Below are 57,671 nucleotides of genomic sequence, written 5' to 3' on the forward strand. Positions count from 1 at the left end.
ACCATGACCTGCACCGACTGGGAGGACTGAGTCAGCGCCCACACACATACACACCGCGCGCCGCGATCCCGAAGAAGCCGGGGCCGCGGCGCGCATTGCATCCGGTCTCACTCCATGCTCATCCCCTTGGCCGGGGCGATCCGCGACATCGACCTCGCCGGTATCGCCGAGGCGAGAACGGCGGCGAGCACTGCGGCGACGCCGATCAGCCCGATCTGCCCCCACGGCACGGACAGCACCGGATTCGCCGAGGCAGGCATGATCGATGCCGTTCCGACCCAGCCGAAGAACGTCCCGACCCCGGCTCCGACGATGAGTGCGATGACCGTCATGAGCAGCGATTCGATCGTGATCATCCGCGACATCGCAGCTCGGGTGAATCCTAGCGCCCGCAGCAGGGCACCCTCTCGGCGTCGTTCGATGACCGAGAGCGTGAGTGTGTTGCTCACTCCGATCACGGCGATGACCACCGCGGCCGCCAGCAGTCCGAGCACCACGCTCAGAGCGACCTGGAATATCGAGGCGAAATCCGCCCGATACTGCGCCGCCGTCGCATCGGCTGAGGCACCGACGGCGTCGAGTTCGGAGGTCAGGGCCTCGATCTGCGAGCTCGATGCATCATCGGCGATCTTCGCCCACGTCTGTTCGGTAGCCGTGTCGCCGGCCGCATTGTCGCCGGCCCCCTCGAGGGTCTTCGCGTCGGCACCGCTGACCAGGGCCGTCCCCGCGGGGACGTCGTAGGAGGTCTCGATCGTCAGATCGAGATTCTGATCGCCGAGGCGGACGGTCGCGCTCTGGCCGTCGACATCAGAATCCTTCTCGTCGAGTCCCACCGTTGTCGGGTCGAGGAGGATCGTGCCCTCATCGACGTCGTAGCCGTCGCTGCGCAGGACCGGGGAGTCGGCGGCCGCCTCGGCGCTGGTGATCGCCACATCACCGGAGCCGTCGGTCCCGTCGACGCTCACCGAGACGGTGGGCGCCGGAACGTTCTCGCGTTCCTCGACGATCGGCGAATCATCGAGCACGGAGGCGATCTTCTCATCGTCGGCACCGTCTTGCCCTGCCGTGGAGACCACGAGGTCGACCGGGGTGTCCTCGGCAGTAGCGAGTTCGAGGGTTCGCTGCAGGCTCGAGGAACCGACGACCACGGCTGTGACGAGGGTGATTCCGATGAGCAGGGCACCCGTCGTCGAGGCGGTGCGTCCTCCCGCTGTGCTCGCCGACCGTCCGGCCAGCTTCACCGCCGGCGAGCGCCGGGTGAGGAGGCCGACTGCGGCGGCGAACAGCGCCACCAATGGCGGCACGAAGACCTTCGCACCGACGAGGAGAGCGACGAAGAGCGCGAAGCAGCCGACGATGCCGAACAGCACGGACTGGCTCGTAGTCCCGAGCAGGCACAGACCGATTCCGCCGATGCCGAGCACAAGCGACAGGCTCAGTCGCACCCACCGGATGCGCGGGGCAGCCGCAGGCACATCGACCGGTCGGAGTGCCTCGATCGGGGACACCCGGGAGGCCCGGATCGCGGGGATCAACCCTGCCGCGAGGGTGACGAGGATGCCGACGACGGGCCCGACGACGATCGCCGAGACGGACGGTGACATCTGGGCGAATTCCGGCATCCAGAACGCTCGGACCACGGTTGAGAGTCCCCAACCGATGAGGAGACCGAGTCCGACGCCCAGCACGGATCCGACGATCCCGAGGCTGAGGCTCTCCACCACCGCGGCCCCGCGCACCTGCCTGCGTGAGGCACCGATTGCGCGGAAGAGCGCGAGGACTCTTGTGCGGGAGGCGACGAGGACGTTGAACGTGTTCGAGATGACGAGTGCCGCGACCCCCGCGGCCAGCAGGCCGAAGGCGATGCCGATGGTCGAGAGCATGTCGGAGGTCTTCGACAGCGACTCGATCTGCTCCTCGACGACCTGGTCGACGGTCCGGACCGACACGTCGGCGCCGGCATCGGCGAGAGCGGATTCGACCGCCTCGGCGAGCCCTGCGCGATCGCTCCCATCGTCGGCGACGACGCGGATGGAGTCGGGCACGAGCTCGCCCGGGGCCGTGGCCAGCCCGTCGTCGGTGAGGTAGAGGTTCATCCCCGCCGAGGAGGAGCTGGGCATGATGCCCGAGACGGTGTAGCTCGGGCCGTCGGCGGCGGAATGTCCCGGCCCGTCGAATTCGCCGAGGGTGATGGTGTCACCGACGCCGACCCCAAGGGTCTTCGCATCGGCTTCGCGGAGCATGAGTTCATCATCCGAGTCCGGGACGGAGCCGTCCACGGTGTCGACCTGTCCCTGTGGGAGGTTCGTGGCCGACCCCGTCACCGAGGTGGTTCCGGCCTCAACGGCGACGAAGGCGGACTGGGTGAGCTGGGCGGATTGGACCCCGTCGACCTCGGCCGCGGTCTGGCGCATGGATTCGGTGAGCGGGGACGCCTCATCGGCTGCGGCCGGATCATCGGGTTCGTCCGCGGTGATCGCGACGTCGGCGCCGGCCCATTCGGCTTGGACCTGGTTGCGCAGGGTGTCGCCGAAGGCCTGGGAGAACAGGAGCGCCGCGACGATGAAGGCCACTGACACGGCGATCGCGATCATCGCCGCACTCAGACGCCCGGAGGCGCTGCGGAGGTTGGACCAGGCGATGCGGATCATCGGGCACCTCCGCCCGTCGGCGCGGTTCCGGCTGCAGACCCGGCTCCGGCCGCAGGCCCGGCCGACTGGCCAGCGGGTGCGGCTCCCGAAGCTGCCGAGCCTGCCGTGACATTCATCAGGGCGGTGACCACGGATTCCGGGTCCGGTTGGGCGAGCTCACCGGCCAGTCGTCCGTCGGCGAGCAGCACGACACGGTCGGCACGGGCTGCAGCTCGGGGATCGTGGGTGACCATGACGACGGTCTGACCGAGTTCATCGACCGAGGCGCGCAGGATGTTCAGGACCTCTTCACCGGAGTTCGAGTCGAGGTTGCCGGTGGGCTCGTCGGCGACGAGCACATCGGGCTGGGCGACGAGTGCGCGAGCGACGGCGACTCGCTGCTGCTGTCCGCCGGAGAGTTCGTGCGGCCGGTGGCCCAGGCGCTCGCGCAGACCGAGCAGGTCGACCATGCGATCGAAGATGCGGCGATCGGTCTTCTGGCCCGACAGCTGCGAGGGCAGCAGGATGTTCTCTTCGGCACTCATCGCGGGCACGAGATTGAAGGACTGGAAGACGAAGCCGATGCGGTCGCGGCGCAGCGCCGTGAGCTTGCGGTCGTTCAGCCGTGAGATAGCCGTGCGTCCGATGAAGACCTCGCCCGCATCCGGGGTGTCGAGTCCGGCGAGCATGTTGAGCAGCGTCGATTTGCCCGAGCCGGAGGGTCCCATGATGGCAGTGAAGCGTTCGGCTTCGATGTCGAGGCTGAGGTCGTCAAGCGGACGGACCTGCGCGTCCCCTCTACCGTAGGTTTTGCGCAGTCCGATGGCTTGGATGGCCAGCCTCGGCGCGGGGCTCGAACCCTGGCCCCGAGTCGACCCTTGCGCGGGGGTCGGGGATGAGGTCGGGGAAGGATGGGCATCGGTGTATGTCGCTGATGTGTTCATGCCTCCAGCTTCGTCGCCGGGCCCACCCTCCCACATCGGACCTGAGGATGGTCTTCGCCGCAGAGCGCCGAGGCGGCCGTGGCCCGACCGTCATACCTGAGGATGATCTCGGATTCCCTTGAGCGACCTTGCTCGCCGACGATGAACCGGTCTCGAGCGGTCAGCCCGGGCGCGTGCGAGATACTTCCGACTCAGTGACCGGGCCCGACGAGACCGGCTTCGTAGGCGAACACGACGGCCTGCACACGGTCGCGAGCCTCGAGCTTCATCAGGATCCGACCGACGTGGGTCTTCACGGTCGGCTGGGCGAGAAAGAGCCGCTCGCCGATCTCGGTGTTGCTCAGACCGGTGGCGATGAGGACGAGGACCTCGGTCTCGCGCTGGGTCAGTGACTCCAACCGACGCATATCGGCCGCATCGAGACGGCTCGCACCGGCCCGCCCGGACGCATCCGCGCCATCGTTGCTCTGCATCGCCCGTTCGCTCAGTGCAGAGGCGCTGACCTCGGATGATGCAGGCTCACCGTCCCCGGGTGGGGTGGGCGCAACGCCCCCGGCCGATGTCGCATCGGTTTCCGAGGCCTCCGACTGCGGATCCGAATGGGGCGGATCCCCCGCGCCGAGGTGGGGCAGGAGCCGTGTCTCGAGCAGTCGTTTGGTGGTGGTGGGAGCGATGACGGCGCCACCGTCGACGACCGTGCGGATCGACTCGAGGAGCACCTCGGGCAGGGTGTCTTTGAGCAGGAAGCCTGACGCACCGGCGCGCAGCGCGCGCAGGGCGTAATCGTCATCGTCGAAGGTGGTCAGCACGATGATCTTCGGGGGACGGACCGTCCCCTCATCGGCGAGAGCAAGGATCCGCTGGGTCGCTTCGATGCCGTCGATACGGGGCATCCGAACGTCCATGAGCACGACATCGGGTTCGTCCTGCCTGACGATGTCGAGACCTGCCGCACCGTCGCCGGCCTGTGCGACGACGGTGAGGTCCGGTTGGGAGTCGATGACCATGGCGAAGCCCGCCCTCACGAGGGCCTGATCATCGACGAGCACGATGCGAAGCGGCCCGCTCTCCTGAGCATCAGTCCGACCGTGCACTGTCGCCTCGCCATCGGCGCTCATCGGCTGCTCTCCTCGACTTCGGCGGACTGACTCTCTCCCGCCTCGTCGGTCTGTCCTGTTGCGGCGGACTGACTCTCCCCCGCCTCGGCGGTCTGCCCTGCTACGGCTGTCTGCCTGGTTCCGGCAGACCCATTCTCCCCATGGTCGGACGGATCATGGGGGCTGGCGCCCGGAGTGACGCTGGGATCGGCTTCGGGTTCGGGACTGGGCACGGGAGCGGACAGCGGCAACCTGGCCTCGACGAGGAATCCCGTGGTCGTTCCGAAGGCGCTTCCCATGACCGCGCCGGAGGAGAACCCGGGCTTCGCATCGGTGTGCCCTTCGGACCGGTCCTTCACTCCGGTTGAACGGATCGGCCGGGCCATGAGCGTTCCGCCGTAGAGCGCAGCGCGTTCCTGCATGCCGACGATTCCGTATCCACGGCCGTGGGTCGCATTCCGTGCCGGATCGTCGGCTCCGTGGCTGTCGGCTTCTCCGCTCCTGCGGCCTGTCGCGTTTCCGGTTCCGTTGTCGCTGATCCGGGCGACGAGCTCTGCGTCCTCGGTCAGCAGCTCGACATGTGCCCGGGCACCGTCCCCGGCATGCTTGAGCACATTCGTCAGCGCTTCCTGAACGATGCGGTAGACGGCGAGCGACGCTCCTTCGGCCAAGCGTCCGCGGTCGACCTCATCCAGTTCGGTCACCGAGACCGGAAGCCCCGCCGATCGCACATCGGCGATGAGGGAGCCGATGTCGGCGACGCCGGGCAGCGGCGACGAAGAGCGCTCGTCGTCCTCCTCGGCGCGGAGGAAGCCGAGCAGCGACCGCGTCTGTGCCAAGGCTTCCCGTCCGGTCTGTGCGATGGTCTCGAGGGCTCCGACCGCGACGGCCGGATCGGTCTTCGCCGCATAGCGTCCTCCGTCGGCTTGGGCGATGACGACGGACAGGGAATGGGCGATGACATCATGCATTTCGCGGGCAATGCGCATGCGTTCGGCATCGGCGGCCAGCCGGGTCTCGGATTCGCGTTCGCGTTCCAGCAGGCGGTTGCGCTCGCGGATGCCCTCGATCTCGCGGCGGCGACGGAATCCGACTCCGCCCAACAGCCAGGCGATGAGCACGATCGAAGCGCACAGCGCCACGACGACGACCAACAGCACATATTCGCCGAAAGCCAAGGGGCGCGGGTTCGCACCGATCGTCGCCTGCAGGGAGACGAGGTAGAGCCACCCGCCCAGGAAGAGCGCGCCGAGGAGGCCCAGGACGAGCACGATGCGACCGTGGTTGCGTGTCCCCCACGCTGTCGTCGAATACACGGTGATCGGCACGGCGACGATGCCGAAGGTCGGTCCCATCATCGTGAGCACGGTCAGCAGGCAGCCGACGGCGATGAGCGAGGAGCTCAGCAGCGGGGCAGTGCGCCGCAGTCCCAGCGGCAGCGTCTGGAGCAGAACGATGCCGACCTGCACTGCCACGGGCACCAGGGCGATCTCGCTCCGCTCGGCCTGGGAGGAGGTGAAGACGACGGTCAGATAGGTGATCGGCAGAGCCCAGAGCAGTGAGTCGACGATCCAAGGATGAGCGGTGAGGGTGCGACGGATGCGGTCGACGCGGTCGGGGGTGCGCTGCTGCGGCTCCGGGCGGTGGCCCTCGGTCCGGATCGGTCGATTGCTCATGTCGGCCATGGTAGTTCTGCGCCACCGGACTCACATCATACTCAGGGCTGATCCGAGCAGACGATGCCCGCCGCGGCGCTCGCCCACGGGACCGTACTCACTCGGGAGCGTCAGATCGCCGAGGCGGCGCCGCCGTCACGCACCACCCCGACTCGCCGAGGAGGTCCTTCCCTAGCGCGCGATCCCGGACCAGCCGCCGCGTCTCCCCCGTTCAGCGAGGATCTGCTCGCGGAGGATATCCGCGTGACCGCAGTGCTGGGCGAGCTCCCGCAGGACATGGAGAAGCACCCATCGCAGCGGCATCGGCCCGGCCCGATGACCGGTGAGCACGGAATCGAGGTCCATCCCCTCGATCGCCGAATGCGAGCGCTCCACGGCGGCCTGGTAGTCAGCCGAGACGCTGGCGATCGTGTCCGAGGAGTCGAGGAGGAAGGAGTCTTTTGAGTCGTGAGGCAGCCCGTAGTCGACCCGGCTCCGACCGGTGACTGCCTCACCGAACCAGACTGTTTCGACGAACACCGCATGTTTGAGCAGAGACAGCAGGCGGGTTCTGCTCGGTACCAGGGATCGCCTCGCTTCGTCTTCACTCAGGTCGTCGAGGGTCCCGAGCAGATGCTGTCGGTGTTCGTCGATGAACGCTGTGAACTGTGCGGCCAGGTCGGCCTCTCGCATGGCGAAAGTGCTGTTGGCGTCGACTCCGTTGCCTGTCATATCCCCACTGTAGAGCCGCCTCGGCGAGGGAGGACCGACCTGATCGACGACTCGCCCGAAATCGCAGGGGATCAGCATCCTTGTCCGCCACGTCCCCCACCCCTATGCTGAAGTGACCCACGTACACCGTCGTTCGGGCAGGAGCCTTGGCATTGTCGCCGGAGCCGTCGACTTCAGGGCATCACCGCTCAGAGGAGGTCGCTCATGTCCACCACGTCAATGCATCCGGCCACGAGTGCTTCGCAGAACCAGCCCGAGGACCAATCGCAGTCCCCCGCGCTGCCCTACGCCCGCCGCCGCGATCAGCTCGTCGGATCCGTCATCGATGCCTCCACCACGGTGCTCGCCCAATATCACCATGACATCGTCAAGTTCGGCATGGGTGCGCCGGCACCGGACATGCTCCCGGCCGCGGACTTCGCCCGCATCGCCTCGGACGTCTTCTCCCCGGAGAACTTCACCTACGGGGAGACGAAGGGCGAGCCCATCCTCATCGAAGCCCTCCACGACTACCTCGCCGCCACCGAACAGATCCCGCCCGAACAGCAGGGGAACCGCGACCGTCTCCTCATCACCTCCGGCGGCATGCAGGGACTCGATCTCGGGTTCAAACTCTTCGTCACCCCCGGTGACCTCGTCGCCTGTGAGTCGCCGACCTATACGAACGGTTCGGCGACGGCCATGAGCTATGAAGCGGAGATCCTCGAGATCCCCGTCGACGAAGAAGGCATGCAGATCGACGTCCTCGAGGAGCGCACACAGCGCACCGGGCGCGCCCCGAAGGTCATCTACACCGTCCCGACCTTCCAGAACCCGGCAGGCGTGACCATGTCGCTGCCACGTCGCGAGCGCCTCCTCGAGTTCGCCCACCGCCACAGGTCGGTCATCATCGAGGACAACCCGTACGGAATGCTGCGCTTCGAAGGTCAGTCCCTGCCCGCTCTGAGCGACCTCAGCCCGAACGATCCCCTCATCTTCGGGGTGCGCACGTTCTCGAAATTCGTCGCCCCGGGTCTGCGAGTCGGCTGGATCGACGTCGATCCCGAGGTCCGCGAGCTCGCCGTCAACGCCAAACAGACAATGGACTCCTGCGCCCCCGTCCCCAACCAGCACCTCATCGCCCGCTGGATGGAGGAAGGCGGCGCCGACTCCCATGTCGAGGTCCTGCGCAAGGCCTACCGCGAGCGGAAGACTGCGATGTCGGAAGGATTGGAGAGGCTCTTCCCCGGAGAGATCCGAGCCACCGATCCCGACGGCGGATTCTTCCTGTGGGTGACCTTCGAGGACGAATCCATCAACACCGAAGATCTCATGACCACCGCTCTCGAGGAGGGCGTGGCCTACATTCCCGGTCCTGCGTTCTCGCCGGCCGGGAACTTCTCGAACGCGCTGCGCCTGTGCTTCGCCTCGGCCGCTCCGGACCGCATCGATGATGGGCTGCAGCGCCTTCGCCGTGCCGTCGACCGATACCGCGCAGAGCGCTGATCAGCACGACGACACCTTCGCCGAGGCGGCTCCGACCTCGCCCGACCACGACGTCCGAGCGCTCCCGAACCGACGACCCCGCCTCGGCCGAACAGGCGGGCGCGGCCGCCTGTTCGGCGACCGTTTTCAGACCTCGCCGAGGCGGCCGATCCATTGGATGAGGAGCTGAGTCTCCGTTTCGCCCAGGATGTCCGGATTCGCCGCAGCACGTTCGATGACAGCATGACCCAGACGACCGTCGCCCGGTTCGCTCTGTCCGGTTCCGGTGATGGCGGCGAGGACGCCTTCACGGACGCCTGCCGAAAGTTCGGGATCGTTTTTGCCTTGAATGATCAGTCGCAGGGTGACGCCGATATTCGTGGCGAGCACATGAGCGGCCGCCTGCTCGTGGCCGACGACGAGCCGTCCGTCCTGTTCCGCTTTGAGCGTCAGACCGCGCAGAATCTCGCTCGGCTTCGACTGCGCCTCGGGTGAATAGCCGGGTCTGACCTTGCCGTACATGAGGGTGTAGAAACCCGGATTCTCCAGGCCGAAGGCGACGTGAGCATCCCAGCCCAGACGCAGATCCTGAATCGGGTCGCCACTGGATTCGGTCGAGGATTTGGCCGACAGGTACATGTCGAAGCCACGCTCCACGACGGCCTCGACCAGTCCCTGCTTGTTGCCGAAGAAATGGTACAGAGTGGGCATCTTGACCCCCGCCGCGTCGCAGACCGCGCGCAGAGAGAAGTCCTCTCCGGGCGTCGCGGCAATGAGGTCGGCGGCCGCTTCGAGCAGGCGGGTCCGTGTATCCGTTCCCTCAACTTCTGTCATATCGCTATATTATAGTGTACCGTCGATATAGTCCGATGTAACAACGATACGGAGGTTGAGACCATGACCGATCAGACTCTGCAAGGCAAGACCATCCTCATCGCAGGAGGCGGGAAGAACCTCGGCGGACTCATCGCTCGACAGGCCGCCGCAGCCGGAGCCGATATCGCCGTCCACTACAACTCGGAATCAACGCGCCCGGAGGCCGAAGAGACACTCGCGGCCGTCGAGGCCAGCGGATCGAAGGGCGTTCTGCTCACCGGAGATCTCACCAAGCCCGCCAACGTCGAGAGGCTCTTCGACGATGCCGTCTCGGCGCTGGAGCCCATCGATATCGCGGTGAACACGACTGGCAAGGTTCTGCGTAAGCCCATTGCGGAGACCACCGAAGACGAGTACGACGCGATGTTCGACATCAACGCGAAGGCCGCGTACTTCTTCATCAAGGAAGCAGGCAAACACCTTGCCGACAATGGGAAGATCGTCACCATCGTCACCGCCCTGCTCGCCGCGTTCACCGACGGCTACTCGACCTACGCCGGCGGCAAGAGCCCGGTCGAGCACTTCACCCGAGCCGCGGCGAAGGAGTATGCCGACCGCGGCATCTCCGTCACCGCCATCGCGCCCGGGCCCATGGACACTCCCTTCTTCTACGGTCAGGAGACCCCGGAACGAGTGGAGTTCCACAAATCGCAGGGCATGGGCAACCGTCTGACCCGTATCGAAGACATCGCACCGATCGTGCGATTCCTCGCCACGGAAGGCAGCTGGATCACCGGCCAGACGATCTTCGCCAACGGCGGCTACACCACTCGCTGAGGCGGACACGACACTTCCGTCCCCTGAGCACCCATCCAACAACCACCTCTCGAAACCACAGGAGCACACATGTCAGATCTGCAGATTCCCGAACCCGTCGCCGGCTTCATCGACACCGTCAACGCTCACGATGACCAGGGTTTCCTCGACGCATTCACCTCTGACGGAGTCGTGGATGACTGGGGCCGCGAGTTCCAGGGCCGAGAGGCCATCAAGGCGTGGAGCGACAAGGAGTTCATCGGCGCAACCGGCATCCTCACGCCAGAGGAGGTCACCGTCGACGGAAACGACGTCATCGTCGTCGGCGATTGGCGTTCGACGCATGCCAACGGTCGATCATCATTCGCCTTCATCATCGACGGCGACAAACTGAGCCGGATGACGATCCGCGAAGGCTGAGGCTCGGCGAGCGCTGATACCCGAGCGGGGGCCGTCGGATGCCGGCCATCTTCGGATGCCGGCCATCCGACGGCCCTTTCGCTATGGTCCTGTGGCACAATATTGGTGTCGCGACTGCGCGGCACGGCGGTGGGGCTCGCCGTACCCAACCTCGGAAGCGGAACCTCGGTGTTCGTCTTCGACAACAGTCCCTACCTCGACCGGCTTCAGCATGCCCGAAAGGTAGGAGAGACCATGACCGCCAGCCCCGATCCGATATACGACGGGCCGCCGCGCGCCCGCATCATCCTCGGCGTCGTCCCCGATCAGCCCGCCGAGGTGATCGCCGCCGCCGCGGACTACGCCGCCCACTTCGACGCCGAGCTCGTCTGCGCCCACGTCGACGACTCCCGCTACACCGTTGAGACTCGTCCCGACGGTTCCGTGCTCTCGATGCCCATCGATCCGGACACCACCGACGAGGCAGCCACCGAGTTCGACCCCGAACTCCAGGACCGCATCGCTGTAGCCCTGGAAGGCACGAATGTTGCCTGGTCGACCCGCGCACTGGCCGGGTCACCGGCACAGGAACTCGACCGGCTCGCCGAGGCGCTCGATGCCCGCATGATCATCCTCGGCGTCCGTCGCGCAGGTGTTCGCGGCTCACTGCATGAGTTCTTCAATGGCTCGGTCGCGATCCAACTGTCAAGGCGCCAGCATCGCCCCCTCGTCGTCGTTCCGCTGGCGACAGGCACCGACGACATGGGCAACCCCGAATCCCCTGCGACGTCGCCGACCCCTGGCGCTTCCCCCGCTGCCGAGACTCAAGCCGGCGAGGGCGAGCAGTGACCCGGCCGGTCCACCTGCGCCTGTCCTATCTGGGGCTCGCGTTCATCGGCGGCGTACTCGGAACCGCGGCACGCGAGGCGATCAGTCTGAGCCTGCCGCCCCTCGGCGATGTGCCGTGGGCAATCCTCACGGTCAACATCCTCGGGGCGTTCCTGCTCGGCCTGCTGCTGGATTCCCTGGCGCGCAGCGGTCCCGATGAAGGGTGGCGTCGCCGAACACGGATCCTGGTCGGCACCGGTTTCATGGGCGGGTTCACCACGTACAGCGCGCTGGCCGCGGATACCGCTGGTCTCCTCGGCGCGGATCCGGGTGGTGCGAGCAACCCCGGCATCGGCCTTGCCTACGCGGTGGGAACGGTACTCATCGGCGGTCTCGCCACGTTCGCCGGCATCGCCACGGCGACGACGCTGCGTCGAGGAGGTGCCCGATGACGCCGCTGGTCTTCGTCGCCCTTGCCGCCGCCGGCGGACTCGGCGCCTCATCACGAATGCTGATCGACGGACTCATCAAGTCCCGCATGAGCACGGCCCTGCCGTGGGGAACGATCATCATCAATGTCTCGGGATCACTCGTGCTCGGCCTGCTGACCGGACTGGCCGGAGCGAACCTGCTTCCGGAAGCCTGGCACCTGGTGCTCGGCACGGGATTCCTCGGCGGCTATACGACGTTTTCGACGGCGAGCTTCGAGACTGTTCGGCTTCTCCAGGAACGTCGCTGGGTCGCCGGCCTGGTCAACGGGCTTGGCACCCTCGTCTTCGCCACGGCGGCCGCGGCGATCGGAATGTGGCTCGGCGGCCTGGCTTAGCTGCGACCGACCGTTCTGGGCTCAGCCACATCTCCACACGCTCACCCTCGGCGAGACGCTGTCCGCGCAGATGCCAGACGCCTAACGGCCCATTTGAAGGTGAAGAGCCCATATTCAAATCTGAGATTTTCACCTTCAACTGGGCCGTCAGCGTATGAGCATTGAGCCGCTCCAGCGACTCTGCCTCAACTCACTTATACGCGCGGTGGTACTGAGCCGGGCGGTAGTCGATGTCGAAGCGCAGTGCGTCGGCGGCGCGCAGCGCGAAGTTCGGATCGCGCAGGTACTCACGGCCCACGAGGATCACATCGGCCTGGCCGGTGGCCAGAATGTGCTCGCCCTGGAACGGTTCGCTGATGAGGCCGACGGCCGCGGCCGGCAGCCCCGATCCCTGCCGCACGCCGGCGGCCAGGGTCGTCTGGTAGCCGGGACCGACGGGAATCGACGCCATCACATTGCCGCCGGAGGAGACGTCGATGAGGTCGACGCCGTGTTCCTTGAGCCATCCGGCGACGTGGACGGTGTCGTCGAGTGTGAGCCCGCCTTCTGTCCAGTCCGTCGCGGAGAGGCGCACGAACACGGGAACGTCCTCGCCCACCTCGGTGCGGGTGGCATCGACGATGTCGAGCAGCAGTCGGGCCCGGTTCTCCAAGGATCCGCCGTAGGAGTCGGTGCGGGTGTTGCTCAGCGGGGACAGGAACTCGTGGAGGAGGTATCCGTGTGCGGCGTGGATCTCGACGAAGTCGAACCCGGCCTCGATCGCCCGGCGGGTCGAGGACCGGAAGGCGGCGACCACCTCGGCGATCTCATCCTCGGTCAGCGCGCGCGGTTCGGCGAGGCCGTCGAAGGCCAGTGCGGACGGAGCCACGGTCTGCCAACCGCCTTCGTCGACAGGCAGGCTGCCGTCGCGGTCGGTGCCCCACTCCGGATAGGTCGAGGCCTTGCGGCCGGCATGGGCGAGCTGGATGCCGGCGGCCGCGCCCTGCGAGTGGAGGAAGTCGACGATGGGGACGAAGGCATCGCGCTGTTCGTCGTTCCACAGCCCCAGATCCTTGGCCGAGATGCGCGCCTCCGGAGCGACTCCGGTGGCTTCGACGATGACGGCGCCGGCTCCGCCGCGGGCCATCGCACCGTAGTGGACGGTGTGCCAAGGAGCGGGGACCCCGTCTAGAGTCTCGACGGAGTACTGGCACATGGGCGGAACCCAGATCCGATTGCGGAAGGTCAGGCCGCGCAGTGTGAGCGGTTCGAACAGCAGATGAGACATGACACCTCGTGATCTCGTCGAAAGCAGTCGTCTGGAAGTATGAGATTCTTCGTACTTCGAGTTTGCACTTTACTACGATGAATTTCGTACTACCAAATATTTCGTACAATGGGAGAGATACGGCGCTACCTGTGATCGGTGGCTGTTCAGACGACATCCACCGACGCTGACCCACACGATGGCGAGAAGGGAGGATCCAGATGCGCACACTCGACCACCCCAGCAGGGACGAGATGAGACTCGACACCGTCCTGGCCGCCCTCGCCGACCCGGTCCGCCGGACCGTCGCCTGCAAACTCAACGACGCTTTCGGCGATCATGCGTGTGCGACCTTCGAGCTGCCGGTGTCGAAGTCCACGGCGACCTACCACTTCCGCACACTGCGCGAAGCGGGTGTGATCCGCCAGGAATATGAGGGCACGAAGATCATGAATACCCTGCGCAAGGACGATCTCGACGCCCGTTTCCCCGGCCTCCTCGACGCCGTGTTCGCCGCCCAGGACATCGAACGCGCCGAGGCGACCGCCCCCGAATCTCGCGACTGACCCGGCCGAGTCGCCTCCGCCCAGACGCGCGAACAGGCCCCTCTCCCCCGCGTGAGCCGCGTCCCTCACCCACAATCGAAAATTAGGTGTGCTCAACTTGCCCGCTAATGGTGAGTAGACGTGCAATCTGCGCACACTTAACTCGCATTCGGCACGGCCTCGTCGTTCTGATTGAGCACCTCGACGCGGAAATCGACGATGCCGTCGGACCGGGGCTCAGCTCCTGACCGGCCGCCCCTCCTGCCGGGCCTTGGCCCGACCGCGAGCAAGATCGACCAGTCCGATGATTCCGGCGAAGACGATGACGAGCGCAATGAAACCGAAGCCCGCGACGATGGCGGCGCCGTAGCCGGCCACCGGCTGGACGACGAAGAACACGGCGGTGACGATTGCGATGCCGATGGCCGTGCCCACCCGCTGCCCGGTCTGCATCACACCGCCCGAGCTGCCCGCATACTCGACGGGCACCTCAGCCAGAGTGAGCGTCTGATTCGGGCTGATCGCCATGCCCTGCCCGAGGCCGGTGACCCCGAGTGTGAGGAGCAGCCACCAGATGCTGATCCCCCAGGCCTCATGCGCCAACACGAGGAGCGCCGAGGCGACGACCCCGGTCAGACCGATTGCGACCCCGAGGACGACCATCTTCCGGCCGAAGGTGAGCACGACACGGCCGGCCGCCTGTGCTGCGATCGCCGAGAGCAGCGCCGAGGGCAGACCGACGAGGCCCGCATGGAGGGCGGGGAATCCGAGACCGTTCTGCAGGTAGAGCGCGACGATGACCCAGATGCCGGGCATACCGACGAAATACATGGACGTCAGCGACGCCCCGTAGGCGAAGCTGCGTGTCCGGAACAGCTGCATGTCGACCATCGGTGATCCGCCTCGGCGAGAGTATCGGTTCTCCCACCGCACCCACAGCCAGACGACGGCGACGCCGACCGGGACGAGGGCGTAGATCCAGGCACCTGCGCTGCGCTCGAGGAAGGGCAGCATGACCAGCAACGTGCCCACGCCGAGCAGAACGAGCCCGACCGGGTCGAAGTCGGCGCGGCGTCGGCCGTGCGAGTCGGAATCGGTGCCGGCGCCGACCCAGGCGCTCCTCGGGAGCCAGAACCGGCCGAGGATGATTGCGGCCAGGGCGATCGGCACGTTGATGAGGAACGCCGAACGCCATCCCCACTCGTCGCCGAGAACAGCGATGAGTCCACCGCCGAGCACGGGGCCGATGCCCACGGAGACACCGACGATCGTGCCGAACATCCCGAAGGCGCGACCGCGCACCTGGCCGTGGAAGTACTGTTGGAGCATCCCCACCCCCTGGGGGCTGAGCAGGCCGGAGCCGAGACCCATGACGACACGGGCGATGTTGAGCACGAGCGGGTCCGGGGACAGTCCCGAGATGAGGGAACCGAGGGCGAAGACACTGACGCCGATGACGAAGAGCCGACCACGGCCGAAGAGGTCACCGGCTCGGCCGGCGGCCACGAGCAGCACGCCGAACGCGAGCGTATACCCCGAGAGCACCCACTGGATCGCCGAATTCGAGGCGCCGATCGAGCGCTGCATGTCGGGGAGGATGACATTGACGATCGAGACGCTCAGCAGCGACATGAACATCGGGACGAGCATCACCGCCAGGATCTTGCGCTGCTCTGCCGTCATGACCGTCTCGGAAACATTACCCATTCATATAGTTCTACGCCGCCCTGCCGACAAGCACAATCGGCCTCCGCGGTGCGTTTGCTCACGCACCACGAAGGCCGATCTGTCCGAAAAAGCTGCGGCGGGCCTACTCCCCGCGGCCGATGGCTTCCACTGCCTTCGGGTCAGAGGAGTGCAGGAATTCCTCGATTCGCGCGGCCTCTTCGCCTTCGCCGATCGCTCCGGCGGCACGGCCGAGCGCGTAGAGCGCACGGAGGAATCCGCGGTTGACCTCATGCGAATACGGGATCGGTCCAGCGCCGCGCCAACCGGCGGCGCGCAGGGCATCGAGTCCGCGGTGGTAGCCGACGCGGGCGTAGGCATAGGCGTCGACGAGGCGGCCTTCCTGGTGCGCTTCATCCGCGAGTTCTGCCCAGGCCAGGGACGAGGCCGGCAGTGCGGCCGCGACATCGATTGGCTCTTCACCTGCGTCGATGCGCTTGCGAGCGTCGACGTCCGGGTGGTCGTCGGGCAGGTAGGTCGGCTGTGGGCCGAGCCGGCTGGCATCCAGGTTTCCGATATGCGACGGGTTGCCGATGGGCTGGGTCATTGCGTCTCCTTCGTAGTCGGGGTCATAGTCAACATTTTCTCGCCGAGGCGGCTGTCCGCCCCAGCGTCACGTTCAGCTCGGGGCCGCAGTCAGTTCTTCTTCACTTCGGACGGCAGCACCTTGTACGGGTTCGCACTCAGTGCTCCGGTGACCCCGGCGTCGGCGAGCTTCTCGAGCTGCTTCTTGTCCTTGACATCGGTGGCCCAGACGGCCAGGTCCGTTTCGGCCCAGGTCGACGCATCATCGGCGCGAACCGCCATTGCCGAGTACCCGCCGGAATCGAGGTCCTCCGCCGAGCTCACCGTGTAGTCCCCGGTGAACATAGCGCCGACTCCGGCATCGGCGGCGGCACGGGCCACCTCGGGGTCATCGGTGCGCACGAGCGTCGAGTCCTCGAGCCCCGCCTCGGTGATGGCCTTCAATGCCGGGGTGGCCACCTCGGCGGAGTCGATGGCGGGCATGAAAACGGTGTCCCCGCCGAACTCGTCGACGATCTGGTCCCAGGTGATGGGATCGCCGGGACTCGTGTCCTTGCGGGCCGGTTTGATGGTCTGGTCGAGGAATTCGTGCGCGTCGAGCTCGTCGAGGCCCTTCTTCAGGCCCATGTCCTCGGCTGCGGTCTCCGGGTTCGCGGCCACGATCGTGCCGTCGCCCAGCGCGGTGAGTGTGGGCGCGGGCAGGTAGCCGAACTTCACGTTCTCGGTGAAGGCAAGCTTCGAGTTCGCCGGGTACACCGAGGATCCGCCGTCGAGGGCGCCCACGGCCGGTGGGTTGAGCGAATCGACGGTCAGCTGGTCCTTGGAACCGAAGATGTTCATCGCGAACACCCCCGCGACGAGGAGGACGACGATGGCGCCGGCCCACAGGGGTGCGTTGAATTTCTTCGGCTCGGGACGATCGGGCACGGGAATCCGCTCGCGGGATTCGGGATCGACGCTCGGCAGCGGATCATTGGTGCCGCGGCCGTAGCGGTCCCGGTGGGCCCGGCTCGGTTTCTTCTTGCTCATCGGCTGCTGTCCTTCGTCGTTCCGGCTCCGGTGACGAGTCCCCGGAGGAACCCGGCGCCCCAGCACAGGTGCATGGTCGGCAGGACGATACCGAACCAGAATCGCTCGCGTCGTCCGCAGTCCTTCGCCGCCGAGGCGGTGGCCAGGATTCCGGCGATGTAGCCGAAGCTGGGGACGTGGATGAGGGAGGTGAAGCGGCGGAGGAACTTCGGCCACCGCTTCGTCGATCCGGACAGTTGGAGCAGGGTCTCGATCACGGCCGCGCCCATGCCGAGCACGAGCAGCGGAGGGGCGAAGTAGCGGATGGAGTTCTGCGACCCGTAGCGGCGGATGAGTTCGGCCCGCCAGATTCCGGTGGCCCAGAACTGCTGCGCGATCTTCGACCAGGTGCCGCGCGGCCAGTACGTGACTTCCATCTCCGGGTTGAACCAGATGCGGCCGCCGGCGGAGCGGATGCGCAGGTTGAGTTCCCAGTCCTGACCGCGTTTGATGCCTTCGTCGAATCCGCCGAGGTCGTCGAACACTTCCCGACGGTAGACCCCGAGGTAGGCCGATTCGGCTTCCTGCGCCTCGTCGCCGGAGTGGTAGGCGGGACCGCCGAGGCCGACCGGGGACATGTATGCCCGCGCCACGGCCTTCTGGAAGGAGGTCTTGCCGCGGGCGAGCATGAGCCCGCCGCAGTTCGCGGCCTTCGTCTCGCGCAGGGTGTCGATGGCCTGACTGGTGTAGTCGGCGCCGAGTCCGGAGTGCGCGTCGACGCGGATGATCACCGGGTGTCGGGTCGCGGCGATCGCGAGGTTGAGCCCGATCGGAGTCGCGGCCTGCGGATTGTCGACCGTCTGGATCCGCGGATCACGCGCGGCCATCGACTCGATGATGGCGTTCGTATCGTCGGTCGAGGGACCGAGGGCGAGGACGATCTCCTTGTCCCCGTCATACTCCTGCGCGAGAATCGTGGTGATCGCCTGCTCGATGTGTTCGGCCTCGTTGAGGACCGGCATGATGAAGGAGACACCGGGCTTTTCGGCCAGCGGCGGAAGGCCCTCCGGGGTCAGGATCTCAAGTACTTTCGACACGCCCTCAATCTTCTCACACGCGCGAATGCTCGGTCTTGAGGGGGCATACAGGTGGGATTTGTCGAGCTGAGACTTCCCCGTCGCATTCGACCGCACATCCCGACTTCAGGTCACCATCGGACACCAGCACTCGAGTCTAGGTCAGCATCGGATATTCCTGTTCGCCGAATGTGTCCGATAGCGACCTGGATTCTGACCGGAACCGAGCGCGACTCGTTCGATCGGCAGGTCGTGCTCTGCGGCGAAATCCACCCAGTGCGCGGTCGGCTTCCCGGCGAACGTGCTCTCGAGCACGGCCTCCTCGGTGCCGATGTGCGCGGCCAACGCCTTCGCAAAATGGGGCTCGAGGCAGGCGACGGCGATGTGCCCATCGGACGTCGGGTAGGTCCGATAGAACGGCGATCCCCCGCCGAGGTGGCCCCCGGGTGAGCTCAGACCGTGCCGTGCCGGTCCTGCCGCCCATGCGGCAGCATCATCGAGGACGATCCGCTTGACGATGCCGCCGGCGGCACCCAGCTGCTCCTTCTGGCGCAAACCGGCGAGCGCCTCGAGGGCGGCGTGTTCGCCGCCGAGGACGTCGGCGATGGGCACGGTCGGCATCGTGCCAGGTACGAGTGTGGAGTGTGCTGCCTGATAGGTGAGGTCGTGGCCGGGCACATCGGCGCGGTCTCCGGCAAAGCCGACGATCTCGACATGGACAAGCCCAAGCTGTTCGACGAGCTCGGGCAGGCCGAGAGCGGCCGCCGCCCGCGGTCTCATCGCCGTCAGCAGCACCTGGGCATCGGCGGCGAGGGCCTCGAGCTCTGCCTTGCCGGCGGGATCCTTGAGGTCGATTCTGCGGATGTCCTGGCCGACGGTCAGTTCTCGGTAGTACTCGGGCGCAGCGGCATCGAGAGGGTCGCCGGTGAGCGGTTCGACCTTGATGACCTCGGCTCCCAGGGCGCTCAATCGGGCGGCGGCCAAGGGGCCGGGCAGGTTCACGGCGAGACTGATCACCGTGACTCCGTCAAGTGGTTGCTGGTCGGGCACCGCGTCTCCTCGTATTCGGCCATGGAATCGGCTCACAGCACGACTGCTGCACGTCATCGTCTTTCACCGAATGTATTGGAAACTGAAAGAGTGTTCAATAAGCGGCGCCCGATTGTCGTCGGCCCCACATGATCCGCCCACCCTCACCAGCGCGGCTAACACATCCACCGTCTGCCGGGTTGTGCCGTGCCGCACATTCCCGTACATTCACAACATAGGACATCATACGTCTTACGTGTTGGTTCTATAAGTCAGATGGGACTTCCGCTCGCACTCACGCCCGCGCCGGTCCCCTACGTTCATCCACGTGAGGAGGGAGCATGGACGCTCCGGGACTCGGCGGCCTCAACTGGGCCGTGATCATCATCTACCTCTTGGCCACCCTCGGCATCGGAGTCTGGTTCACCAAGAGAGCAAGCGGCGGAACAGAGGAGTTCTTCAAGGCCAGCGGGCGGATCCCGGCCTGGGCGGCGGGCTTCTCCATCTACGCGACGACGCTGTCGGCGATCACGTATATGTCCACGCCCGAGCAGGCCTTCCTCACCGACTGGTCCTATGCAGCCGGCAATATCGCGATCTTCGCGATCGTCCCGCTGCTCGTGCTCTTCTACATCCCGTTCTTCCGCAAGCTCGACGTCACCACGGCGTACGAGTACCTCGAGGAGCGCTTCGGCCCGAGCATCCGCGTGCTCGGCTCGGTTCTCTTCGTCCTCTTCCACATCGGCCGCGTCGCCATCGTCATCTACCTGCCGACACTGGCCATCAGCTCGGTCACCGACATCAACCCGACGCTCGTCGCCGGAGCCGTCGGCGTGCTCTCGGTCGTCTACACCTTCCTCGGCGGCATCGAGGGCGTCATCTGGTCCGATGTCGTCCAGGGCATCATCCTCCTCGTGGGTGCTGCGGTCATCCTCGTCTTCGGCGTCATGGCCATCGACGGAGGTCTCGTCACGGTCGCCGCCGACGCCGCAGCCGATGACAAGTTCATCTCTGCCGACAACTGGAAGTTCGGCGGAGCCGCAGCGGCCATCCCGATCGTCTTCCTCGGTTCGGTCTTCAACAACCTGCACCAGTACACGGCCAGCCAGGACGTCGTCCAGCGCTACCAGACCACGGATTCGCCGAAGTCGACGGCCCGTTCGCTCATCGTCAACGGCTTCCTCGCTCTGCTGACGATCCCGCTGTTCTATGGCATCGGCACCGTGCTCTACAGCTTCTACCAGCGCTCGGAGGCTCTGCCGGAAGGCTTCAACACCTCGGCGCTCGTGCCTTACTTCGCGGTCACCGCTCTGCCGGCCGGTGTCTCGGGTCTGCTCATCGCCGCGATCTTCGCTGCCGCGCAGTCGACGATCTCCTCGAGCCTCAACTCGATCTCGGCCTGCGTGACCGTCGACATCCGCGACCGCTTCTTCCCGCCCAAGGACGGCCGGCCCCGCACGGGAGTCGGCTTCTCCCGCGCCGTCATCGTCATCATCGGTGCCCTGTCCGTCGGGGTTGCGCTCTACCTCTCGGCGACCGATCAAGCCCAGACCTGGGACCTGTTCCTCTCGATCACCGGGCTCTTCGGCGTCCCGCTGGCCGGCGTCTTCGCCCTCGGCATCTTCACGAAGCGGGCGAACACCTCGGGAGTGCTCGCCGGCCTCCTGCTCGGTGCCGCACTGGCCTGGGTCGTCCAGGAGCAGGCCGGACTCACACCGTTCGCCGTCTCCACCGTCGCGTTCATCGGCGCCATGGTCTTCGGCTACCTCATCTCCCTGCTCACCGGAGCGATGCAGCGCGGCCGCGGCGACCACGATGTGCTGCCGCTGACGATCTACGGAAAGCGCTCGGCCTACACCCGCCGAGTCCCCACCGAACCTGCCCGGGAGCCTGCCGCATCCGTGGCTTCCTCCCCCGCAATCTCCGCCGACTCTGCCCCGACGACCGGATCGGCTCCGGCCGACTCCGGGGCCGCCTCGGCGAGCAATGACAAGAACGACAAGTAAGGACACGACCATGACTGACTTCCACGGAATCATCCCGCCGCTGCTGACCCCGCGCACCGCGCACGGTGAGATCGACCGCGCCGGGCTGGCCGCCCTCGTCGACCACCTCGTCGCCGGCGGTGTGCACGGAATCTTCGTCCTCGGGTCCTCCGGCGAGGTTCCGTACCTGACGAACGCCGAACGTGACCTCGTCCTCTCCACCGCGATCGAGGCCGCCGCCGGCCGGGTGCCCGTCCTCGTCGGCATCAGCGAGCAGACGACGACCCGCGTCCTCGACGAAGCCGACCGCCTGCTGGCCATCGGCGGTGACGCAGCCGTCGTAACCACGCCGTTCTATGCGCTGTCCGATGCCGCCGAGGTGGAGCGCCACCTCCGAGCCGTCGCCGCCCATATCAGCGTGCCCCTGTTCGCCTATGACGTGCCGGTGCGCACGCATATGAAGATGCCGCTCGACGTTCTCGTCCGCCTCGCCGAGGAGGGCGTCATCGCCGGAGTCAAGGACTCCTCCGGTGACGATGTCGGCTTCCGCCGTCTGCTGCTCGCGACGAAGCACCTGCCCGATTTCGCCGTCTTCACCGGCCACGAGGTAGTCACCGACGGTGCGATGCTCGGCGGCGCGGCGGGCATCGTCCCCGGGCTCGGCAACGTCGACCCCGCCGGATATGTGCGCATCTATGATGCCGCGAAGGCCGGCGACTGGCACGCAGCGGCTGCCGAGCAGGACCGCGTGGCGGCGCTGTTCGACATCACCCGAGCCGCGACCCCGGGACGCGTGTCCGCAGGTGCGGCGGGCCTCGGCGGATTCAAGACGGCCCTGCAGCTCATGGGCGTCATCGGCTCGAACGGGATGGCCGAACCGATGGAAGCGCTCAACTCTGATGAGGCCGAGCGCGTCCGCGAGATCGTCGCCGCCGCAGGACTGCTGTGACCCTGCCCGCCACCGTCGCCGTCGATGTCGGAGGCACGAAGATCCGTGCCGGCTCCGTCATCGACGGCGAACTTGCGCACGTGCGCAGCGTGCCGACGCCCGCGGCAGATGGTGCCCAGGCGGTTCTTAACACCATCGCCGAGGTGGCCGCCGCCGTCATCGCGGAGACGTCGGGTTCGCGTGGCGGATCCGGTTCGACCACCGGGGACGCGGCTGATGAGCGTTCCGGTGACCGCGGGGCGGATGGTTCCGGTATCGACTCTACGGACTGTTCCGGCGACCTCGCATGGCGGATCGGCATCAGCGCGGCCGGGGCCGTCGACCCTGTGACGGGGACTGTGGTCTCGGCGACGGAGTCGCTGCCCGGATGGGCCGGAACGGACCTGGTCGCTGAACTCACTGCGCGCACCGATCTTCCCGTACGCGTCGTCAACGATGTGCACGCTCATGCCCTCGGCGAGGCCACCGCCGGAACCTCCAGCGACACTCGGAGTTCCCTGCTCGTCGCGGCGGGCACCGGAATCGGAGGCGGGTTCATCGCCGATGAGCATCTGCTCACTGGCAGGAACTCCGCGGCTGGTCATATCGGTCATGTGCCCTCGGCCGCCGCGGTCGGTCTGGACTGCCCGTGCGGCGGCACCGGCCATGTCGAGGCCATTGCCTCGGGGCCTGCCATCCTCAATACCTATCGGCGACTGGCCCGTGGATCCGCCGAGCCCGACTCCGCGCCAGTGAACACCCGAGAATTGGCGGTGGCCGCCTCGGCGGGGGATGCATTGGCGCTTCGCGCCTTCGACATCGGGGCGCGTGCCCTCGGCTCGGCACTCGGTGGGATCGTCAACGTGCTCTCCCCCGAGCTCGTCGTCATCGGCGGCGGACTCGCCGATATGGACGAGACCTGGTGGGCACCTCTGCGCGAGGCTTTCGCCGCGGAACTCATCCCCGCCGCCTCCGGAACCCCGCTGGTGAAGGCAGAATTGGGGCAGGACGCCGCGCTCATCGGCGCTGCCGGCCTCTGGGATGACGCGCCTGGCCAGAAGCACTGAGACGCTTCCCTCCTGTCAAACCAACACACTGACGAACTCGCCGAACGGCGAGGAGAACCGCCAGAAGAAGGAGACTCACTGATGCTGTCGAAGACCGAGATCCTCGAGGCGCTGCGGGGACGGCTCATCGTCTCCGCTCAGGCCTATCCGGGCGAGCCGATGCGCGATCCGAGGACGATGGCACAGGTGGCGGCCTCGGCGGTCAGCGGAGGAGCATCAGCCGTACGAGTGCAAGGTCTCGGCGACATTCAGGCAACCCGCTCGGCCGTCGACGTCCCGGTCATCGGGCTGTGGAAGGACGGCAAGGACGGAGTCGTCATCACGCCGACGTACCAGCATGCCTATGCGGTCGCTCTGGCCGGATCCCACATCGTCGCACTCGATGGGACGCGGCGGGAGCGGCCCGACGGACTGAGCCTGGCCGAGACGGTCAAACGCCTCCACGAGCAGACAAACGCCCTGGTCATGGCCGATTGCGGCAGCCTTGACGATGCAAAGGCAGCGGCAGATGCGGGAGCGGACATCGTCGGCACGACTTTGGCCGGGTACTCGGGAGAACGACCGGCCACCGAAGGCCCCGACCTCGAGCTCATCAGTGCCATCCGCGCGGCGGAACCGCCTGCGCTGCTCGTCGCCGAAGGCCGCATCCACACCCCGTTGCATGCCACCGCCGCGCGTGAAGCCGGCGCCCACTCCGTGGTCGTGGGCACCGCGATCACGCATCCCGCGACGATCACCTCGTGGTTCACCGAGGCCGTCGAGGGCTGAGTTCACGACTCAGCTGCCCGGGCTGAGTTCGCAGGTAAGCGGCCCGGGATGAGCTGACCGGCTACCCGCCCGGGTTGATCTCGCTCCGAGGCCCCGCCAGCTGCCTGCCCGGGCCGAAATCGCTCAGAGGCTCTGCCACTCCGGCTTGTTCTCAAACGCGTGGCGGTAATAGTCGCCGAGCTGCAGCCTCGACGCCGCCGCATCATCGAGCATGACAGTGACATGCGGGTGCATCTGCAGCACGGTCGCGGGCCACATCGCCGAGATCGGCCCCTCGACCATCTGATGCACCGCCTCGGCTTTGTTACCGCCTGTCGCGACGAGCACGAGATGCTTCGCCTCCATGATCGTGCCCAACCCCTGGGTCAGGCACAGCTTCGGCACCTGCTCGACGTCGCCATCGAAGAACCGCGCATTGTCGAGCCGCGTCTGGTGCGTCAGGGATTTCACCCGTGTCCGCGAGGCCAGGGATGATCCGGGTTCGTTGAACGCGATGTGACCGTCGCTGCCGATCCCGAGGATCTGCAGGTCGATCCCGCCCGCCTCGGCGATCTCGTGTTCATAGTCCGCCGAGGCGGCCGCCAGGTCATCGGCGGATCCCTCGGGACCGTGGACGGCCCCCTCGGCGAAATCGACGCGAGTGGCGATCTCGGCGTCGATGACGTTGCGATAGCGCTGCGGATGGTCGTCGGCGATTCCGACGTATTCGTCGAGCATGAACGCCTGCGCGTGGGCGAACGACAGCCCCTCGTTCTTGTGGCGGGTGGTCAGCTCATCGTAGATGCGCAGCGGGCTCGAGCCGGTCGCCAGCCCGATGACCGGTGCGGTTTCGGTGCGCAGCAGCGCCTCGATCGCGTCGGCGGCGAGCTCCGCCAGCGTGTATTCGTCGGCGATGACGACTTCCATGTGGTCTCCTTCAGCGTTCAGTCAATCACTTCTGTTCGAGGGCGCGCATGATCGGCTCATAGTGGGCGGTGATCGCGGCGCGGAAGGCTTCGGCATCGCCGGATTCTGCCGCTTCGAGCATGAGGCCGTGGGCACGGGCGGTCTGCTCCAGGTCGGCGGCCACAGCGACGTTAAGTTTGGGCAGGACGGCGGTGTGCACATCCCAGAACGCCGCGACGAGTTGGCCGACGAGCGAGTTTCCGAGTTTCGCGAGCAGTCCCGTGTGGAAGGCGCGATCCTGCTGCGGGAAGGTCTTGCCGTCAGCAGCGAGCGCTGTCATCTCGTCGACCAGGCCCTTGAGCTCGGAATTCTCCGTGCCGTTGAGGGCGTCGACGATCTGCTCGGACATTCCGTGGTCGAGGGCCTTGCGCACTTCGACGACATCGCGCAGTGCGTCGAGGTCGTCACCGGGGCTGAGCACACCTCGGAAGACGAGGGCTTCGACGAGCGCGTCGAGCGTCATCTCGCCGACGTAGGTGCCGTGGCCGTGGCGGACGTCGACGATGTCGAGGGTCGAGAGTTTGCGGATGGCTTCCCGGACGTTCGACCGCGAGACGCCGAGGCGGGTGCACAGTTCGCCTTCGGTCGGCAGCAGGTCTCCGGGACGCAGACCATCGGAGAGGATGAGATCCTTGATTCTGTCGGAGGTCGTCACTTTCCGTCCGGTCTCTGTCGGCTCCGCCATGATCACCTTCTGCTGGTCGTTACACGCTGATTCTCCAGTATACGTCTGACATCAGATGTGTCGGCAGTCGCTCTTCGATGTCGAGACGCTTGGGCCGTGACGCCAACCGACCTTGGCATATGCGGATGCCGTCCTGGCTACTAGGGTGGTAGTCACAGGCGGTCGCTCGGCGGCCGAAATCTACGACGCATTGGAGCACCCATGACTGGATTGGTGGCCACATTCGCCATAATCATCGTCATCCTCATCATCGCCGTTCTGCTTTTCGGCAAGCTGCGCACCAGCATGTTCTTCACGGTGAAGACGCAGGAGAACGTCATCGTCGAGCGATTCGGCAAGTTCAAGAAAGTGGCGAAGCCGGGACTGAACACGAAGGTGCCGTTCATCGAGACGACGAGCCGGCCGATCTCGCTGCGCGTCCAGCAGCTCGAGGTCAACATCGAGTCGAAGACGAAGGACAACGTCTTCGTCACGGTTCCCGTCGCCGTTCAGTACGTCGTCGAAGAGAACAATGTGGCCGACGCCTACTACAAGCTGGCGAACTCCGAGGAGCAGATCCGCTCCTACGTCTTCGACACCGTTCGTTCGGCGCTGTCGGGTCTGACTCTGGACACGGCGTTCGAGTCGAAGGACGATATCGCGGAGAACGTCGAGGGCCGGCTCTCGGAATCTATGAAGCGCTACGGCTTCAAGATCGTCAGCAGCCTGGTCACGGATATCACCCCGGACCCGAAGGTCCGCGATTCGATGAACTCGATCAATGCCGCACAGCGTGACCGCGTCGCCGCTCAGTCGCTCGCCGAGGCGGACAAGATCAAGCGCGTCACACAGGCGCAGGCGGAGTCCGAGGCGATGCGCCTCCACGGCGAGGGTGTCGCCGCTCAGCGCAAGGCGATCGCGACGGGTATCGCCGAGCAGTATGCGAAGCTGCAGGAGGTGGGCATCGACAAGACGGCCGAGCAGCTGCTGATGATGACCCAGTACTTCGACACCATGCAGAACGTCGCTCAGGAGGGCCGGTCGAACGTGCTGTTCATGCCCTCGAACCCGGGCGGCCTGGGCGAAATGGGCCAGGAGATCCGCAACGCCCTTTTCGCCGCCAACGCCGCCGAGGATGGAGCGACTTTCACGGCACCCGAGAGCCGGTACACCTCGAGCCACCGCTCCGAGCGGGCCAGCGTTCCCCCTCAGCCGTCCAACCCGCCGAGCTCGGGCGGCTCCAATGGCCCCGACGGCTCGGGTCATGACGGTCGGTCAGGTGGCCCCGGAGGTTCCGGCCAGTCGCTCGGCCAGTCCGTTCGCTCTGCAGCCCAGTCGGCTCAAGCGGCCGCTCAGCAGTGGAAGAACTCCAAGCAGAATCCACAGCAGTAACCGAGGGCCGAGCCGGGCCGCAGCAGTGACCGGGGGCCGAGCCAGGGTGCCGACGCGACGCCGGAGCTGACCGGGCGCCGACGCACGACACCGAGTGCCGGCGAACGACTGAGGCACCGCACTTTAGAGGGGCGGGCGAAGAGAGATCTTCGCCCGCCCCTCCGCTGTGTTCACCGAGATCCCCGTCCGTCCGCCTTCCGATTAATCAGTTGTGCACAATTGAATTGTGTGCGACCATTTAGGCATGGATGCGCTCGACCTCGACAGACAGCTCTGCTTCGCTCTCTACTCGGCGTCGCGTGCAATGACCGCGTCATACAAGGATCTGCTGGCCGAGCTCGGCATCACCTATCCGCAGTATCTGGTGATGCTGGTGCTGTGGGAAGAGAATTCCGCGCCCGACGGCGTGACCGTCAAGCACCTCGGCGAGCGTCTGCAGCTCGATTCGGGCACGCTCTCTCCGCTGCTGTCGCGGCTGGAATCGCTCGGCTACGTCACCCGTCACCGCTCCGCCGAGGACTCGCGCAGTGTGTTCATCCGCCCCACCTCCGAGGGCGCCGCAGCCAAGGAGCGCGCCGAGTGCGTTCCGGCCCGCATTGGTGAGCGCACGCAGCTCGACTCCGCCGCGATGCCCGAGCTGCTCGAGACCCTGCGCACACTGACGAGGAACCTGCGTGCGGAACCCGCGCCCGTCGAGCCCCCTGACCCCCTGCCGCACCATTGAACTCACACCGCACTTGTGATTTCACAGATCGCCACTGAACCCGTACTGCACCACTGACCTCACATTTCACCATCGATCCCACTGATCACCACTGATTCGACAACGCACCGCCAACGGAAGGAAGAATCATGAAGGCTCTCTACACTGCAGAGGCACTGGCTACCGGCGAAGGCCGCGACGGCCACGGGCGCACGAACGACGGAAAGGTCGACGTCGATCTCGCCACACCCGCGGAGATGGGCGGCAGCGGAAACGGCACGAATCCCGAGCAGCTCTTCGCGGTCGGCTACGCGGCCTGCTATCACTCGGCGCTGCGCCTCGTGGCCGGTCAGGCCAAGGCGAACGTCGACGACTCTGCGGTCGGCTCACGAGTGAGCATCGGCAAGAACAATGAGGGCGGGTTCCAGCTCGCTGTCGAACTCGAGGTCACCCTCCCGCACCTCGACAAAGCCGAGGCACAGGCGCTGGCCGACAAGGCCCATCAGGTCTGCCCATACTCGAACGCCACCCGCGGCAACATCGACGTCACCATCACCGTCACCGACGACTGAGTTCCGACCGCGTCTGCCTGGCATGGGCGGCAGTCCTCCGCTGGCCAACCGACGGCCGCCGGTGCCCGACCACCTGTGGCACACGGCCTGGAGCGGAACGCAATCAGCAACCGACACACAGTTGAGGGGCGGGTGAAGATCACTCTTCACCCGCCCCTCAACTGTGTGCGGACTTGCCGAACCCAAGCGTCAGCGCTTGGCCATGGCCTCGAGCGCGGACTTCTCGACCGCCTCGGCGACGGCCGGAGCGACACGCGAATCGAGCGCACCGGGCACGATGTAACCGGGCTCGAGATCATCGCCGACGAGATCGGCGATCGCACGAGCGGCGACGAGCTTCATATCGTCGGTGATCTCGTTGGCATCGGCGTCGAGCGCGCCGCGGAAGATTCCGGGGAACGCGAGGACGTTGTTGATCTGGTTCGGGAAGTCGCTGCGCCCGGTGGCCACCACGGTGGCGTACTTGGCGGCGACGTCGGGGGCCGCCTCGGGGTTGGGGTTCGACAGGGCGAAGATGATCGCATCGTCGGCCATGTTCTCCAGATGCGCCTCGTCGATGGTGCCGCCGGAGACGCCGATGAAGGCATCGGCACCGTCGAGGGCTTCGCCGATCCCACCGGAGATTCCGCGCGGGTTCGTCGACTCAGCGAGGAACTGCTTGGTCTCGGTGAGGTCGGAGCGGCCGGATTCGACGACTCCCTTGGAATCGAGGACCACGATGTCCTTCACGCCGGCGTCGGCGAGGATCTTCACCACGGCCACTCCGGCAGCACCGGCGCCGGAGACGACGACGCGGACGGACTCGAAGGACTTCTTCACCACGCGCAGAGCATTCGTCAGCGCGGCGAGGACGACCACGGCGGTACCGTGCTGGTCATCGTGCATGACGGGAATGTCGAGGGCCTCCTTGACCCGGTCTTCGATCTCGAAGCAGCGCGGAGCCGAGATGTCCTCGAGGTTGATCGCGCCGAAGGTCGGGGCCATGCGGATGATGGTTTCGACGATCTCGTCCGTGTCATTGGTGTCGAGTACGATCGGAATCGCATTCAGCCCGGAGAAGGACTTGAACAGGGCGCACTTGCCCTCCATCACCGGCAGCGAGGCGGCCGGACCGATGTCACCGAGGCCGAGCACAGCCGACCCGTCAGAGATGACCGCGACGAGTCGGCCGGTCCACGTGTGCGTGCGCGCCAGCTGCGGTTCATCCTTGATCGCGGTGCAGACCTTGGCCACGCCCGGGGTGTACGCGATCGAGAGGTCGCGCTGGGTCTCGAGCGGTGAGGTGAGCTCGGCTGAGAGCTTGCCGCCTTCGTGTGCCTCGAAGATCTCGGCGTCGGTGATCGGGCCCTTCGAGTCCTGGTCGGAGGCGGCGGAGTTGTGAGCGGTGGTCGTCATGGTTGATCCTCGTGGTTGAAGCGGCGGCGGTTGGTGAGCTTACGAAGCTCGTGAGCACTCGGCTGGGCGAGCACTCCGTTCGATGATCGGATCATCGGTGCAGCCGGCAGTGATCGTCTGGACGTCGGCCGGCGCGGACACGGTCGACCGTGAGCGCAGGCGATGGTCTGGGCGAAGAACTGGTCACCAGTGAAGGATGGTGCGGTGACGTCGACGCGGCCCGCGACATGGCCCTAGGTGAAGGGTGCCGCGGTTGCGCGCAGTGCGGATACGGCTCGCATGAGGCGAGTACCGACCTCATGGGTCGCATCCGACAACTCGATCATCATAACTGATGCTGTGACCCGATTCACCCGAAAATCCGACCCCCACCGAGGCTGTCCCGCCGTTCCGGTGGCATGTTCTCCGGACCTTTGAACCGGCGCAAAACAACCCCTGACCTGGCCGAACGAGGCCGAACGCCCTCATGTCAGCACCGAGTGCAATGATAAGTAGAAAATCAATTCACTATCAATATGTCATCGAAATTTATTCGAATCTTTTTCTCTTTACTATTGTTAATGTCATCTTGACCGGCTAAGATCTGATTAACAGCTTTTCAAGTCAGCACCACTTCCCCGACAACGAAGTCCGAGGCAGGTGAAAGAGCAATGAAGGGCACCACCAACCGTTCGACCCCCGACCAGGCAGACGAGCCGGGTGTGACACAGCCGTCGCCCCGATTCGCCATCCGCTTCGAATCAAGCATGTCTCGTTTCGCCGAGAACGCTGTCGCTTCCGACCGTGCCCATTTCTCCCTCCTCGAGTCAGTCTCCTCAGTTGTGTTGGAACAGGTCTTCATCGCTCTCGAACTGCCCATGCCCGAGGGCTCCGAACCGTTTCGCTGCGAGACGATCTCCGCATCCTTCGAACGCCGCGCCAAAGAGTCCGAAGAGAACACCGTCTTCGGCGCTGCGGAGAAGTCGAAGGCCTCACCCAAGGGCGCGTCTTCAACCAGGGACGCGTCGTCGCCCAACGTCGCGTCGTCGCCCGCTGACGACACGACCGGCACCGGCGGCTCCCCTTCCGCGACAGTTGTGCTCTATGACGCCGACTTCGCCCGCGAACAGTTGCGCAAGGCGACTGAGCCCGAGGCGAAGGCGCTGCCCGAATTCCCCGAGCTCGATGAGGGCATCTGCTTCTCGAAATGGGTCTATGACAATGTCGACGCTGAGGACCTCGTCGAGATCTCGACGGTGCTGGGGACCAACACTGCCCGCACCTACCGTCAGCTCACCGGCGCGATGACGATCTTCTATGGTCTGCCGCGCTTCGCCGACCGTGTCCGCGCCGGAGAGTTCACCCAGGCACATGTCGATGTGGTCGCCCGCCAGTGCGCTGATGTCGCGTTCGACTTCCTTCCGAAGCTCGACATCTTCCTGGCCGCGAGGCGCGCCGATATCACCTGCGAGACCCTGCGCCGAGATCTGGCGAAGATGATCGCCCTGCTCGTCCCGCCGATCGACAACACCGAATTCGCCACCAAGCGTCGCCGCGTCGATGTCGAAGGATATAAGGACGGCTCGGCTTGCCTGACCGTCAGCGGCCCCTCAGCGGAGATCTTTGCCTGCTACAACCGAATCCAGGGCATGGCGCTGGCCGTGCATGGAAAGAACAAGTCGGCGTTCAATCTGCCTGTGGGCGTTGAGATCAGCGATGACCGCTCCATCTCTCAGCTCGAGTACGATCTGTTCACCCGGCCAGTCCCGGAGCTCAAGGTCAAGGTCATTTCGGTCGACCCGATCACGGGTATCCAAACCGCCGAAGAGAATTCGCTGCTCGACACCGACGGCGAGCTCATTCCGGATATGGACTCCGACGACGCTGTCGCCGACTTCGCGAAGCACGTCGCTTCGGACTCGGACGACGATGCCGCAGAATCGTCCGCCGGGTACTCGTCCGACAGCACCACAGAGTCGTCCGACGGATTCTCTGTCGCCAACCGACCCGATGGTTCGGCTTTCCGACCCGACTGCAGCGTCGAAGGTGAAGACCCTGACGGTCCCATTGAATATGTCGTCAAGCTGCGTATGCCCACAAGCGCGTGGTGGCTGTCGCATCAGGCCGCCACCGTGGTGACCGTTCCGTTCCTCTCGCTCACCGGAGATTCGGACCTGCCCGGCACTTTCGCCGACGGCTCACCGGTACCCGTCGAGGTGGCTCGCAACATCGCCGGCCGGTCGAAGAGCATCCAGCGGATCCTCACCGATCCCGCCACCGGCACTCCCATCGACGCCAAAGCGACCACTTACCAGGTCCCCAGGGATCTTCGGAAGACCCTGGTCGAGCAGTGGACAGTGTGCACCGTTCCCGGCTGTGTTCGTCGGGCTGAGAAGTCGGAGATCGACCATGTCGTTCCGTTCTTCCATTTGGATCCGCTCAAAGGCGGTCTCACTCGGTTCGGAAACCTTCATCCTCTGTGCAAGAAGCATCATGCGTTGAAGACCGCCGGCCGCCTTCGGGTCACTATGCCCAAATCCGGTGAGCTCGATTACGAGTTCAAGCACGGAATCTCGACCACTGTGTCGGCGCCGGGCCAGCCGATCAATGTTGCCCAAGCGCTCGAATTCGATTCCCTGGGACGACTGGGGTTCAAGCGGTGGAAACTGCCTCGGTCGATGGTTCCCGCAGCACCGAGGGTGCTCGAGCTCATGCCTGGCGAGTCGACGATTCGTCAACGCGACGAAGAGAAGCGCCAACGGGAGGAACGCGAAGCACACCAGCGACATCTTTCGGAGGCGTATCGGGAGCAGCAGGCTGAGATCAGGCGGCTGCGGCTGGAGCGTTGCCTCAATTGGGCGAACTCTGTCCATCAGCTCAGTCTGCCCGCCGGCTCCAACACTCTCACGGTGAAACAGCTGACGGGGAACGCGAAGTACGCCCGAGTCGTCAGATGGGCGCGTCTTGCCAAGCTCGACGTCGACGATATCGACTTCGACCCGAATGAGCCCGACAAGCGCAGCGCCCGTACCGCCGCTGGCCCGAACCTCACCGGTTTCGAAAGCAATTCGCAGTCTGAGGACGCTGCAGACCCCAAGGGCACTGGAGCCGACGATCCCTGGGACCACCGCTTCGTCTCCAAGACAGTGAACTGGGACCACGACCTCGAGGTCGATCCCCCACCGTTCTGATGACGCGCCACTGAACCTGTGGCATCGCTCTCAACGCAGAGCGGCAACAACAGCGCTGGTGGTAGAGCACCTGCGTGCCTACCCCAACGGGCTGGTCGTAGTCCACCTCACCGGGCCGGCCGTCGCGTATCGCAGGGCCCCGGCCCTCGCCCATCGCAGGGTCCCGGCCCTTGCCTATTGCTGCGGTTGCCGTTCGTCCACTGCGTCGACTTCAGTCGTGAGGTCGCGACCACGGGTCTCGGGCGCGAAAAGCGCACCGAGCAGGCCGCAGCCGGCGAACAGAATGAGAACGATCGCAACGGGCCACCATGAGTCGGTGATCACGGCGACGAGCGAGGCCGCGATCACCGGCGCCAGACCGCCGGAGACGACCGATCCGACCTCTTTGATAGTGGTCATGAACGTATACCGATGCTTCGATCCGAACAGTTCGACCAACCAGCTCGACTCGACACCGTAGAGATTCGGCAGAGGCCCGCCGACGAAGACCGCAAAGACGGCCGCGATGATGATCGGGTTGCCCGTGTCGATGAGGATCATGGCCGGAATCGCGAAGAGGATCTGGAACAGAGTGAACCCCAAGAACACGGGTCGGCGACCCAGCTGGTCACTGAGCTTGCCGAAGTACGGCACAGTCGCGAAGCCGATGACGGTGCCGATCATGATGCCGGTGGTGACGATGGAGGAGTCGATTCCCGTCGTGGTGACCACCCACCCGACCATGAAGCCTTTGACGAGGTAGACTGCGGAGTTCTCTCCCATTCGGATGCCCAAGGCGAGCAGGAACGACTTCGTCGACCGACGCGCTTCGACGAGGATGCTCGGCTGATCGCTCTTGTCGGCGGCCACCTCGGCGCGGCGCTCCTTCGCCTCTTCGAACACCGGGGACTCCCTGACCTTCGTACGAATTGCCAGAGCCACGAAAGTGGTGACGATGCTGAGCAGGAAGGGCACCCGCCAGCCCCAACTGAGGAAAGCCTCGTCCGGCAGCAGGGTGAGCAGCGTCCACAGAACAGTGGCCAGGAAGATTCCGCTGTTGGTCCCCATCGCCACGATCGCCCCGAAGAGCCCCCGGCGACGCACAGGCGACGATTCGACCAAGAGCACCGAAGCTCCGGCCAATTCGGCTCCGGCTCCGAACCCCTGGACGAGCCGGAGTACGACGAGCAGCATAGGCGCCCAGATGCCTATCTGCGCATAAGTCGGCAGAAGACCGATGCCCATGGTGGCAATGCCCATCATCGACAGAGTGACGATGAGGACGATCCGACGTCCGTGCTTGTCACCGACTCGTCCGAAGACGTATCCGCCGATCGGCCGGACTACGAAACCGGACCCATAGACGCCGAGACTGGAGATCAGCGCGACCGCAGGAGTCTCATTGGGGAAGAAGAGCGGCCCGAAGACCAGAGCCGAGGCGAGCGTATACAAGGTGAAGTCCATGTACTCGAGCGAACTGCCGAGCCACGACGACCACGCGGCACGGCGCAGTTCGGGACGAGTCACATTCGGATCAGGAGGGGAGGTAACCTGTGCGTTTGTCTTCATTGACATGATTTCAACTTTCTTCGATTCGAATTCTCGCTTGCTCAGCAGGGAGCCACAGTGGGCGACTGTCGCCTACAGCTGCCCGCGGACATCGGTCGGCGGGTGAGGGCTCCGGTTCAGCGCAGGTAGATGCGGGTGGGATCGAGCGTCTCTCGCAGCAGTGCCAGCTCATCCGGAGTCGGCGGCTGCGTCGTCTCGAGGTCGGTCGATACCTGGAGGTTCCATCCGGTCTGCCGCACCGCCTCGGCGGGGTCGACACCGGGGTGAACGGCTGTCAGAGTGAGTTCCTCATCCCGAGCGAAGCGCGTCATGATACCCAGGTCGGTGATCACGTGGGTCACGCCGGAACCCGCCGGCATGGATCCGACCTCCGCCTCGGCGGCCTTCTTCGACCCTGGGGAGGTGACGAAGTCCAAGGATTCGACGAAGGTGCGCGGGGTGTGCCTGCGCATGACGAGGAAGATCTCTGCTGCGCCCGCCATGGCTTCGATGGCTCCTCCTGAGCCCGGAAGTCGGCTGTCTGGGTGCTCCCAGTCCTCGCCGATGAGGGTGGAGTTCAGGTTCCCGAACTTGTCGACCTGCGCGGCACCGAGAAAGCCGACATCGATTCGCTGGCCTTGCAAAACATAGTTGAACAGGTGCGCCATCGGCATCACCGAGGCGGCCCCCGGAACCAAGATCGAATCCGAGATGCTGCGCGGCATCACCGGCGGCCTGGCTCCGGTGACTCCCGACTCGTACACGATCTCGATGTCCGGTGCGACAGTGTGCTGAGCCAGAGAGACGGCAAGAGTGGGCAGGCCGTGCCCGGCGAAGACCACGTTGCGTCCGGCCAGCGCCCGCGCCGAATGGACGGTGAGAAGTTCGCTGCTGGTGACCACGTCGCCAGCGACCGCGCTGCTTGTGGTCTCGCTGAGTTCGTCGCGGGACCGGGTCTCAGTGGTGCCGTGAGCACTCAATGTCATGCTCGCCCTCCATAGTTCACAGGCGTCGAATATGCGTCGTGGATGGCCATCCGCTCAAAATGTTCCGATCCGAGGGTGGCAAGGAACTCATCGTGGTCGCTCGTGCCGCGGATATTGGTCTCGAGCCAGTGCTGGACCGCCGCCGCGTCGCGGGCGAGCGCGGACCACTGTCTCGAGAATTCGTCGTCGCGGTCGTAATAGCCCTGGACCGAATGAGGATGCGAGCCGCGTGGCACGGCGACGACGGCATCGACGACGTGCGCGGGAACGATTGTGCGGTTCGGGTCGGAGCGGACGACAGCCTCGTCGACGATCTCCTCAACTGTGACGATGAGTCGGTGACTGGCGAATGCGGCCTCGGTTTGAATCCCGAGCATCCCCCATGCCTGCACGTTTCCATGCATGTCCGCACGTTGGGCGTGGATGATCGTGAGGTCGGGATTGAGTGCGGGGACGACGTGGATGTCCGGTCCACCGTAGGGGTCGGGAACGGACTTGATCCGCGGATTCTTCGCCGCTAGGTCGCTGCCCCGGTAGGAGGCGATGGGCTGGAACGGAAGCTTCGAGGCACCGGCCTGATAGCGGGCGACCATTCCGCCGTGACTGTATTCGTCGAACCACAGCGGTTCCGGGTCCGACTTCTCAATGCGCCGCCGAAGCTCGTGAAGGGAACCGGCCGAACTGTTGGCGATGAACGAGGAGATGAGACCTTTCAGGCAGTTCGCTCCGAGCAGCTGGTCGACGATGACGTCACAGGACATGCGTGCAAGGACTAGATCAGTGAAGCCCTGCCGGATGATCTCGTGCGCGGCAGCGACCGGCACGATGTGGCCGAAGCCCTCCAGGGCGACTGTATCCCCGTTGCGCAGATAGGTGCTGATCGCTTGGGGAAGACTCATCGTCTTGTCCATCGCGTTCCTCCTCGAACCTCGGATGACTGTGACCTGGGTCATCCTTTCAAAATCATTGATACCCGTCCAATACTTATAATGGAGACGATTAATGCAGTCACTGCACTAATATCGCCCGATCCTCACTGGGCGGCCGCCTTCACGATTGAGACACCGACATGGACACAAAGCACATCCGCGCATTCCTCGTCCTCGCCGAGGAACTTCACTTCGGCAGAGCCGCCGAACGACTGCATATGACCCAACCGCCCCTCAGCCGACTCATCCGGGGCTTGGAGTCCGACATGTCGGCACAGCTGTTCGAACGCAGCACTCGGTCCGTGCGCCTGACTCCGGCAGGACAGGCGCTCGTCGAACCTGCGCGCGACATCCTCATGAGTCATCGCCTCGCCGACTCCGCAGTGCAGGCAGCAGGGAAAGGCGAGGTCGGACATCTGCGCCTGGGATTCACCGGCATCGCGACCCACAAACTCATCGGACGGCTGCTCAAACTGGTCCGCGGGACTCATCCGGGAATCCACCTCAGTCTGCAGAGCGCCTCCTTCGGGATGCCGGCCATCGACAGCGTCGCCGACGGCTCAGTGGACCTCGTCTTCGGCTATTGGCCATTCGTGCCACAGTCGGTCGATACTCGCGTCGTCGCCCAGGAGTCGCTTGTCGTCGCCATGCACAGAGAGCATGCCTTAGCAGGCCGCGAGTCGGTGTCGATGAGCGAGCTCGCGGGAGAGGAGTTCATCACGGTACCGCCGAATCCGGGGTCGACGACGATCGAACGGCTCTACGAGCTGTCGCAGGCCGCAGGTTTCAACCCCACCGTCATCCAGGTGGCTCCGGACACGTGGACGATACTCTCGCTCGTCGGTGCGGAGATCGGCTGTTCAGTCACAGTGGCGTCGGTGCCGAAGAACGCCTCCTTCCCCAATATCGCCTTCGTCCCCCTCGAAGACCCGAAGGGGCCGTTCCCGCTGCTCATGGCATGGCGCAGAGATGACGTCAGTCCTGCCCTCGCTGAGGTGCTTCGACTGGCCGAGCAGCTGTTCCCCACCGATGTCCCGTAGACTCACATCAGTAAACGATCACTCGAAAAGCAGCGTGGGCTTCACGACGAGGATGTGTGATTCATGAGTGTGCTCTATCTGGTTCGGCACGGGCAGGCGTCGTTCGGCACGGATGACTATGACAGGCTGTCTGATCTCGGCAAAGAGCAGAGCCGCATCACCGGTCGCTTCCTCGCTTCCCAGGGCATCGAGCCAGACCGGCTCGTCCACGGAGAGATGCTGCGGCAGTGTCAGACCGCCGAGGGCCTCCTCGAAGGCATGAGCCGGAGCATGGACGCCCACGTCGACGCCGGCTGGAACGAATATGCCGCTTGGGAGCTCACCGGAATGCTCACGGATCTCGACCCTCGCGCCCAGCACGATTCAAAGATCTTCCAGGGTGAGCTCGAACGCGGTGCGGCTCGCTGGGCCTCGGGCGAACACGACGAGGACTATGCGGAGACCTACAAGCAGTTCACGTCACGGGTCGAACGTGCCCTCGATGAGACGACCAGCGCGATGGGCTCAGGCCAGTCAACGATCGTGGTCTCGAGCGCCGGCGCCATCGCGTGGACCGCCGCCCGCCTGATCGGCGGCGGTTTCGACCAGTGGATGGCATTCAACCGGGTGACCATCAACACCGGCATCACGAAGATCATCACCGGCCGAGGCGGCACCAGCCTCATCTCGTTCAACGACCACGGTCACCAGGATCCGAAGAACGCCACCTACCGCTGAGGCAGAACGAATCGTCTCGCTGCCCGATATCCCCCGCTACAGGGTGCGACCCACCCCCCGCCCTATGACACTCACGCGTGCATCCGCGCGCCCTTCACCACCCGATCAACACCATTCTTCGGCCCACGCAGGGCCACCCCGACGAGGTTGAGTTCCTCGGCCGAAACACCGGCCACGGCGGCCCGGTTGGCCGCATCATGGCCGGTGGAGAACAGCTCCTCGGTATAGATCGCTGTCGGGATTCCGCGGCCCATCGCCTTCGTCCGGATCGACCGCAGCTTATCCGCATCCGCGGTCATCACCATCACCGGTTGGCGCAGCATCGGCAGGTAGTCGTTGCCGTCGGCGTCACGGTAGTTCTCCCCGACCAGGCCCTCATCGCTCGTGGCGATTCCGGACATGAGGAAGGCGGTGACGTTGAGTTCCTGCCACGGCTGCAGGTCGTCGCGGAGAACGACGACGACCTTGGTATCGAACCGCACCGGCGCACTCGGACCGGCGGACAGTGACGGCGCGGCCGCCTCGGTGATGGAACTGCTCGCGGCCGCTTCGGCGAGGGTGGGCCGACCTTCGGTCTGATCTGTGGTGTTCGTGTTCTCGTGCATGAATCCAGCTTGGCCGACTGCGGCACCGCCGGTCTTGTACATTTGTTGCATGGTCGATGTCATCCGCGCGTGGCACCCGGCGGTCCCGCAGGTGCAGGAAGTCCTGCACGCCCGTTTCGACCATCACGCCTACCCCGCGCACACCCACGATTCATGGACGGTGCTGCTCATCGACGACGGCGCTGTGACGTATGACCTCGACCGTCACGATCATCTCGCAACCCCTGCAGCCGTGACGCTGCTGCCGCCGCAGGTGCCCCACGATGGCCGTTCCGCGCTGGCTGACCAGGGCTTTCGCAAACGGGTGCTCTACCTCGATGCCGACTGGCTGCCGCCGACCGCTGTGGACGCTGCGGCCGATTCGCCCACCCTGCTCGGCGCCGATGCGCTGAGCACCGTCACCGATATCCACTCCGCCCTTGCCGATCCCGCCGATGTCTTAGCTGCCGAATGCGGTGTCCTGGCCCTGCGCGAGATCGCGAATTCCTGTCTCACGCCGTCGACCGAGGCCGCGTCCGATGCGCCGCTCGCCCGTCGTCTGCGGGAGATGCTCGATGATCGTCTGCTTGAGTCATTCACCATCGCCGAGGCGGCCGCCGAGCTCGGCGCCCACCGCAGCCACCTGGTGCGGGTGTTCACCACGACGTTCGGGATCGCGCCCCACCGGTATGTCATCGGTCGCCGGGTCGATCGCGCCCGCAGGCTTCTCCTGGCCGGGCACTCCCCCGCCGAGGCGGCTGTGGAGTCAGGATTCCACGATCAGGCTCATCTCACCCGCCATTTCCGGTCGACTCTGGGAGCGACCCCCGGTATATTCTCCGGACGGTAGAGGGCGGGGCCGATATCGATTCGGCTCCGCCCTCTGCGCTCGGATCAGATACGAGACTGCATCACAGCAGGTCGGTCTTCCGTCGCCGTGACACGAGGATAGCGGCGATTCCGCCCCCAATGAGGAGCACGCCGAGGATGCCGAACGTCACCGCTCCAGCGGCACCTGTCCTCGGCAGATGAGAGCCGTCGCTGCCGCGGTCGTTTCCTCCGCTGGTGTTCCCTCCGCTGTCGCTTGTGGATCCATCGGCTGAGGTGCTACCGCCTTCAGACGTGCTCGACGCAGCACTGCCCGCATTCGAGTTCGTCGCGGCCGAGTCATCAGCGTCCGGATCAGCTGCGGCCGAGTCACCGGCGCCCGGATCAGTCGCCGCATTGGCATCCGGATCGGCCGTTGCCTTGGCATTGGTGTCCGTCGAAGCTGTGTCCTGGCCGCTAGGATCGGCCGATGCCTGGCCACTCGGGTCAGCCATGGCGTCTACGTCAGCATCCTTCGACTCCTCGTCCTTGCCGTCAGGGTCCGTCGACGCATCGTCAGCACCATTGGGACCGGTCGAAGCCTCGGCGTCAGACTCCTTCGATGCGTCGGGGTCGGCATTCACGTTGGACGAAGTGTCCGGGTCGGATGAAGTGTCCGGGTCAGTCGATGCATCCGCATCAGGCGACGCGTCGGGATTTGCGGACGCATCAGGATCAGTGGAAGCGTCCGCGTCTGCACCCGGGTCTGCAGAGGAGTCGCCATCCGGATCGGCACCAGCTCCGACGTCCTTCTTGTTGACGATGTCGGAGAACGCCACGTCCCGCTTATCACCGGTGATCGTCACGGTCTGCGTCTCGTCAGTGAGCACATATCCTTCAGGAGCGCTGGTCTCCTTGATGCTGTAATCGCCCCAAGCCAAATCGGTCACTTCGAACTGCCCGGCCGCCTCATCGGCGTCGAGCTCTCCGTTGTCGGCCACGACGAAGTCCTTGCCGTCCGGACCCGTCAAGGTGAATTCCGCACCCACGAGCGCTCTGCCGTCCTCGTCGACCTTCTTCCAGCTCAGTGCTCCGGGAATCTGTTCGTTGACAATCTGGCAGGTGATGATCGCGTCCGTATCGACAGTCTCGGTCAACTCGAATCCGTCGGTGATGTTTCTGGTTCCGACTTCGCGTCCGTCTGCGGTGCAGACCGCGTTCGATCCCGATTGCGGCTGGAGCCGGTAGCCTTCCTGCTGCTTCTCGGAAGCCTGCACCCCTTCCGCCGGGGTCTGCAGTTTGAAACTCACCGTCCCGGCCGCGTCCGTGGTCTTCTCCACTCCGTCCATCGAGTCCGGAGACGAGATCGCCCAGCCCTCGCCTGGGTGCGTCGCGGTGTTCTTCGCGTGTTCGCCGGCCCCAGGGTCGATGAGTTTGGTGACGTTGAGAGTTCCGCGACAGCTCTTCGTGGCGATCTCGCGGAGCTTCTCGGCCAATTCGGAGTAGTCCGAGACCACATAGTAGTCGTCTCCTGAGGTCTGGCCCGAGACCAGCTTGATATTGCCCTCGTTGATCTCGCTGCCCACTCCCAAACCGACGACTTTGGCACCCTGCGACTTCAGCGCATTCGCCGATTCGATGGCTTTGTCGATATCGATCTGATCGGTTCGCGTACCGCGGTCGGAATTGCCCGGTTCGGATCCCGGCACCCCGTATGCCGTTGGCTTGCCGTCGGTGACGAACAGCACCAGGTCATGGTTCGTGCCGCCCAGCTGCCCGAGACCGCGGTCCCAGTTCGTGCCTCCCGAGTCCTGCGGAACGCGCCGAAGCGCGTCGATCTGCCTATTGAGTTCGTCCACTGAGCCCGAGGTTGCGACAGAAGTACCGTTGATCGGCGTATTGGTGCCATCGGGTCCGAACGTCGCAAATGAGTTGACGGACACTCTGCTGGGAGTTCCGGACAGACCGCTGGCGACCGCCTTGGCTGCCGACTTCGAATCGTCGACATCCCGATCGGACAGGGAATTCGACAGGTCGAGGACGACGCCGATATCGAGGCCGCATTTGTCGGCCAATGAGGGGTTCGGCAGGGGTTCGGCCGCGGCCTGCGCCGGTGCGACGGCTGCACCGAGGAATGCGAACGAGGCAAGAACGGACGATGCGAGGATCGCGGCTCCATGCTTCGCCAGAGGATGTCGCTTCAAGGACAAGGGTTTGCTCCTTCAGAAAAGGCCGTCACCTGCACATTCGACGAATGCCAGGTAAGCGGATGCGCTGACTATGGGGTTGTGAGGGGCCCTGCAGCCACGTGGTTCTGCAGGGCCGCCTCGAACGAGTCCGGGACTCGGAGGGGACCCGATCGGCTGTCGTCCAACTGCCGGCTCAGGCTCGGAGCGATCGTGGGTATTGACCTCTCCATAGACTGAGACCTGCGCGCAGAGGCATTCGTTCGCGAGTTCCAGAAGTTTCTTCCGGAGCACCAGGACAAGGTCTTCGGTCGTGCGTCCGGCCGAATTCGAATTGCTCAGTCTCACGTGGGCCTCCCTGCACATGTGGCCGAGAATGCGTCGCCAAACACCCAGACCTGGGCGATTGGGAAGCTGGGTTCTGCTCCTGTAGAGTTCTTCCACTCCCCCTGAAAAGCCCCGAACTGTCCCCGAACTCACAGTTGAGGTCCCTCATGCAGTCTCCCCATCGACGTCCGCGCCTTACCTTCGAAGCGATGAGCTGATGACCGAAGCGTGGTCATCATCGACCGATAGTTCCCGGTCCCCTTTCGGACTGCCGCGCCCAGGCAGCGAACTCAGCGACTCCGACCTCTGTGCCCGCATCCGTGACCACCGGCCCGAATCGGCAACTGCACGGACCGCCTACGGTGAGCTCTATGCCCGACATCGACTGCCCGCATTGCATTTCGCACTGCGCCTCAACCGAAATCGTGCGCAAGCAGAAGATGCCGTCGCCGAGGCTTTCGCCAAGATCTGGCGCGCGTGGGGGAACGGGAAAGGGCCGGATGAGTCCTTCAAGGCGTACCTCATGGCCGCTGTGCGCTCCGAATCGTACCGGCGCACGGCGACAGCCCGTGCGACAACGATCGTCGAACCCGATGTGCTGACGTTCCTCGCAGACAGCGAACCGGGCGATCACGCCGCCGAGGTAGCTGAGCGAGATCAGCTGGGCCGTGCTTTCAGATCTCTCCCCGATACCTGGCAGAACGCACTCATTCTCATCGACATCGACGGGATACCGACCGCTGATGCAGCCGAGAAGATGGAGCTGTCGCCGAATTCCTTCAGCTCGCTTCTGCGTCGTGCCCGAGAGGGGCTCCGGGCCGCCTATCTGCAGGAACACGTTGAGCCCAGTGCACCTGAATGTGCTGAGTACTCCTCCGAGCTTGCGCGTTTCGTGCGCCGGCAGCTGAGCCAGAAACGCTCCGAAGCGATCGAGACCCATCTCAGCCACTGCGGTCGCTGCCGCCGTCAGTCCTTCAAGCTCCGCAGCGTCAATACGACGTTCCAGGCATGGATCACGCCCGCTGCTCTCGCTGCCGCGCTCATCGAATGGGGCTATTTCCCGGACTCAGCTGTGCTGCTGACAGGAGCAGGAACGGCGAACGTCGGGCCCGATGGGCAGTCGGGTACGATCGCCGCGGAGCCGCACTCAAGCCCGGCAGCCGCAGTTTCGAAGAGTACCACCGGCACAGCGGCTGCGGGCGGCTCGGGAGGCAGCACCACCGGAATCGCGGCCGGGGCGTCTGCGGTCAAAGTCGCAATCGCGAGCATCGCTGCCAGCGCCGCCATCGCGGCCGGTGCCGCCACACTTGTGAATCTTCAGAGCGACCCTGCCCCACAGTCTGCTGCTTCGGCAGAGACCTCCTCGGCGCCTGCTGGCCCACCGAACACGATGCCTTCTTCAGTCTCTCCACCGCACGCTGCTGGACCGGACGGAGGCGATGAGAGAGGTGAGAGTTCGGACGAACGCGAGCAGAACGCCGCTGAGCGCTCCGCTTCACGCGAGGAGGAGCGGTCGCGGGCCTCCCGGAAGAACGCTCAAGAGCCCGCCCCGCAGGAGAAGACCCAGACCCCCTCCTCGTCCGACCGGCAGCAGCCGAAGGACGATGACGAAGAGCATGAACCCGCCAAAGTTCCGCCTGCGGAACCGGATGAGCCCTCATCCGAAAAGACCCCAGAGACTGCCGAACCCACACCGGCTGAGGAGCCGACGGACTCGAGCGAGCCCAGCCCAGAACCGAGCAGCACTCCTTCGGCCCCAGCAGGACCGAGTTCCGACTCCTCTTCGGATTCGTCGGAAGGCACTGACGATGCGGCTGCGAACGGCGACGCGGGCTCCTCGACCGCGCCCAGCGAATCGGATGCGGGGGGCGACTCGACTTCAGAAGCAGTCGCAGACGCAGACGATTCGACTGCAGCAGATGCTTCTGACGCCTCAGACGCCGACGGAGAAGACCCTGACGAAGGATCCCACTGTCACGTCGTCGGCTGGTGGGAGTTCTGCCACTGATCCACCGCCGAAGACAAAGAGCTCAGACTGCTCGCGGTGGATCGATAGTTCCGGTGCCTCTGCTAACTGGCCGTCAGGCGGCCGCCTCGCCGCAGACGATTCTCACGCAATCACCTGTGCTGAGCGCGGTGGGCATAGGCCACAGCCTCGGCACGGCTGCGCACGCCGAGCTTGCGGTAAAGCGCGGACAGGCGATTCTTCAGCGTTCCCGACACCACTCCGAACTCGCGGGCGATCTGCGCGATCGACTTCGATGAGTCGATCGCGAACAGCAGCGACTGCTCGGTCGGCGTGAGATCGGTCTGGAAATCGGGCACCGCCTGCGAGGTCTCAGGCAGATCGAGCAGACGCCTTCGCAGCTCGCCCGCCGCCACCTTGCCCGGACCGAACGACCTGGCTACCGCATCCCACATCGGATGCTTCGCCGACTCATGAACAAACGCAAGCCTCGCTCCTCGGGTAAGCTGTGTGATCGCCAGCACGGACGAAGTGATCGAACAGTAGTCGAGCACATGGACGAACGTCTCGAGCGCTTCGTCTGCCCGGCCCTCATGGTGGAGGATGTCGGCGCGCAACGCCATGGCCGAACTCTTCAACCTGGGCCCCTGGTCACCGGCCAGCGCCTGCCCAGTCGCGCTCCACAGTACATCGTGCTGGCCGAACACCAGAGCCTGCCGTGCCTTGACAATGGAATATCCAGGACTCTGCGGGTTCATGCGGTCGCCCAGATTCTGCAGCGCCTTCGTCTCCCCCGCGGCAACCAGCACGGAGCTGGCGATGTTGAGAATGCCCGAGAACCGCGTGCTCTGTGCTTCGGTCATCGGCAGGAAACCTACTTGCATACTCTCCGTCAGTAGCTTCGCCGCGTGCGACGCGCGCCCTTGGAAGACATAGTGCAGGCTTCGTACGATATCGGGAATCGGCCCGAGGTGTTCGGTCGGCAGTGCTGTGTCGAGCGCGGAGACGATCTGCTCGGCGGCAGCAAGATCGAGACGGTCGAGGCTGCGCATTAACTCGATGCACAGGGCCGTGTGCTCATCCGGCAGTGCCTCCATCCCGAATCGGGACGCGGCCTCTCGAGCCCGATCCAGGTTGCGGTCCATTTCCGATCCGTGCCCGTGGCCCATCCCGGCCAAGGCGGTTTCAACCAGTCCGGGCAGCAGAGGGTGGGGAGAGTTCGGGGTGTAGATCTCGGCAAACTGGACAACCCGCTGCAGCATCGACATCGCCTCGGGAAAGCGACCGGCCACAATGAGGTTGCGCCCGTGTTCGAGGTTGAGCTCGGACTGCAGCATGAGCGTAGGTCCGGGGTGACTTAGGCCGAGGTGGCGCAGTCGATCACGTCCCGCTTTGAGGATCTCCAGCGCAAGTCGGTTCTCCCGATTCAACCGGTGCGTCCGCGCTTCCAGCGTGGTGACTACAGCCACCTCGTCGGCTGAGAGCGGCAATGCTGCCTCCTCGCGGAGCAGACCGTGGAGTTCGGGCACCACGATGCTGTCGAAGTCGGTGGCAGCCAGCAGCGTCGGTCCATCGTCTGTGCGAAGCCGCAACCGGGTCGAGTCGATACGGCGGGCCGCGCTTCGGGCCAGGGTAAGGATCGGGTTCGTCGCGAGGACATCCTCGGGGACGCTGAGATAGGCCTCGACGGCGGTGGAAGCGTCGAGAAAGACATTGACCGAGCGGCGGGCCCAGGCCCGTTCGAGGATATGCCAGTTCCGAGTCTCGACGGCAACATCGACGACTTCAACGAGCCCGGATCGCTCATCTGCACGCTGCCGGCCGAAGGTGTCGGCGGCGGCCGCCCCGAGAGCCTCACGCGGGTTCTTACCGGCGAGTCTCGGGTCGATCGCGGTGTTGCGGCGGACGAGCATCCGGATGAGGGCAGGGACAGCGAAGACCTCGTCGGGGCCGGTCGAGATCGTCAACAGCCCCTCATCGATGAGGAAAGAGGTGAGGTCCTCGGCCGTCGCGTTGGCCGTGTCGGTCACTTCGGCGGCGACGTATGCGGCGTGGACGAGATCGACTGCCACCGAGGTGATTCGCGAGGTCCACGCGAAGAGAGTCAGCAGGAAGAGTGCCGCGGATTCCCGAGAGACGCCGTCGATGACGGGCGTGAGTGCGGGCGGGAGCTGTGCATCGATACGGTCGGGATCGGTGTCGGCAACGGGCACACCTGCGTTCAGGCGTGCCCGCAGGAGGATGTCGGCGACGCGGGTGCGACCACCAGCGCAGGTGAAGAACTGGGTGAGTTCGGACTCGGAGAGGACGTCGCTGCGTTCGATCGCTGCGGCGAATTCAGCCTCCGAGTACGCTCGCGGACCCCATTGTGCGTCGAATGTCGAGGGCGGTGGGGTCGCCGTCTCGTGTGGGTTTACGGCTCGGTTCGTATGGTCGTCTGTCACTGTCGGGATCTTCTCTATCCTCTCGGCGCGCGCCGAGGTGGCAGCGGGGGAACTGCGCAGATGGGCTGGGGATGTGCGTAATTGAGTATGACAGATCTGGTCAGGCCGAACGCGTCGTCGAACCTGACTGTTTCCTTACAGCCGCAGCTTCACCGACCCTTCACACCCACCGGTACTCGTACTCGGGCCGCCCCGGAGTCCCGTGCCGAGGCTGTTTGATCGCCTGCTTCGTCGAAACGAGGTGCTCCAAATACCGACGGACGGTGACCCTGGACAGATCAAGCCGACGCCCCACCTCGGTGGCGGAGACCGGAACCGTGGAATCGCGGACGAAGGCGGACACGGCTTCCAGGGTCTCGGCGATGAGCCCCTTCGGCAGAGTCGTCGACGACACCGACCGCAGGGCTGAGAGCGCATTGTCCACCGAGGCCTGAGTCGCCAACGTCCCCGATCCGCTGAGTCCGCGCCGGAACTCCCGCTGGTTCTCCAGCTTCTCCCGGAACGACGCGAACGTGAAGGGTTTGATGAGGTATTGGGTGATGCCCGACGAGATCGCCGACCGGATGACCTGCAGATGCCGCACCGCGGTGATCGCGATGATGTCGACGTCCTGACCGCGCGAGTTCAGCCGCCCCGCCACCTCGAGGCCGTGCGAATCCGTGAGATTCATATCGAGTAAGACGATATCGACTGGCATCCCGGCCGCGGCGAGTTCGTCGAAGCGTTCGATCGCCTCGTGCCCGCCCAGACACGTTCCGACGACCTCGAACCCGGGCACCCGGGCCACGAAGTCCGCATGCGCCTGCGCCGTCATCGGATCGTCTTCGACGATGAGCACCAGCAGCGCGGCATCATCGCTCACGTAAGTCTCCTTCCGCCCGATCCTGACTCGAATCCTCACCATCAGTGGTGTGGTTCTCCGAAGAATCGTAGTCGCCGGCCGCGTCGATGTCCCCCAATGGAAGCGTCACCGTGAAGATCGCACCGCCATCGGAATCGACATCGATATGTCCGCCGAGGCGGCTCACCGCCTGCCGAACCAAGACGAGCCCGAAACCGTGCCGTCCCACTCCCCCGACCTCGGGTTTCGCCGAGGCGCCGAGGTGGAAGAGCGCATCGATGTCCTCCCCCGCAACTCCGGCACCGGAATCGGCGATGGTGATGATGAGCTCCCCGTCAGCCGCGACGAAGTCCGCCCACACGTGCTTCTCATCCGAGTCCGCGACCGCGTCAAAGGCATTGTCGAGGAGGTTGCCGGCAACGGTGACGAGGTCGCGGGCATCGAGGCGTTCGGGAGGGAGTTCGCCGGTGGCGGTGACCGTGAGTTCGATGCCCCGCTCATTGGCCTGCGCGGCCTTGCCGATCATGAGCGCGGTGATGAATGGTTCGTCGAGTGAGGCGACGAAGGAATCCGTCAGCCGCTGCGATTCCTGCTCGTCCTTGACTGCGAAGTCGAGCGCCTCCTGCACCCGACCGAGTTCGATAAGAGTGGAGACCGTGTGCAAACGGTTGGCATGTTCATGAGTCTGCGCACGCAGGGCCTCGGACAGAGTCGTCATCGTCGCCAGCTCACCGGTGAGCTCCTGGATGTCCGTACGATCGCGCAGGGTCGCGACCGTTCCGCCTTCATCGCGCCCGCCGCGCGGCTGCCGGGCCTGTTTCTGACTGATGACGAGGACACGGTCCTCGGTGAAGTGGATTTCGTCGACGGCGACCCGACCGGTTGTCAGAAGGTCGCGGACAGATTCGGGCAGGGCCACCTCGGCGAGGGAGATCGGCGTCGATTCCTCCACCTTGGGCAGGCCGAGCAGGGACGCGGCCTCGTCGTTATAGAGGACGAGCCGACCGGAATCGTCGGCGAGGATGAGGCCCTCACGCAGGGAATGCAGGGCCGAATCGTAGAACGCGAACAGACGGCGCAGCTCCTCCGGACCATAGCCGAGGGTGACTCGGCGCAGGTAACGAGCGAGCAGCCAGGAGCCGAGCCCGCCGAGGGCGAGCGCGGCCAGGCCGACGAGGATGATCTGCGGCAGGGAGGCCGCCTGCGCCACCGACAGGGTCTCGAGTGTCACGCCCACAGCGACCATGGCGGTGACCTCGCCATCGGCGTCCGTGATCGGCACGATCGCGCGCACCGACGGGCCCAGCGTGCCCACGTATTCCTCGGTCTGGGTCTGCCCGGCGCGGGCCTTCGCGGTGCTGCCGAGGTAGGTCTTGCCCAGCTGTTCGGGATCGGGGTGGGTGTAACGGGTACCGTCGCGGTCCATGATCGTCACGAAATCCACCTCGGCGAAATCGATGACGGTCAGCGCATAGGGCTGCAGCCGGGCGGAGGGATCGTCCCCGGTCACAGCCTCGGTGACAAAGGGATCGTGGGCCAGCGTCTCGGCGATGGACAAGACTCGCTCGCCGGTGGCGTGCCGGATATTGTTCAGCGTCGTCACGTAGCTCGTCACCGACAGGGCGGTGCAGACGAGGACGATGAGGACGAGCTGGACGAAGAACAGACGCCTCGCCAGCGTTCCGCCTCGGCGAGTCCGGAATCGCCCCCGGCCCCGCCGTGGTGGGGCCGGGAGGGACGTCATTACTTCTTGACGCTCTTCTTTTTCTTCTGGCTGCCGCCGGAGATGAGGAGGGCCAGACCGATCGCGGCCAGCCAGGTGTCCTTGGCGACCGCGGTGCCGTCCTCGGACGGACGGATGCCGTCGTCCTTGGTCATCGAATCGATGGAGAAGTAGTTCGCGACGAGGCCGGCGGCGAAGGTCGTCAGCGCGGCACCGGCGATGCGGGTGGGCACGAACGGCAGCAGCAGGGCGGAGCCGACGGCGATCTCACCGTAGGAGAGGAACTTCCCGAACTGGGCGGAGGTCATGTTCTCGACCATGGGCACACCGTTGGCGGCCATCTGCTGGAGTCCGGCGGCGGATTCCTCGTCGAGGCCGAGCTTGCCGATGCCGGAATTGAGAATGAAAGCGCCGGGGGCTGCGCGCAGAAGTGCGGTGCTGAGTTTCATATCCTGCTCCTTCGTAATGGGATCGTCACTGAGCCAAGACTATCCGCGAGAGCGCAGGTGCGCCACAGTACAAGGACTGTCGACCCCAGCTGCCGAGACTCTCAGCCCTGCGTGCTGGTGCGGATCCGCTCGATGAGGTCGTCGAGGGCGTCGTCGAACTCGCGCTGGGCGTGGTCTTCCATGAGCAGGCCCTGCAATCGCGACACCGTGGGATACTCGCCGAGGTCGTCACCGGCGGAGGACTCCTCCTCATCTCCGAGGACCTCCGGGGTCAGGGAGGCCGCTTGGAGCAGAAGCGCGCCGACGAGGAAGCTCGTGAAGGCCTTGTATGCCGCCACGGCCTCGGCGTCGGCAAATCCGAAGCGCTGCAGCGAGGACAGGAAGTCCTCGACCCAGCGCACGCTTCGCAGCGGCGGACGGAGCCAGGGCGCCTGAGGTGGCTGGGTGGCGATGAGAGGGAAGATCCGCGGATGCTTGAGGGCCAGATTCCGCGTGGCATTGGCGACACGCTGCAGATACTCCTCCCACGAATGGGAGTCCTCTGTCATGAGATCGTCGTCGAAGAGGCCGTCGATGAGCTCGTCGACCATGGCCTCGAGGAGGTCCCCCCGCCCCGAAACATGCCGATACAGTGCCATCGCCTCTACGTCCAAGGCCGTTCCGAGGCGACGCATCGTGAGCTCGCTGAGACCGCAGGCATCGACGAAGGCGATCGCCGACTCGACGACCTGTGCACGATCAAGTCGCTGCTGAACCACGCGCGCCTCCCTTTCCTCGTCGGAGATGTCGCAGACCGGGCGGATTTCACCGTCAGTCTACTCGCTTGATCCGACGCGTCGAGAGATCCCCTGATAACGCGATTACACTGTAAACTCCTCATGGATGACTAAGCTATCACTCTCCATCGACCACCCGACTCGCCGGATCTATTGCGCAGCGAAAACTCGGTCTGCTAAGTTGATTACACTGTAAACATAAATAGAGTTCGACAGAGCATAACGTCCAGACCGATCCACACGAAAGGACGAATCATGAATTCTCACGACAAGGCCGACAAGGCTTCGGACAAGGCAGAAGAGCTCAAGGGCAAGGCGAAGGCCGCCGCCGGCAAGGCCACCGACGACAAGAGCCTCGAAGCCGAAGGCAAGACTGACGCGGCCAAGGGCAAGATCAAGCAGGTCGGCGACGATGCCAAAGACTCACTGAAGGGCGTCAGAGACTCGCTCAAGGACTCACCGGAGAACTGAGGGACGCGGCTGGAGGGCGGAGGCACTGTCTGCCTCCGCCCTTCGGCCATGCTTTCAGATTCCATGCCCCCGAAGTCGACGTGCCAATACGATCCGTCCCTGCGGCACGAGAAGAAGAGACAATGATGGGAACTGACCGCCATGCTTTCGTCGTGGTGGCCAATCGCCTCCCCGTCGACCGCATCGATGGGGCGTGGGAGGCCTCGCCCGGCGGACTGGTCTCCGCCGTAGCTCCCGTGGTGCGCGAGCACGCCGGAGCCTGGGTGGGCTGGGCGAACACGCACGACGACAGCCTCGAGCCCTTCGACTTCGACGGGATGAGCCTCGTCCCCGTCTCCCTCAGCCACGACGAACATCAGCAGTACTATGAAGGATTCTGCAATGCCACTCTATGGCCGCTGCACCACGACCTCATCGTCGCGCCGCAGTACCACCGCTCATGGTGGCGGGCCTATCGGGAAGTCAACGCCCGATTCGCACAGGCCGCAATCAAGGCAGCCGAGGCTGGGGCGACAGTCTGGGTACACGATTACCACCTCCAGCTCGTACCGGCGATGATTCGCGCTCAACGACCGGACATCCGGATCGGATACTTCTGCCACATTCCGTTCCCTCCCGTCGAGCAGATGGCCCAGTTGCCCTGGCGTGACGAGATCCTCCGCGGCCTGCTCGGGGCCGATGTCATCGGTCTCCAGCGAGAAGCCGATGCCGCCAAGGCCCGCCAGGCTATGCAGAAGCTGCTGGGCATGGATCCCGAGGAACTTCGCGGCCGCATCGGCTCGTACCCGATCTCGATCGACGTCGACGAGATCCGGGCCGCGGCCGAATCCCCGGCGGTACAAGAGATGGCCCGATGCTTCCGCCGTGACCTGGGCGATCCCGCCACCCTCATGATCGGTGTGGATCGTCTCGACTATTCGAAGGGAATCCTGCACCGGCTGTGGGCCTTCGAGGAGCTGATCGACGACGGAATGCTCGATGCGCAGGGAACCTGTCTCGCACAGATCGCAGTCCCCTCGCGTGAAGGCGTGCGCGCCTACCAGGACCTGCGCGATGAGGTCGAACATACGGTCGGGCGCATCAATGGGAGGTTCTCCACTCTCGGCGGCGATGTCATCCACTACTCCCACCACTCACATTCGACAGAGGAAGCCGTCGCTCTGTACCTGGCCGCCGACATCCTGCTCGTCACCTCCCTGCGGGACGGGATGAACCTCGTGGCCAAGGAATTCGCCACTGCCCGCCGAGGCAGGGGCGGTGCACTCGTCCTCTCCGAATTCGCCGGAGCCGCCGAAGAACTCGACCAGGCCATCATCGTCAATCCCCATGACAGGGCCGGCCTGAAGGCGGCCATCCATCACGCGGCCACGCTCAGTGAAGACGAGGCTCGGAGGCGCATGGATGCGATGGCCGACACCGTCGACGCCTTCGACGTCCGCCGCTGGGCGCAAGCTTTCCTCCACGACCTGCGAAACCCAGCATCTGCGGCGGCTCTGACGCCCAGCGACTGGTGACACCGACCATTCTGACCGACCCACCCCAGGAGACCACTGTGTACACGATGCTCAACAACCAGGAATCCTCGAAGTACGACCTCTACCTTCCCGGCAGGATCGTGGCCGCGCTCCATTACAAACTCGAGCCCGACGCCAATGAGGTCATGTTCATCTACTGCGAAGCTATCGAGCCCATTCAGGCAGATCAGCACCGCTGGGAGCTCATGTGGCGGGCCGTCGAAGACGCCAAGAGCCGACGCCTCAAGCTCACCATCACCTGCCCCATCGGCCTCAAGGCCCTCGAACAGCGGGAACCGCGTGCCGACGCCGGTCACCGGCACGCGGAGGAGCCGCGGGCCTGACCCTCGCCGGCCTGACCCTCGCCGGCCTGACCCTCGTCGGCCTGACCCTCGTCGGCCTGACCCTCGTCGGCCTGACCCTCGTCGGCCTGACCCTCGTCGGCCTGTCCTCCTTGGCCATACTCCTGCCTCGGCGCGTCTCACTCCTCCTGTGAACACTATGAACGCAACCGAGACACCCGTCACATCGGCTGGCACAGTTGTCGGGTACATCACCACCGCGGCCAGTCGTCGCGCGCGTTCGCACCCACCGACGGGTGAGTTCGCGGAAATCATTTGGAGGAATCATGGCAATGTCGCCACAGCAAGAAGGCGGGCCCGCGAATACGGGCAACGCCACCGCAGCGGCCACCGATCAGGGTGCCCCGCAGCGGAAGAAGGATCGCACTCACTGGCTCTACATCATGGTCATCGTGGCAGTGTTCGCCGGTGCCGCCATCGGCCTCATCGCCCCCGAGGCAGGAATCGCCCTCGAACCGCTCGGCAAGGCGTTCGTCGCTCTCATCAAGATGATCATCGCCCCGGTCATCTTCTGCACCATCGTCCTCGGCGTCGGTTCCGTGGCCAAGGCGGCCACCGTCGGCAAGGTCGGCGGCCTGGCCCTCATCTACTTCCTGGTCATGGCAACCTTCGCCCTGGTCATCGGCCTCGTCGTCGGCAACTTCATCCACCCCGGCGACGGACTCCACCTCCAGCCGTACGAGGAGGCATCCGGCGGCGAGGAAGGCGGCATGGTCGCCTTCCTCATGAGCCTCATCCCCGGTGACATCCCGGTCCTGCCGACACTGGTGCTCGCGCTCCTCGTCGGTTTCGCCCTGCAGTCGATGGGCAAGGCCGGCGAGCCCGTGCTCACCGGAATCAAGCACATCCAGGCCGTCGTCTTCAAACTCATGATGATGATCATGTGGGCCGCCCCCGTCGGCGCCTTCGGTGCGATCGCCGCAGTCGTCGGCAAGACCGGCTGGGCCGCAATCGGAGCGATGGCGACCCTCATGGGCGCCTTCTACCTCACCTGCGCGCTGTTCATCGTCATCGTCCTCGGCGGTCTGCTCAAGATCGTCACCGGCCTGAACATCTTCCTGCTGCTGAAGTACCTGGCCCGTGAGTTCCTGCTCATCTTCTCCACCTCGTCGTCCGAGTCGGCCCTGCCGCGCCTCATCGCGAAGATGGAGCACGCCGGAGTCTCGAAGCCGGTCGTCGGCATCACCGTGCCCACCGGCTACTCGTTCAACCTCGACGGCACCGCCATCTACCTGACCATGGCTTCGCTGTTCGTGTCCTCGGCCATGGGCATGCCGATGTCGATCCCCGAACAGATCTCGCTGCTCGTGTTCATGATCATCGCCTCCAAGGGCGCCGCAGGAGTCACCGGTGCGGGCCTGGCCACCCTGGCCGCCGGTCTGCAGTCGCACCGTCCCGAGCTGCTCGACGGCATGGGCGTCATCGTCGGCATCGACAAGTTCATGTCCGAGTGCCGTGCCCTGACGAACTTCACCGGCAACGCCGTGGCCACCCTGCTCATCGGCAAGTGGACGAACGAGATCGACCTCGACGTCGCCCGCGCCACCCTGTCGGGTGACAACCCGTTCGACGAGCTCTCGCTCGAACCGGATGCGCATGGTGCCCCCGCCGAGGCGGCTCGCCCCGCAGAAGGCGAAAAGGTCGCCGTGAACTGACCTTCGGCCGCTCCCGCTCCACAACCACCACGGGTGCCGATGTCCTCATCGTGAGGACGTCGGCACCCGTGGTTTTTCGTCTCCCCTCGCCGAGGCGGCCTTCCCCTGTCGTAGTGCTGTGACGAAGGGTTCGAAACATCGGACCAAGAAAAACTCTTGGCCAGCCAATCCACATTCGCGAGTCTTCCGAATGACACATGTCCGTCCCCGTACGGACGATTGCCACCGATACCAGAAGAGGACAGGGACCATGAAGAATCTCAAGCTCATCAACGCCCGCACCGTCTCCGGTGCCGCACTCGCGGCCATCCTCATGTCGGTCGGTCTCATGGCCGCGCCAGTCAGCGCCTCCGCTGCCGAGACCTCACCGACCGATTCGACCGAAGCCTCGGGGGCACTCATCAACGGCCCGATCATCGATCTGGGCGACCTCCTCGGCGATATCAACATCGGGCAGTTCCAGTAACACCTGATCCCCTGCTTGCTCACGTGACCCCACAGCCGGGTTGCGCTGAGCACCCGCGCGCCTCCTTGCCGACGGAAGCCTCGCTCAAGGAAATCTCCACCCAATGCGAAAGACACGATGACTGACGAGAACGCTCGAATCGACCTCACCTCAGCACAGCGCGGAATCTGGTACGCCCAGAAGATCGAACCCGACAACCCGACGTTCCAGATCGGGCTCTATGTCGATATTCGTGGACCGCTCGATGTCAACAGAATGCGCAAGGCGGTCGCCACGACCGTAGCCGAAGCCGACTCGCTCAATGTCGTCTTCGGCGAGGACGAAAAGGGACCCTTCCAAAAGCTCGGACCGGCACGCAGCCATCTGCTGGTCCGAGATCTGCGGACGGAGTCGAGTGAGGATCCCGAAGCCTCAGCTCATGCGCTGATGCAGGAGGATCTCGAAACCGTCCACGATGTCGATGAGGGTGAACTGCTCCGGTCCCAGCTGTTCCACATCGGACCCGACCACTGGATCTTCTATCAGCGGGCCCACCACCTCCTCGTCGACGGCTATTCCGCCATCCTCGTCCTCCGCCGCGAATCCCAGGTCTACCGGGAACTCGCCGATCAGGGAACCGCATCGGACTCACCCTTCGGCAGCCTCGACGATCTGGTGGCCGAGGAGACTCAGTACCGTTCCTCGCAGCGCTTCACCACCGATGCCGAGTTCTGGAAGCAGGTGCGCTCCGAGTCGGAGACGGCCACCGGCTTGGCCGACCGTCCGGCATCACCGGCACGACGGCTTGTCACCTGCAATGCCGACATCCCCCGAGAGCTCTCATCGCGCCTGGCCGATTCTCGGTCGGCACCGACGCTCATTCTCAGCGCCGCAGCAGCCTACCTGCACCGCATGACCGGGCGAGAGTCAATCTCGGTGGGCCTTCCGGTCACTGCCCGTCGCAGCGCCCTGTCCAAATCAGTGCCGTCCATGATGTCGAAGATCCTGCCGGTGCAGCTGCAGGCAGCACCGGGGATGACGTCGGCAGATCTCGTCGCCGGCGCCGGCGCTACGCTGCGTGAGACGCTCATCCACCAGCGCTTCCAATATCAGGAGCTGAGCACCGACAGCGACTACATCGGACCTTCGGTCAACATCTTCCCGCACGTCGACGACATCGACTTCGGAATGCCGACCGCCTCGCTGCACCTGCTGTCGACCGGCCCGGTCGATGACCTCTCGATCATCATCCACGGCATCGGAGCGGATCCCAGCTCCGATGGAGGCAGCAGGCCGGCAATCGTTCGATTCGAGGCGAACGCCGAACTCTACGATCAGCACAGCCTCGCCGAGCACCTGCGGCAGTTCCTCTCCGTCCTGTGCCAGTTCGAGGCCAGTGAAGATCAGCACCTGGCGGGACTCTCGCTCATCGATGCCAGCGAGTCCGACGAACTCATCGCAGGGGGCAGGGGACCCGAGCAGAGTCTCCCCCGCCACACCGTGGTGGAGGAATTCTCCCGTCACGCCCGCAAGTCCCCATTCGCCACCGCGGTCGTCGCCGAGGACGGGCACATCAGCTTCTGCGAACTCGACCGACGCTCGACTCAGCTTGCCGACTATCTTCGGGACTTCGGTGCAGGACCCGGGGCTCGCATCGCGGCACGCTTGGGCCGGTCCACCTCGTTGCCCATAGCCGTGCTCGGAATCCTCAAAACAGGTGCCGCCTACGTACCCCTCGACCCTGACTATCCGGCCGACCGCATCGAAGCGATGATCGCCGATTCCGCGCCGGTGCTCGTCATCAACTCCCCAACCGTGTCGGGTCCCGCCGGAGAGACGAGTATGACCACCGATCGTCCCGTCATCGACATCGATGCGGAACTGCAGTCGGCAGCGCCCGTGCCCGAGTCGACCCAGGACGGGTCAGCGCAGGCTCGGTCACAGCAGACCGGGTCGACACCTGCCCCCGAAGACCTCGCCTACGTCATCTTCACCTCCGGGTCGACCGGTCGACCCAAGGGCATCGGGGTCGAGCACCGGTCGCTGCTCAATCTCTTCCACAGCCACAAGGAGACCATCTTCGATCCGGCCGCCCGTCGACTCGGGCGAGGACTGCGCGTGGCACACACGGCCGGGATCTCCTTCGACGCCTCCTGGGATCCGCTGCTGTGGCTCTTCGCTGGGCACGAACTCCACCTCATCGACTCGGTCACCCGCCGCGATCCCGAAACTCTCACCGATTACTTCTCCGCTCACGGCATCGACTCGATCGAGACGACTCCTTCATTCGTCAAGGCCCTTCTCGCCCACGGCACATTCAGCGGCACCGAGCATCCCAGCGTCGTGGCCCTGGGCGGAGAAGCGGTCGAACGTGGGCTCTGGGACCAGCTCGCAGCTCTGCCCGAGGTGGACTCCTTTAACTTGTACGGACCGGCAGAAACGACGGTCGACAGTCTCACCGCTCCCATCGTCGCCGGTGCCTCACCCGACCTCGGCGGCTCCGTGGCGAACACCAGGCACTACGTCCTCGACTCCCGGTTGGCCCCTGTTCCGGCGCAGGCGCGTGGGGAACTCTACATTGCGGGGCTGAATCTGGCGCGCGGCTACGTGGGCCGCCCGGCCACCACCTCAGAACGATTCATCGCCGACCCCTTCGCCGACGACGGCTCCAGAATGTATCGCACCGGCGACATCGTCCGCAGACCTCTGGCCGGAGGCATCGAGTTCCTGGGCCGGGCCGATGAGCAGATCAAACTGCGCGGCTATCGCGTCGAACTCTCCGAGGTCGAGCTCGCCCTCCAGTCGGACAGCCGGATCCGGTCGGCCGCGGTCATCCTGGGACAGAACCAGGCCGGCTACAGTCAGCTTCTCGGCTATATCACCGCCGATGAGCAGATCGATACCGCCGAGGTGCGCCGGCAGATGAAGACGCGCGTACCCGACTACATGGTTCCGTCATTCATCACACAGAT

51 protein-coding genes (2 of these 51 only partly in view) are annotated in these 57,671 nt (G+C 65.1%); 26 read left to right on the forward strand and 25 right to left on the reverse strand.

All coding sequences use genetic code 11. The features are described 5' to 3' along the window. Positions 1–30, forward strand: partial view of a hypothetical protein gene (locus tag ACU4IU_RS05635; RefSeq protein WP_139906950.1) — the 3' end only. 498 nt of this gene lie to the left of the window's left edge; only the last 30 of its 528 coding nucleotides appear in the window; its start codon lies beyond the left edge, outside the window; its stop codon occupies positions 28–30. Between the two features lie 77 nt (positions 31–107). Here ACU4IU_RS05635 and ACU4IU_RS05640 read toward each other — a convergent pair whose 3' ends face one another. The 5 genes from ACU4IU_RS05640 to ACU4IU_RS05660 all read right to left on the reverse strand — a co-directional run bounded on the left by ACU4IU_RS05640 (position 108) and on the right by ACU4IU_RS05660 (position 7,058). Continuing rightward, positions 108–2,651 carry an ABC transporter permease gene (locus ACU4IU_RS05640; RefSeq protein WP_376905429.1) on the reverse strand — a complete coding sequence of 848 codons (2,544 nt, stop codon included), beginning with the start codon at positions 2,649–2,651 and terminating at the stop codon, positions 108–110. Next, positions 2,648–3,574, reverse strand: coding sequence for an ABC transporter ATP-binding protein (locus tag ACU4IU_RS05645; protein ID WP_376905431.1), 927 nt, complete (start codon positions 3,572–3,574; stop codon positions 2,648–2,650). The genes ACU4IU_RS05640 and ACU4IU_RS05645 overlap by 4 nt, the downstream gene beginning before the upstream one ends. A gap of 191 nt (positions 3,575–3,765) precedes the next feature. Next, on the reverse strand, positions 3,766–4,692 hold the full coding sequence (locus tag ACU4IU_RS05650; RefSeq protein WP_376905433.1) for a response regulator transcription factor: 927 nt from the start codon (positions 4,690–4,692) through the stop codon (positions 3,766–3,768). Next, positions 4,689–6,347 carry a sensor histidine kinase gene (locus tag ACU4IU_RS05655; protein ID WP_446656101.1) on the reverse strand — a complete coding sequence of 553 codons (1,659 nt, stop codon included), beginning with the start codon at positions 6,345–6,347 and terminating at the stop codon, positions 4,689–4,691. Before ACU4IU_RS05655 ends, ACU4IU_RS05650 begins: the two co-directional genes overlap by 4 nt. A gap of 171 nt (positions 6,348–6,518) precedes the next feature. Further along, the gene (locus ACU4IU_RS05660) at positions 6,519–7,058 is read right to left on the reverse strand and encodes a DinB family protein (protein ID WP_229664162.1); all 540 of its coding nucleotides are present in this window, start codon (positions 7,056–7,058) and stop codon (positions 6,519–6,521) included. A 204-nt stretch (positions 7,059–7,262) separates the two neighbouring features. On the opposite strand from ACU4IU_RS05660, the gene ACU4IU_RS05665 reads away from it, so the two are divergent. Next, positions 7,263–8,543, forward strand: a complete 1,281-nt coding sequence (locus ACU4IU_RS05665; RefSeq protein ID WP_446656102.1) for an aminotransferase-like domain-containing protein — start codon at positions 7,263–7,265, stop codon at positions 8,541–8,543. Between the two features lie 126 nt (positions 8,544–8,669). Here the strand turns inward: ACU4IU_RS05665 and ACU4IU_RS05670 are convergent, their stop codons facing one another. Continuing rightward, positions 8,670–9,356, reverse strand: a complete 687-nt coding sequence (locus ACU4IU_RS05670; protein WP_172174944.1) for a TetR/AcrR family transcriptional regulator — start codon at positions 9,354–9,356, stop codon at positions 8,670–8,672. 63 nt (positions 9,357–9,419) lie between these two features. Between ACU4IU_RS05670 and ACU4IU_RS05675 the strand changes: the two genes are divergently transcribed. The 5 genes from ACU4IU_RS05675 to crcB all read left to right on the forward strand — a co-directional run bounded on the left by ACU4IU_RS05675 (position 9,420) and on the right by crcB (position 12,207). Continuing rightward, positions 9,420–10,175 carry an SDR family oxidoreductase gene (locus tag ACU4IU_RS05675; protein WP_446656103.1) on the forward strand — a complete coding sequence of 252 codons (756 nt, stop codon included), beginning with the start codon at positions 9,420–9,422 and terminating at the stop codon, positions 10,173–10,175. 69 nt (positions 10,176–10,244) lie between these two features. Beyond that, positions 10,245–10,574 carry a nuclear transport factor 2 family protein gene (locus ACU4IU_RS05680; RefSeq protein ID WP_139469895.1) on the forward strand — a complete coding sequence of 110 codons (330 nt, stop codon included), beginning with the start codon at positions 10,245–10,247 and terminating at the stop codon, positions 10,572–10,574. A 105-nt stretch (positions 10,575–10,679) separates the two neighbouring features. Beyond that, positions 10,680–11,402 carry a universal stress protein gene (locus ACU4IU_RS05685; RefSeq protein ID WP_446656104.1) on the forward strand — a complete coding sequence of 241 codons (723 nt, stop codon included), beginning with the start codon at positions 10,680–10,682 and terminating at the stop codon, positions 11,400–11,402. Beyond that, positions 11,399–11,833: a fluoride efflux transporter FluC gene (locus ACU4IU_RS05690; protein ID WP_259358783.1), complete on the forward strand. Its 435-nt coding sequence runs from the start codon at positions 11,399–11,401 to the stop codon at positions 11,831–11,833. Before ACU4IU_RS05685 ends, ACU4IU_RS05690 begins: the two co-directional genes overlap by 4 nt. Further along, positions 11,830–12,207, forward strand: coding sequence for a fluoride efflux transporter CrcB (gene crcB, locus ACU4IU_RS05695; RefSeq protein WP_259358784.1), 378 nt, complete (start codon positions 11,830–11,832; stop codon positions 12,205–12,207). Before ACU4IU_RS05690 ends, crcB begins: the two co-directional genes overlap by 4 nt. 190 nt (positions 12,208–12,397) lie before the next feature. Here the strand turns inward: crcB and ACU4IU_RS05700 are convergent, their stop codons facing one another. Continuing rightward, positions 12,398–13,474, reverse strand: coding sequence for an NADH:flavin oxidoreductase/NADH oxidase (locus ACU4IU_RS05700; protein ID WP_376905444.1), 1,077 nt, complete (start codon positions 13,472–13,474; stop codon positions 12,398–12,400). 200 nt (positions 13,475–13,674) lie between these two features. On the opposite strand from ACU4IU_RS05700, the gene ACU4IU_RS05705 reads away from it, so the two are divergent. After that, entirely contained in the window at positions 13,675–14,019 is a 345-nt protein-coding gene (locus ACU4IU_RS05705; protein WP_139469891.1) for an ArsR/SmtB family transcription factor, read from the forward strand. A 216-nt stretch (positions 14,020–14,235) separates the two neighbouring features. On the opposite strand, the gene ACU4IU_RS05710 is transcribed toward ACU4IU_RS05705, so the two are convergent. The 5 genes from ACU4IU_RS05710 to ACU4IU_RS05730 form a co-directional block, all read right to left on the reverse strand. Beyond that, the gene (locus tag ACU4IU_RS05710) at positions 14,236–15,705 is read right to left on the reverse strand and encodes an MFS transporter (protein ID WP_172174926.1); all 1,470 of its coding nucleotides are present in this window, start codon (positions 15,703–15,705) and stop codon (positions 14,236–14,238) included. Between the two features lie 103 nt (positions 15,706–15,808). Then, on the reverse strand, positions 15,809–16,270 hold the full coding sequence (locus tag ACU4IU_RS05715; RefSeq protein WP_376905447.1) for a DUF3151 domain-containing protein: 462 nt from the start codon (positions 16,268–16,270) through the stop codon (positions 15,809–15,811). Between the two features lie 89 nt (positions 16,271–16,359). Further along, entirely contained in the window at positions 16,360–17,277 is a 918-nt protein-coding gene (locus ACU4IU_RS05720; protein WP_446656105.1) for a hypothetical protein, read from the reverse strand. Further along, entirely contained in the window at positions 17,274–18,353 is a 1,080-nt protein-coding gene (locus tag ACU4IU_RS05725; RefSeq protein ID WP_446656106.1) for a glycosyltransferase family 2 protein, read from the reverse strand. The genes ACU4IU_RS05720 and ACU4IU_RS05725 overlap by 4 nt, the downstream gene beginning before the upstream one ends. Positions 18,354–18,494: 141 nt before the next feature. Further along, on the reverse strand, positions 18,495–19,382 hold the full coding sequence (locus tag ACU4IU_RS05730) for a CoA transferase (protein WP_446656107.1): 888 nt from the start codon (positions 19,380–19,382) through the stop codon (positions 18,495–18,497). A gap of 320 nt (positions 19,383–19,702) precedes the next feature. On the opposite strand from ACU4IU_RS05730, the gene ACU4IU_RS05735 reads away from it, so the two are divergent. From ACU4IU_RS05735 to ACU4IU_RS05750, 4 genes are all read left to right on the forward strand, one after another. Then, positions 19,703–21,367, forward strand: coding sequence for a sodium:solute symporter (locus ACU4IU_RS05735; protein WP_446656108.1), 1,665 nt, complete (start codon positions 19,703–19,705; stop codon positions 21,365–21,367). Positions 21,368–21,377: 10 nt separating this feature from the next. Continuing rightward, positions 21,378–22,295, forward strand: a complete 918-nt coding sequence (locus ACU4IU_RS05740) for a dihydrodipicolinate synthase family protein (protein WP_446656109.1) — start codon at positions 21,378–21,380, stop codon at positions 22,293–22,295. Further along, positions 22,292–23,341 carry an ROK family protein gene (locus tag ACU4IU_RS05745; protein ID WP_446656110.1) on the forward strand — a complete coding sequence of 350 codons (1,050 nt, stop codon included), beginning with the start codon at positions 22,292–22,294 and terminating at the stop codon, positions 23,339–23,341. Before ACU4IU_RS05740 ends, ACU4IU_RS05745 begins: the two co-directional genes overlap by 4 nt. Positions 23,342–23,422: 81 nt before the next feature. After that, positions 23,423–24,109, forward strand: coding sequence for an N-acetylmannosamine-6-phosphate 2-epimerase (locus ACU4IU_RS05750; protein ID WP_446656111.1), 687 nt, complete (start codon positions 23,423–23,425; stop codon positions 24,107–24,109). 123 nt (positions 24,110–24,232) lie between these two features. Here the strand turns inward: ACU4IU_RS05750 and nagB are convergent, their stop codons facing one another. Both nagB and ACU4IU_RS05760 read right to left on the reverse strand, forming a co-directional pair. Beyond that, positions 24,233–25,015: a glucosamine-6-phosphate deaminase gene (gene nagB, locus ACU4IU_RS05755; RefSeq protein ID WP_446656112.1), complete on the reverse strand. Its 783-nt coding sequence runs from the start codon at positions 25,013–25,015 to the stop codon at positions 24,233–24,235. A gap of 25 nt (positions 25,016–25,040) precedes the next feature. Continuing rightward, entirely contained in the window at positions 25,041–25,739 is a 699-nt protein-coding gene (locus ACU4IU_RS05760; protein ID WP_446656113.1) for a FadR/GntR family transcriptional regulator, read from the reverse strand. Positions 25,740–25,940: 201 nt separating this feature from the next. Between ACU4IU_RS05760 and ACU4IU_RS05765 the strand changes: the two genes are divergently transcribed. The 3 genes from ACU4IU_RS05765 (at position 25,941) to ACU4IU_RS05775 (ending at position 28,385) form a co-directional block, all read left to right on the forward strand. Next, positions 25,941–27,110 (forward strand): SPFH domain-containing protein, encoded by a 1,170-nt coding sequence (locus tag ACU4IU_RS05765; RefSeq protein WP_446656114.1) that lies wholly within the window; start codon positions 25,941–25,943, stop codon positions 27,108–27,110. A 244-nt stretch (positions 27,111–27,354) separates the two neighbouring features. Continuing rightward, the gene (locus ACU4IU_RS05770; protein ID WP_446656115.1) at positions 27,355–27,834 is read left to right on the forward strand and encodes a MarR family winged helix-turn-helix transcriptional regulator; all 480 of its coding nucleotides are present in this window, start codon (positions 27,355–27,357) and stop codon (positions 27,832–27,834) included. Between the two features lie 128 nt (positions 27,835–27,962). After that, complete coding sequence (locus tag ACU4IU_RS05775) at positions 27,963–28,385, forward strand: organic hydroperoxide resistance protein (RefSeq protein WP_139469879.1); 423 nt, start codon at positions 27,963–27,965, stop codon at positions 28,383–28,385. A gap of 189 nt (positions 28,386–28,574) precedes the next feature. Here ACU4IU_RS05775 and ACU4IU_RS05780 read toward each other — a convergent pair whose 3' ends face one another. Then, on the reverse strand, positions 28,575–29,780 hold the full coding sequence (locus ACU4IU_RS05780; protein ID WP_446656116.1) for an NAD(P)-dependent malic enzyme: 1,206 nt from the start codon (positions 29,778–29,780) through the stop codon (positions 28,575–28,577). A gap of 650 nt (positions 29,781–30,430) precedes the next feature. Here ACU4IU_RS05780 and ACU4IU_RS05785 point away from each other — a divergent pair. Further along, positions 30,431–32,950, forward strand: coding sequence for an HNH endonuclease signature motif containing protein (locus ACU4IU_RS05785; RefSeq protein WP_446656117.1), 2,520 nt, complete (start codon positions 30,431–30,433; stop codon positions 32,948–32,950). 174 nt (positions 32,951–33,124) lie between these two features. Here the strand turns inward: ACU4IU_RS05785 and ACU4IU_RS05790 are convergent, their stop codons facing one another. From ACU4IU_RS05790 to ACU4IU_RS05800, 3 genes are all read right to left on the reverse strand, one after another. Beyond that, on the reverse strand, positions 33,125–34,456 hold the full coding sequence (locus tag ACU4IU_RS05790; RefSeq protein WP_446656118.1) for an MFS transporter: 1,332 nt from the start codon (positions 34,454–34,456) through the stop codon (positions 33,125–33,127). Between the two features lie 158 nt (positions 34,457–34,614). Beyond that, complete coding sequence (locus ACU4IU_RS05795; protein WP_446656119.1) at positions 34,615–35,463, reverse strand: CoA-transferase subunit beta; 849 nt, start codon at positions 35,461–35,463, stop codon at positions 34,615–34,617. Further along, positions 35,460–36,374, reverse strand: a complete 915-nt coding sequence (locus ACU4IU_RS05800) for a CoA transferase subunit A (protein ID WP_446656120.1) — start codon at positions 36,372–36,374, stop codon at positions 35,460–35,462. The genes ACU4IU_RS05795 and ACU4IU_RS05800 overlap by 4 nt, the downstream gene beginning before the upstream one ends. Positions 36,375–36,532: 158 nt before the next feature. Between ACU4IU_RS05800 and ACU4IU_RS05805 the strand changes: the two genes are divergently transcribed. Next, positions 36,533–37,432, forward strand: coding sequence for a LysR substrate-binding domain-containing protein (locus ACU4IU_RS05805; RefSeq protein WP_259358804.1), 900 nt, complete (start codon positions 36,533–36,535; stop codon positions 37,430–37,432). Between the two features lie 63 nt (positions 37,433–37,495). Then, positions 37,496–38,149, forward strand: coding sequence for a histidine phosphatase family protein (locus ACU4IU_RS05810; protein ID WP_446656121.1), 654 nt, complete (start codon positions 37,496–37,498; stop codon positions 38,147–38,149). A 71-nt stretch (positions 38,150–38,220) separates the two neighbouring features. On the opposite strand, the gene ACU4IU_RS05815 is transcribed toward ACU4IU_RS05810, so the two are convergent. Beyond that, positions 38,221–38,796: a DUF2000 family protein gene (locus tag ACU4IU_RS05815; RefSeq protein WP_446656122.1), complete on the reverse strand. Its 576-nt coding sequence runs from the start codon at positions 38,794–38,796 to the stop codon at positions 38,221–38,223. 7 nt (positions 38,797–38,803) lie between these two features. Here ACU4IU_RS05815 and ACU4IU_RS05820 point away from each other — a divergent pair, with 7 nt between their 5' ends. Beyond that, a complete protein-coding gene (locus ACU4IU_RS05820; protein ID WP_446656123.1) occupies positions 38,804–39,583 on the forward strand; it encodes an AraC family transcriptional regulator in 780 nt (259 codons plus the stop codon). Positions 39,584–39,644: 61 nt separating this feature from the next. On the opposite strand, the gene ACU4IU_RS05825 is transcribed toward ACU4IU_RS05820, so the two are convergent. After that, the gene (locus ACU4IU_RS05825; RefSeq protein WP_446656124.1) at positions 39,645–41,750 is read right to left on the reverse strand and encodes a SpaA isopeptide-forming pilin-related protein; all 2,106 of its coding nucleotides are present in this window, start codon (positions 41,748–41,750) and stop codon (positions 39,645–39,647) included. Positions 41,751–42,270: 520 nt separating this feature from the next. Between ACU4IU_RS05825 and ACU4IU_RS05830 the strand changes: the two genes are divergently transcribed. Then, positions 42,271–44,061 (forward strand): sigma-70 family RNA polymerase sigma factor, encoded by a 1,791-nt coding sequence (locus tag ACU4IU_RS05830; RefSeq protein ID WP_446656125.1) that lies wholly within the window; start codon positions 42,271–42,273, stop codon positions 44,059–44,061. Between the two features lie 110 nt (positions 44,062–44,171). Here ACU4IU_RS05830 and ACU4IU_RS05835 read toward each other — a convergent pair whose 3' ends face one another. The 5 genes from ACU4IU_RS05835 to ACU4IU_RS05855 form a co-directional block, all read right to left on the reverse strand. Further along, complete coding sequence (locus tag ACU4IU_RS05835; protein WP_446656126.1) at positions 44,172–46,463, reverse strand: helix-turn-helix transcriptional regulator; 2,292 nt, start codon at positions 46,461–46,463, stop codon at positions 44,172–44,174. Between the two features lie 160 nt (positions 46,464–46,623). Further along, positions 46,624–47,325 carry a response regulator gene (locus tag ACU4IU_RS05840; protein ID WP_446656127.1) on the reverse strand — a complete coding sequence of 234 codons (702 nt, stop codon included), beginning with the start codon at positions 47,323–47,325 and terminating at the stop codon, positions 46,624–46,626. After that, positions 47,315–49,048: a sensor histidine kinase gene (locus ACU4IU_RS05845; RefSeq protein ID WP_446656128.1), complete on the reverse strand. Its 1,734-nt coding sequence runs from the start codon at positions 49,046–49,048 to the stop codon at positions 47,315–47,317. The genes ACU4IU_RS05840 and ACU4IU_RS05845 overlap by 11 nt, the downstream gene beginning before the upstream one ends. After that, complete coding sequence (locus tag ACU4IU_RS05850; RefSeq protein WP_376905514.1) at positions 49,048–49,476, reverse strand: hypothetical protein; 429 nt, start codon at positions 49,474–49,476, stop codon at positions 49,048–49,050. The genes ACU4IU_RS05845 and ACU4IU_RS05850 overlap by 1 nt, the downstream gene beginning before the upstream one ends. 101 nt (positions 49,477–49,577) lie before the next feature. Continuing rightward, on the reverse strand, positions 49,578–50,234 hold the full coding sequence (locus ACU4IU_RS05855; protein ID WP_259358815.1) for a TetR/AcrR family transcriptional regulator: 657 nt from the start codon (positions 50,232–50,234) through the stop codon (positions 49,578–49,580). A gap of 273 nt (positions 50,235–50,507) precedes the next feature. Between ACU4IU_RS05855 and ACU4IU_RS05860 the strand changes: the two genes are divergently transcribed. The 6 genes from ACU4IU_RS05860 to ACU4IU_RS05885 form a co-directional block, all read left to right on the forward strand. Further along, the gene (locus tag ACU4IU_RS05860; protein WP_139906896.1) at positions 50,508–50,723 is read left to right on the forward strand and encodes a CsbD family protein; all 216 of its coding nucleotides are present in this window, start codon (positions 50,508–50,510) and stop codon (positions 50,721–50,723) included. A gap of 122 nt (positions 50,724–50,845) precedes the next feature. Beyond that, complete coding sequence (locus tag ACU4IU_RS05865) at positions 50,846–52,237, forward strand: alpha,alpha-trehalose-phosphate synthase (UDP-forming) (RefSeq protein WP_253904047.1); 1,392 nt, start codon at positions 50,846–50,848, stop codon at positions 52,235–52,237. Next, complete coding sequence (locus ACU4IU_RS05870) at positions 52,234–52,581, forward strand: hypothetical protein (protein WP_172174774.1); 348 nt, start codon at positions 52,234–52,236, stop codon at positions 52,579–52,581. The genes ACU4IU_RS05865 and ACU4IU_RS05870 overlap by 4 nt, the downstream gene beginning before the upstream one ends. A gap of 401 nt (positions 52,582–52,982) precedes the next feature. Next, a complete protein-coding gene (locus ACU4IU_RS05875; RefSeq protein ID WP_253904054.1) occupies positions 52,983–54,254 on the forward strand; it encodes a cation:dicarboxylate symporter family transporter in 1,272 nt (423 codons plus the stop codon). 250 nt (positions 54,255–54,504) lie between these two features. Further along, a complete protein-coding gene (locus ACU4IU_RS05880) occupies positions 54,505–54,720 on the forward strand; it encodes a hypothetical protein (RefSeq protein ID WP_172174768.1) in 216 nt (71 codons plus the stop codon). 117 nt (positions 54,721–54,837) lie between these two features. After that, positions 54,838–57,671: the beginning of an amino acid adenylation domain-containing protein gene (locus ACU4IU_RS05885; protein WP_446656129.1), read on the forward strand. The gene runs 7,813 nt beyond the window's last position; only the first 2,834 of its 10,647 coding nucleotides appear in the window; it begins with the start codon at positions 54,838–54,840; its stop codon lies off the right edge, out of view.

The organism is Brevibacterium sp. CSND-B09, assembly GCF_052906525.1.

Coding starts and splice junctions, on each gene's coding strand:
- nagB (WP_446656112.1), bottom strand. CDS start 25,015: ATGGAAGTCGTCATCGCCGACGAATACACGCTGGCGGAGCTCGCCGCC.
- ACU4IU_RS05705 (WP_139469891.1), top strand. CDS start 13,675: ATGCGCACACTCGACCACCCCAGCAGGGACGAGATGAGACTCGACACC.
- ACU4IU_RS05720 (WP_446656105.1), bottom strand. CDS start 17,277: ATGAGCAAGAAGAAACCGAGCCGGGCCCACCGGGACCGCTACGGCCGC.
- ACU4IU_RS05650 (WP_376905433.1), bottom strand. CDS start 4,692: ATGAGCGCCGATGGCGAGGCGACAGTGCACGGTCGGACTGATGCTCAG.
- ACU4IU_RS05810 (WP_446656121.1), top strand. CDS start 37,496: ATGAGTGTGCTCTATCTGGTTCGGCACGGGCAGGCGTCGTTCGGCACG.
- ACU4IU_RS05845 (WP_446656128.1), bottom strand. CDS start 49,048: ATGACGTCCCTCCCGGCCCCACCACGGCGGGGCCGGGGGCGATTCCGG.
- ACU4IU_RS05830 (WP_446656125.1), top strand. CDS start 42,271: ATGACCGAAGCGTGGTCATCATCGACCGATAGTTCCCGGTCCCCTTTC.
- ACU4IU_RS05795 (WP_446656119.1), bottom strand. CDS start 35,463: ATGACATTGAGTGCTCACGGCACCACTGAGACCCGGTCCCGCGACGAA.
- ACU4IU_RS05765 (WP_446656114.1), top strand. CDS start 25,941: ATGACTGGATTGGTGGCCACATTCGCCATAATCATCGTCATCCTCATC.
- ACU4IU_RS05860 (WP_139906896.1), top strand. CDS start 50,508: ATGAATTCTCACGACAAGGCCGACAAGGCTTCGGACAAGGCAGAAGAG.
- ACU4IU_RS05800 (WP_446656120.1), bottom strand. CDS start 36,374: ATGGACAAGACGATGAGTCTTCCCCAAGCGATCAGCACCTATCTGCGC.
- ACU4IU_RS05775 (WP_139469879.1), top strand. CDS start 27,963: ATGAAGGCTCTCTACACTGCAGAGGCACTGGCTACCGGCGAAGGCCGC.
- ACU4IU_RS05735 (WP_446656108.1), top strand. CDS start 19,703: ATGGACGCTCCGGGACTCGGCGGCCTCAACTGGGCCGTGATCATCATC.
- ACU4IU_RS05715 (WP_376905447.1), bottom strand. CDS start 16,270: ATGACCCAGCCCATCGGCAACCCGTCGCATATCGGAAACCTGGATGCC.
- ACU4IU_RS05640 (WP_376905429.1), bottom strand. CDS start 2,651: ATGATCCGCATCGCCTGGTCCAACCTCCGCAGCGCCTCCGGGCGTCTG.
- ACU4IU_RS05710 (WP_172174926.1), bottom strand. CDS start 15,705: ATGGGTAATGTTTCCGAGACGGTCATGACGGCAGAGCAGCGCAAGATC.
- ACU4IU_RS05820 (WP_446656123.1), top strand. CDS start 38,804: ATGGTCGATGTCATCCGCGCGTGGCACCCGGCGGTCCCGCAGGTGCAG.
- ACU4IU_RS05880 (WP_172174768.1), top strand. CDS start 54,505: ATGAAGAATCTCAAGCTCATCAACGCCCGCACCGTCTCCGGTGCCGCA.
- ACU4IU_RS05850 (WP_376905514.1), bottom strand. CDS start 49,476: ATGAAACTCAGCACCGCACTTCTGCGCGCAGCCCCCGGCGCTTTCATT.
- ACU4IU_RS05865 (WP_253904047.1), top strand. CDS start 50,846: ATGATGGGAACTGACCGCCATGCTTTCGTCGTGGTGGCCAATCGCCTC.
- ACU4IU_RS05780 (WP_446656116.1), bottom strand. CDS start 29,780: ATGACGACCACCGCTCACAACTCCGCCGCCTCCGACCAGGACTCGAAG.
- ACU4IU_RS05770 (WP_446656115.1), top strand. CDS start 27,355: ATGGATGCGCTCGACCTCGACAGACAGCTCTGCTTCGCTCTCTACTCG.
- ACU4IU_RS05740 (WP_446656109.1), top strand. CDS start 21,378: ATGACTGACTTCCACGGAATCATCCCGCCGCTGCTGACCCCGCGCACC.
- ACU4IU_RS05660 (WP_229664162.1), bottom strand. CDS start 7,058: ATGACAGGCAACGGAGTCGACGCCAACAGCACTTTCGCCATGCGAGAG.
- ACU4IU_RS05680 (WP_139469895.1), top strand. CDS start 10,245: ATGTCAGATCTGCAGATTCCCGAACCCGTCGCCGGCTTCATCGACACC.
- ACU4IU_RS05875 (WP_253904054.1), top strand. CDS start 52,983: ATGGTCATCGTGGCAGTGTTCGCCGGTGCCGCCATCGGCCTCATCGCC.
- ACU4IU_RS05700 (WP_376905444.1), bottom strand. CDS start 13,474: ATGTCTCATCTGCTGTTCGAACCGCTCACACTGCGCGGCCTGACCTTC.
- ACU4IU_RS05750 (WP_446656111.1), top strand. CDS start 23,423: ATGCTGTCGAAGACCGAGATCCTCGAGGCGCTGCGGGGACGGCTCATC.
- ACU4IU_RS05675 (WP_446656103.1), top strand. CDS start 9,420: ATGACCGATCAGACTCTGCAAGGCAAGACCATCCTCATCGCAGGAGGC.
- ACU4IU_RS05785 (WP_446656117.1), top strand. CDS start 30,431: ATGAAGGGCACCACCAACCGTTCGACCCCCGACCAGGCAGACGAGCCG.
- ACU4IU_RS05760 (WP_446656113.1), bottom strand. CDS start 25,739: ATGGCGGAGCCGACAGAGACCGGACGGAAAGTGACGACCTCCGACAGA.
- ACU4IU_RS05665 (WP_446656102.1), top strand. CDS start 7,263: ATGTCCACCACGTCAATGCATCCGGCCACGAGTGCTTCGCAGAACCAG.
- ACU4IU_RS05670 (WP_172174944.1), bottom strand. CDS start 9,356: ATGACAGAAGTTGAGGGAACGGATACACGGACCCGCCTGCTCGAAGCG.
- ACU4IU_RS05655 (WP_446656101.1), bottom strand. CDS start 6,347: ATGAGCAATCGACCGATCCGGACCGAGGGCCACCGCCCGGAGCCGCAG.
- ACU4IU_RS05805 (WP_259358804.1), top strand. CDS start 36,533: ATGGACACAAAGCACATCCGCGCATTCCTCGTCCTCGCCGAGGAACTT.
- ACU4IU_RS05815 (WP_446656122.1), bottom strand. CDS start 38,796: ATGTACAAGACCGGCGGTGCCGCAGTCGGCCAAGCTGGATTCATGCAC.
- ACU4IU_RS05645 (WP_376905431.1), bottom strand. CDS start 3,574: ATGAACACATCAGCGACATACACCGATGCCCATCCTTCCCCGACCTCA.
- crcB (WP_259358784.1), top strand. CDS start 11,830: ATGACGCCGCTGGTCTTCGTCGCCCTTGCCGCCGCCGGCGGACTCGGC.